Source organism: Sutterella sp. KLE1602 (genome assembly GCF_001578585.1).
GTDB classification, from domain to species: domain Bacteria; phylum Pseudomonadota; class Gammaproteobacteria; order Burkholderiales; family Burkholderiaceae_F; genus Sutterella; species Sutterella wadsworthensis_A.
This window is the reverse complement of record NZ_KQ968563.1, coordinates 1-50,065: the sequence shown is the minus strand read 5'-3', so window position 1 is coordinate 50,065 and position 50,065 is coordinate 1. Positions and strand designations below refer to the sequence as shown.

The following is a 50,065-nucleotide window of genomic DNA, read 5'->3' as shown; positions in this document are numbered from 1 at the left end:
TCGTACCACGCGGTTGCGAGCAGTCATCGGAGTGGCCTCCGTCCTCTCTGCTCTTCTGTTTGCATCCCCCGTTCCCTTTACCTACCTCAGTAGACCGCTCTGTTCTGCAAAGTTCTCATTCAGAGGCGCTCCCGTGTAGATTGGGCCCATGTCTGGCACACCAGAAAAGGCGCCGTCCCACTGGAGACGGCGCCTTTTTCGTCATAGATCATCCCTGCTGCTGTTGCGACGGCTTTTTCGCACGCCGCCAGCGGTCCCGGCCGCTGCGCGAGCGAGAGGAACGGTGCGAACGCCCCCTTTTCTCCTCATCGCCCTGCTTTCTCACTCCCTGCGGAGCGCCGCCCTGCTCGGACTTCTGGGCCTTCCTGCCCTTTTCTTCGAGCGCGGGAGTCTTTCCCCCTTCCTCCTGAGCCGCCTTGAGCTTGGCGAGCACCTTTTCGGACACGGGCAGAATCGCGGGCGTGCACTCACGTCCTTCGGGTACGAGCGAGATGTGCCCGTCCTCGTCTCGGACGATGATCGGGTTCTTGTCCGACATGTAGCGCCACTCGTCGGTCGCTTGCAGCGCGGCTTCCTCTCTCGGATCGAGCTTCGCCTCAACGACGACCTCGCCCTTGAGGTTCACGATGCCGTTGTAGCCGACTGCACGGGTGAGAATCAAGCCCTGCATGCCGTAGGCGCGGTCCTCGTGCTGGTGCCCGTGGAAAAGCCACTTCACGCCCATCGTCTTGGCAAGCCTGTCGAGTGCGCAAAAGCCCTTCTTGTGACACGAGGGGGCCTCGTGCGTCACGAGAATGTCGGCCTTCTGCCTCTGAAGGTTGCCGTAGACGGACGGGAAGATCGTCGAGCGGTGCCTGCGCGGCACGCCGCCCCGCCAGATGTTGCCCTGGCCCACGCGACGCATGAAGGTCGCGGGACTGTAGTAGTTCGGATTGCCGTCAGGCATCCAGATCTGACCACGAAAGACGCCGCCCAGACCGCCGATGCGCATGCCCGCCACGCAGGCGACGCGCCCGTGCAGGTTGTGGCCCGCAAGCTCGCTTCGCCACAGCCTGTCGTAGAACTCGTCCGAATCCGTGTCGTGATTACCCGGAATCCACCAGATGTCCGTATAGGCGAGCGCCTCCTCCAGCACCACGTGCAGCGGCGCCGGCGGCTGAAGGTCGCCGAGAATGACCATGGCATCGGGCGAATAAAGGCGGGCGGCCTCGTTGATCTGATCAAACGTGCCGTGCGGATCGCCGCAGAAAAAGATCTCGGGCAAGTCCCGGACACTCGGGCGGCGATGGCGCCTGCCGCGATGTCTCCTCGCCCTGACCTGCTCTTCCGTCATGATTGAAGTTCCTGTCTACCGTCAATCCGGAAGCGAGCCGCCCTCAAGGCGGCGTCAGCCTCAGTATTGACTCAATGTCTTCAGGAGACATTCACGGACTTCGCGGCGCAGTTCTTCAGGAGCCTCGACGACGACGTGCTCTCGCCAGCGGAAGATGTCGCCGATGAGTTCCGTCGGGTTCGTGTAGGGAACCGTCAGGACCACCTCGTCTCCATGCTCCTCGAGTGTCTGCCTCGGATGCCACGTCTCGCGCTTGAGATAGGGCGACGCCTCGGCGTCGAACCTGAGCACGGCAAGCTTGGGATCGCCGCTCATGAAGAGACCGTAGCTCTGATCGAGGTTGTACTCGATCGTATGAAGCGGCACGCGCTTGGCCGTCGTCCCCAGGACGATGACGCGGCGGATGTTGTCGATGGCGAACGTCCTCAGGGCGTTCGTGGCGTGGCAGAAGGCGTCGACGTACCAGTAGTTTCGGTAATGAACCAGACGCTGGGCCGAGATCTCACGAAAGGACTCCGCCCTGCGGGTGCGGCTGTAATAGGAAATCTGCACGCGCTTGTGCTCGAACAGGGCGCTCCCGATCGTCAGGAAGGTCTCGGGCTCTCCATGAATCACCGACGGGTCGATGACCTTCACCCTGCCGAGAATCTCGCGCGGACTCTTGCCGCCGAGATTGAGCAGGCCCGCCACGCGCGAGCGCAGCGGTTCGAGATCCTGAAGAATGACCGAAGACTTGTCCTTCGAGAGTGCCTTGAGCATGTCGACCATCTTCACGACGACATAGAGCTCCTGAGCGGAAAACCAGAACCTCTGGAACTCGGGGCTCGCGCCGGACTTGCCCGCTGGAAGATCGTAAAGATAGCCGCCGCGGGTTCGTGAATAGACGATCGGCGCCTTCAGCTCCTTGCGCATGTAACGCAGGTCGCGCTTGATCGTGGGAATGCTGACCTTCAGGACATCCTGCAGTTCCTGAAGCGTGACGACGCTCTTGTCGGAAAGCAGTCGGTCAATCAGAACTCTGCGCATGCTGTCCTGCATATGCTGGCCACCCAAAACGGTCCGCCTGAGCAGACCTTGCTGATACTTCTTGAAAAAAACTGTGCCGGGTGAAGCCGTGATTCGCCTCCCCTGCTATGGGATTCATTGTATCAGCTCAACGGACGATCCTCGGTGAGGCTTTCCCGTACCGATAGAGAGGGAAAGCCTCTTTTTGCCCGCCCGTCCGACCGTGCTCAGAAGGCGGACTTGACGACGTCCGTGCCCTCGGGAATCTCGAGCCTGAAGGAGGCGGGATCCATGCGCTCGCGGACGATCTCCCCGAAGACGAGCGTGGTACGCTGGGCGAACGTGTCGACGAGCTCCATGCCCGCAAGCTCGCCCCTTGCGTCGAACTCGATGACGACCGACTCGAACGAGCCGTCGGGGTTCTTCGGACGCGCCTCGAGCACGGTGTCCGAAATCTCCGTCACATTCCAGTCCTCCTCGAAGTCGCGCTCGCCGAAGAGAATAGCGGCGGGCGTGGACGGGAGCGCCCCCTCAAGGGCCTTCTCCGTCACCTGAAAGAGTTCGGGATCATGAATCCAGAGCGTCTTGCCGTCGCTCATGATGCGCTGGACGTACGGCTTTTCATACGTCCATTCGAAGCGGCCCGGACGCATGAAGCGGAAGTACCCCGAGGAAGGCTTCGAGACCTCGCGGCCCGAACGGTCGATCACCGTCTGCCTGAAGGTGCCGCGGGCGCTCGTGGTCGACTTCAGAAAGGCCTTGAGCCTGACGAGCGAGCCGGTGGCCTCCGTCTTCCCTGCGGCAAGGGCCGCGGCGGACACAAGGCAGAGTCCGATGATGAAGGTTCGGCGCGTCAGTTCAGTCATTTAGTTCTCCGGTACAAGAATTTCACGTCGGCCCATGCTGTTGGCCTTGCTCACGATGCGGGCCTCCTCCATGGCTTCGAGAAGATTGGCGGCTCGGTTGTAGCCGACGCCGAGATGGCGCTGCACGAACGAGATCGTCGCGCGGCGCTCGCGAAGCACGAGATCGACCGCCTTGTCGTAAAGCGGATCGGACTCGCCCGACCTGCGGCCGCCGCCCGCACCCGCATCGCCGTCGCCGCCCTCGTCGTCAGGCTCCTCGGTGACGCTGTCGATGTAGTCGGGCTCGCCGAGCTTCTGCAGTTCGGTGACGACGCGAAGCACTTCATCGTCAGCCACGAAGCACCCCTGGATGCGGGTCGACTGCGGCACGCCGGGACGGCGCAGGAGCATGTCGCCCCAGCCGAGCAGGGACTCGGCGCCGGACTCGCCCAGAATCACGCGGCTGTCGATGCCCGAAGCCACCTGGAAGGAGATGCGCGTGGGCACGTTTGCCTTGATGAGGCTTGTCACCACATCGACCGACGGACGCTGGGTCGCGATGATCAGATGAATGCCTGCTGCACGGGCCTTCTGCGTGAGTCTGGTGATCTCGCCCTCGACCTCCTTGCGGTTCGTGAGCATGAGGTCCGCGAGTTCGTCGACGATGCAGACGATGAAGGGCCAGACCTCGAGCGGTTTCTGAACGGGATCCTCGGGAGACTGCAGCGGATCGGGAATCGTCTCGCCGTTTTCCGCGGCCCTGCGGATCTTCTCGTTGTAGTTGTTGAAGTGACGCACACCCATGCGGCTCATCACGGCATAGCGGCGGTCCATCTCGCGGGTGAGCCACTTGAGGGCCGAGGCCGCCTTGTTCATGTCGGTGACGACGGGGCAGAGAAGATGCGGAATGCCGTTGTAGAGCGAGAACTCGAGCATCTTCGGGTCGATCAGCACGAGCCTGAGGTCCGCGGGCGAATTGCGGTAAAGCATCGAGAGAATCATGGCATTGATGCCAACCGACTTGCCCGACCCCGTCGTACCCGCCACAAGCAGATGCGGCATCTTGGCGAGGTCGATCACGAAGGCCTTGCCGCCGATGTCCTTGCCGAGCGCGAGCGTGAGCGGCGCCGTGCTTTCTCGGAAGGCCTTGCTCTCGAGGATCTCCTTGAGGCGGACCGTCTCCCGCACGGGGTTCGGAACTTCAAGACCAATGAAGCTCGTGTTCGGAATGCTCGGCACGACGCGCACGGCCTGAACGCCGAGCGTGCGGCGCAAGTCGTCCCTCACGTTGTCGATCTGCGAACCCTTGACACCGGGACCGGGCTCGAGCCAGTACTGGGTGATCACGGGACCGGGCTGGATGCCTCCGATCGAGGCCTCGATGCCGTAGCTCTTGAGCTTGGAGACGATGAGCCTGCCCGTCATCTGCAGGTCGTCGGCGCTGTTGGCCTCGCGATGAGCGGGCGGCTCGTCGAGAAGCGACATGCTGAGGGGGCAGTCCGCATGCTTGGAAGCCCTCGGGGCGGCCTGCACTGCAGGACCTGCGGAGGCCGGAACGGATGCAGAGAACGCATCCGCCCTGGCGAGCGTCTCGACAAATGCGGCGGGCGGAGTGTCATCATCGACCACGCGCACGATCGGCACGATGCTCGCATCCGTGTCCACGGTCTCGGGCTCATCCTGGGGTGCGAGCACCTCCTCGCGGCGCTTGGTCTTGAGGAGACGGGCCACGGGATCGATGAACCAGCAGCAGATGAAGCGGCCGATGCGCTCCGCGACGTCTCCCCACTGGAAGTCCATCAGAAGCGAAAGGCCGACTGCAATGAGCGAGACGAAAAGCACCGTGGAGAGTCCGACGCCGATGTAGTGGCGGATGCCCCAGGCGAGGCTGTCGCCGAGGATGCCGCCCGGCTCGCCCGGAAGGATCATCTGGAAGCGGCGAAGACGCAGGGCCTCGAGGCAGGTCGAGCCCACGAGCACCGCCAGAAAGCCGACGGCGGCCGTGATCTTGGGAGGATTGATGCGAAGAGGATCCGTCTCGCCCTTCATGCGGCGCCAGGCCGTGCGGATCGCGAAGAAGCCGATCATCGCGCTGCCGAGCACAAACCACCAGGCGGAAAAGCCGAAGGCCGAGAGCATGAGATCGGCCGTCCAGGCGCCGAGCGCGCCGCAGAAGTTCTCGGGCGTGCGACCCGTCGAAACCGAGAAGGACGGATCGTTGAGCGAATAGCTCCCGAGCGTAAGCGCGATCACGATGGCAAAGAAGACCGACAGCAGCCAGCTCCATGCCCAGAGGGTCCTGATCGTGTTCATGAACCATGCGCACAGCAGTCCCTTGAGGTCGCGGCCAGGAACGACCGCCGCCTGAACGACAGGCTCGGTCGCCTGATCCCGGACGTCTTTCTTCGTCTTCTGCTTGCGAGTGCCTTTTTTCGTTTCTCTTGCCATTTTTACGCTTGACGTGTAGGGAGGCCTGTCTGCGCCTCCTCCTGATCCACCTAATTCTAAAAAGTTCGGCCGCCGTCGTCGGTCCCTTTGCCGCCGCGGCAGGCAGCCGGCCATGCATGGAAATCGTTACAGCGTATTGCCCTGCCCGCGAAGGCCGGGACGCCTTAAGACATCACTATTAATTTTAGGTCTAAAATCAAATTCATCTATCATTTTGCATGAGGGCGCCCCGAAGAGTGCGCCCCTCATGCCGCCTGCGCTCCAAAGGCGCAGGTCCACCGGAGATTTTTCCCATGGAAGCCAAACACAGCAAGCTCATCGTCCTCGGGTCCGGCCCCGCCGGCTTCACCGCCGCCATCTACGCCGCTCGCGCCAACCTCAAGCCCATGCTCATCACGGGCATGGACCACGGCGGTCAGCTCATGACGACCTCCGAAGTCGACAACTGGCCCTCCGCCGTCGACGGCATCCAGGGCCCCGAGCTCATGGAACGCCTTCAGAAGCAGGCCGAGCGCTTCGGCACCGAGGTCGCCTTCGACATGATCACCTCCGTCGATCTTTCCAAGCGTCCCTTCACGCTCAAGGGCGACATGGGCGGCGAATACACCTGCGACGCGCTCATCATCGCGACGGGCGCCTCCGCCATGTACCTCGGTCTTGAAAGCGAGGAGCAGTACAAGGGCAAGGGCGTCTCGGGCTGCGCCACGTGCGACGGCTTCTTCTACCGCGGCAAGCCCGTCGCGGTTGTGGGCGGCGGCAATGCAGCCGTCGAGGAGGCCCTCTACCTCTCCAACATCGCCAGCCACGTCACGCTCGTGCACCGCCGCGACACCTTCCGCGCCGAACCCATCATGGTCGACCACCTGATGGAGGCCGTCAGGGAAGGCCGCATCACGCTCGAGCTCGACCGCACAGTCAAGGAAGTGCTCGGCGACGGCAAGGGCGTCACGGGTCTTGAGCTCGCCTCCACGAAGGGCGAAGCCGACAAGACAGTCGACGTTGAAGGCGTCTTCATCGCCATCGGCCACCGTCCGAACACGTCCCTCTTCGAGGGCAAGCTCGAGCTCGACCGCGGCTACATCGTCACGGCCGGCACGCGCAGCCCCGCCGCTACCGCCACCAGCATTCCCGGCGTCTTCGCCGCAGGCGACGTGCAGGACCAGACCTACCGTCAAGCCGTCACCTCCGCCGCCACGGGCTGCATGGCGGCGCTCGACGCCCAACGCTTCCTGGAAAACCAACAGTAACTTCAATCAAGGTAAATCCCTTCGGATTCATCACAAATGCCAGTCATCAACAACTTCGCCGACCTCAAGCAGGTCAGCAAGGCCCTCAAGGAAGAGGCCAAGGCCCGCGAGGAGGCCGAAAAGAAGCGTCGTGCCGAGGAAGCCCGCAGGCATGCCGAAGCGAACCAGTTCGCCGCCGCCATGGCGGAGTTCGGCGTCCGCAAGATGTCCCAGAAGAAGCTTGCCGACACCAAGGCTCCGAAGCCCCGTCCCGTCGCCCTCAATCTCGGTACGGGCGAGGACAAGGAACCCGAGTCGCAGATGTCGGACCTTCTCGACGCCTCCGTCTTTCTTGAAACCGAAGACGGCCGCATGATGCACCGCAAGGGCGTCTCGCCCGACATTCCCCGCAAGCTCTATCGCGGCGAATGGCCGGTCGAGGCGGCGATCGACCTCCACGGCATGCGCGTCGACGAGGCTCGCGAAGCGGTCGCCCGCTTCATCCTCGAGAACCACATGAGCGGGCGCCGCTGCCTGCGCATCGTTCACGGCGTGGGCTACGGCAGCAAGGGCCAGGGCGTTCTGCGCGACATGGTCCGCCGCTGGCTCAAGCAGCGTCCCGAGGTGATGGCCTTCGTCCAGTGTCCGCCCAACGACGGCGACGAAGGCGCCGTGCGGGTGCTCGTCACGCAGCAGAAGCGCGACTGAGGAAGGACTCGGGATCTTCTGGCAATAAAAGCAGAGGGGACAGGCTCATGCCTGTCCCCTCTGCCTTTCAATTTCATCCTGCAGGCCTCGAAGGCGCGCACGCGGGATGCCTGTCAGACGGCGTCCTCGCCCATTTCGCCCGTACGGATGCGGATCGCCTGCTCGACCTCGTAGACGAAGATCTTGCCGTCGCCGATCTTGCCGGTGTAGGCGGCCTTGCGAATGGCCTCGATGGCCTGCTCGAGAATGTCGTCGGCGACGACGGCCTCGATCTTGAGCTTGGGCAGGAAGTCCACGACGTATTCGGCACCGCGGTAGAGCTCGGTGTGACCCTTCTGGCGGCCAAAGCCCTTCACTTCCGTGACGGTAAGGCCGTTCACGCCGACGTCGGCGAGTGCCTCACGAACTTCATCGAGCTTGAACGGCTTGATGATGGCAACAATCAGCTTCATGACACATGCACCGGCACAAGGGCCGGGAATAAAAAGACAGATGCTCGGAAGTCTATCAAATGCAGACCCGCTTGCGAGCGCCCGAACCTTTTTTTTGAAGACAAAAAAGCCGAACTGCCCGAAAACAGTCCGGCTTTCTTCAGCGGATGACCCGATATCAGGCTTCAGCCTTGGCCTGAGCCTCGGCAGCGACCTCGGCTTCAACCTTTTCCTCTTCAGCCTTCGGAGCAGCCGGTTGGCCGACGCGGTATTCGTACATGGACACATCCTTCACGCGGACGCCGAAATGCACGTCGTTGTTGGGGCTGTGCCAGACGTCCTTCTTGGCGCGCCAGGCGTTGATAAAGGCGACGACGTTCCTCGGAACTTCGGGGGAATCCGTCACTTCATTGAGGGTGAACTGCTGGCCGCCAACGAGGTAGACGCGCAGGGAATGCACGAACGGACCCTTGGCGGGCTGCTGAACGGGAGCATCGGCAGACTTGACTTCTTCGGCCATTTATCTCTTCCTTATCAATCTAAAAACTCTTGAACACCATCCTCGGGATGGAATCGTATCCTGCAGTTTAGCAAGTTTGACTCTGTCGTGTCACCGTGAATTTACCAATGTTTCGTCGTAGATCAAGCCTGATGCTCGACGGAAAGGCTCTCGGCCATGCGGGAAGTCAGTTCGGCGGCAAGATACGCATCGTCGGCCTCGACCATGATTCGCAGCAGGGGCTCCGTGCCCGACGGACGGATGAGCACGCGGCCGCGGCCCTCCACCTCGGTGCGGCAGGCCTCGACCGTGCGCGAGAAGTCACGGTCGTTCTGCCAGTCGTAGCCGGCAGGAATGCGCTTGTTGACGAGTACCTGAGGCAGAAGCTGCAGGTCGGCCGTCAGTTCGGCAAGGCTCCTGCCGCTGCGGCGCATGGCGGAGAGCACCTGAAGGGCGCTCACGATGCCGTCGCCCGTCGTCTGACGGTCGAGCGCAAGAATGTGGCCCGACGATTCGCCGCCGAAAAGCCAGCCGTTGCGCTTGAGCTCCTCGAGCACGTAGCGGTCGCCGACCTTGGCGCGCACGAAGGAGACGCCGAGTTCGCCGAAGCGGCGCTCGAGGGCGTAGTTGGTCATCAGCGTGCCGACAACGCCCGCGACTGGGCCCTGCAACATGCGGTCGCGCACGATCACGTAGAGGAGTTCGTCACCGTTGTAGACGTGGCCTTCGGCGTCCGCCATGATCAGGCGGTCCGCGTCGCCGTCGAGGCTCACCGCGACGTCGCAGCCGTGCTCGGCGGCAAGGCGCGAGAGGTTCTCGGTGTGGGTCGCGCCCACACCGTCGTTGATGTTGAGGCCGTCTGGAGTGTTGCCCACGGCGACCACTTCGGCGCCGAGTTCGTGGAAGACGTCGGGCGCAATGTGATAGGCGGCGCCGTTGGCGCAGTCGACGAGAATGCGCAGGCCCTTGAGGTCCGTGCTGAAATCGATCGTCGACTTGCAGAACTCGATGTAGCGGCCGGCCGCATCGTCAAGGCGGCGGGCCTTGCCGAGTTCGGCCGAAGGCACGCAGGTGCAGCCCGCGTCGAGCTCGTCCTCGATGCCGAGCTCGACGGCGTCGGGCAGCTTCGTACCTTCGCCTGAGAAGAACTTGATGCCGTTGTCGTCGTACGAATTGTGGCTCGCGGAGATCACCACGCCCGCGTCGAGGCGAAGGGCGCGGGTGAGATAGGCGACGGCGGGCGTCGGAATCGGACCGCAGAGCACGATGTCCACGCCGGCGCTCGAGAAGCCTGCCTGAAGCGCAGCCTCGAGCATGTAGCCCGAAACGCGCGTGTCCTTGCCGATGAGCACGGTCGCGTGTCCCGTCAGGCTCTGGCGGCGAAGAACGCGGCCTGCGGCCTGACCGAGGCGTAGCACGAAGTCGGGCGTGATCGGCGCCTTGCCGACACGGCCTCGAACACCGTCCGTACCAAAATAACGACGAGTCATGATTGTTCTCCTTAGGTTGTTTCTTACCTGCGTCCGCAGGCCTCCTCGGACGCGCGCCAGACGGCGACGGCGTCGACGGTCTGGCGGCAGTCATGCACGCGGACGACCTGGGCGCCCTGCTCGACGGCGATAAGCGCGCCGGCGATGCTGCCCGCAATGCGGTCCATGGGCGCCTTGTGGCCCGTGGCCGCCCCGATGGACGACTTGCGAGAGAGCCCCATCAGATAGGACTGACCGGATGCAACGAATCTTTCCGTGGAGCCGAGCAGCGCGAAGTTCTGCTCGACGGTCTTGCCGAAGCCGAAGCCCGGATCCCAGCAGATGCGGTCCGCCGAAACGCCGAGCCCCTCGAGGAGGCGCTGCCTTTCCTGAAGGTAGGCCTCGACCTCCGCCACGACATCCTTGTAGTCCGTGGTGGCCGAGCGGTGCATGACGACGAGGCCGCAGTCCGTCGCCGCGGCGGCTTCAAGCGCGCCGGGCATCTCGAAGCCGCGGATGTCGTTGAGGATGTGCGCGCCGAGCGAAGCCACCTCGGTCATGATCTCCGGCTTGGAGGTGTCGACGCTCACGATGAATCCTTCCTTCACGAGTCGCTCGACCACGGGAATGACGCGGCGGCGCTCCTCTTCAAGCGTGACGCCGGTTTCGTTGAAGCCCGGACGCGTGGACTCGCCGCCCACGTCGATGATGTGCGCGCCTTCGTCGCGCATGCGGTGCGCCCAGGCAACGGCGTCCTCAAGGCCGTTGTGGGTGCCGCCGTCGGAAAAGGAGTCCGGCGTCACGTTCAGAATGCCCATGATGAGCGGGTGGAGGCGGTCGATCTCGAAGACCTTGGCGCCACAGCGCCAGACGCTGGCGCGCTCGTGAAGTTCTGTCATCTTGCTTTTATCGCTTTTGTTTTTATCAATTGAAAAAGGCTGCAGGGCCTCTCTTCAGCCCTGCAGCCTATCTTAGCCTGTTCCGAGGTTATTCGGAGCGGCGGTCATCATCGCCCTTCGGGGCACCGGCATTGTCGGAGGAGGAAGCCTCCTTCGCGCCGGCGGCTTCGGGAGCCGCGGGAGCCTCGGCATCTTCGGCCTTGGGCTCTTCTGCGGCGCCTGCCTCGCCCTCGGGCGCGGCGGCCTGCGCCGCTTCAGGCTTCACGGCCTCCTTGGAGGTCTTGGGCGGACGCGGCGCGCGGCCTTCCATGATGTCGTCGATCTGGTCGGCGTCGATCGTCTCCCAGTCGAGAAGCGCCTTGGCCATGACTTCCATCTTGTCGCGGTTTTCCTCGATGAGCCTGCGCGCGATGGCGTACTGCTCGTCGATGATGCGGCGGACTTCGGCGTCGACTTCCTGCATCGTCTTCTCGGAGATGTTGGTCGTCTTCGTCACGGAGCGGCCGAGGAACACCTCGCCCTCGTTTTCAGAGTAGACCATGGGCCCGAGCCTGTCGCTCATGCCGTAGCGCATCACCATGTCGCGGGCCATCTGCGTGGCGCGCTCGAAGTCGTTCGAAGCGCCGGTCGTCATCTGGTTCATGAAGACCTCCTCGGCGATGCGGCCGCCGAAGAGAATCGCGATGCGCGTGAGCAGGTACTGGCGATCGTAGGCGTAGCGGTCTTCCTTCGGAAGCTGCATCGTCAGACCGAGCGCACGACCGCGCGGAACGATCGTGACCTTGTGGACTGGATCGGACTTGGGCATCAGGCGTGCCACGACGGCATGGCCGGACTCGTGGTAGGCCGTGTTGCGGCGCTCGTCCTCGCTCATGACCATGGCGCGGCGTTCGGCGCCCATCATGATCTTGTCCTTGGCGTTTTCAAAGTCGCACATCTTCACGACGCGGCCGTTGCGGCGGGCGGCGAAGAGCGCGGCCTCGTTGACGAGGTTCGCAAGATCGGCGCCCGAGAAGCCCGGCGTACCGCGCGCGATCACCATGCTGTCGACGTCCTTGCCGACGGGGATCTTGCGCATGTGCACGTTGAGGATCTGGTCGCGGCCGCGGATGTCGGGCAGCGGCACCACCACCTGGCGGTCGAAGCGGCCCGGACGCAGCAGAGCGGGGTCGAGAACGTCGGGACGGTTCGTCGCGGCGATCACGATCACGTTGGCGCCGGAGTCGAAGCCGTCCATCTCGACGAGCATCTGGTTGAGGGTCTGCTCGCGTTCGTCATTGCCGCCGCCGAGGCCTGCACCGCGTTGGCGGCCGACCGCATCGATTTCGTCAATGAAGATGATGCAGGGCTCGTTCTTCTTGGCGGTCTCGAACATGTCGCGCACGCGGGCTGCGCCCACGCCGACGAACATTTCAACGAAGTCAGAACCGGAGATCGTGAAGAACGGCACGCCCGCCTCGCCGGCGATCGCCTTGGCGAGGAGCGTCTTGCCGGTGCCCGGAGGTCCGACGAGCAGCAGGCCGCGCGGAATGCGGCCGCCGAGACGCTGGAAGCGCTTGGGTTCGCGAAGGAAGTCCACGATTTCCTGAACGTCTTCCTTGGCCTCGTTGCAGCCCGCGACGTCGCGGAAGCGCACCTTGTTGCTTTCCTCGTCAAGCTTGCGGGCCTTCGACTTGCCGAAGCTGAACGCTCCGCCACCGCCGCCCGCACCGCCCTGCATGCGGCGCATGAAGAAGATCCACACGCCGATGAGAAGGATCATCGGGAACCAGGAGATGAAGATGGTCGTCAGAAGAGACGGCTCCTCCTCGGCCTTGCCGTAGATCTGAACGTTGCTCTTCCTGAGCTCGTCCACCATCCAGATGTCGCCCGGATTGGTGAGCTTGAATTCCTCGCCGGTCTGGGGCGTGACGATGAGCGTACGGCCCTGGATGTCGACGCGACGGACCTTGCCCGCCTTGGCGTCCTCCATGAACTGCGTGTAGCTGATCGTGTCGCGCGGCGGGGCGTAGGCGTCTTCATACTGGCGGAACACCGTGAAGAGCACCAGACCGACCAGCGCCCAGACGGCGATGCGGCTGAAGATTTTGTTGTCCAATGTATGTCTCCTGACGGCGGAGCCGCAGTCGGGCCCTGCGCCGTCATCTTCCTTAGTCTTGTAAGAAGGCCTTCGCCTCGAAAGCCTTTCGGCATCGGCAAAGGCGTAATGGGCATATTTTAGCCGCTCGTTCTGCGCGAATGTCGCCCCCTTACGCGCATTTGCTCGCACCTATTTGTGCGGGGAGCCGAAAAATCGTGACCGATTATTTCGGCCGCAGGGACTACTTGCCGGGCTTGAGCTCGCGGGCGACGAGGTAGACTTCGGCCGACGTGTCGCGAGAGGCGGCGGGCTTGCGCGTGTAAACCTTCTTGAAGGTCTTCTTGAGCGCCTCGACGAACTGCGAGAAGCCCGAACCCTGGAACGACTTTGTCACGAAGACGCCGTTGGGCTTGAGATGCTCGAGACAGAACTCGTGCGCGAGCTCGTTGAGAAGCAGCGAACGGGCGGCGTCCGCAGCGGCGATGCCCGAAAGATTCGGGGCCATGTCACTTAAAACGACGTCGACCTTGTCGCCGTCAAGAATTTCTGCTAATTTGTCCGCGATTTCCTGCTCACGGAAATCTCCCTGCAGGAATGTCACGCCGTCGATCGGATCCATCGGCAGGATATCCATGGCTATGATGCGGCCCTGGACACGGCCGTCCTTGTCCGACAAACGCTCGCGGACGATCTGCGTCCAGCTTCCCGGCGCCGCGCCGAGTTCAACCACGGTCATGCCGCGGCGAAGCAGATGTTCACGATCGTCGAGCTCGGTCAGTTTGTAGACCGAGCGGGCTCGGTATCCTTCGGCCTTGGAACGCTTCACGAACGGATCATTGATGTGACGTTCGATCCAGGCGCGGTTGGAGCGCAGTTTTTTGGTTGCTACAGGCATATTTTCCCCAGCCAACTTTGTTTATCAGCCCCCCGCTTCGAGCGCTTCCCTTTGAAGCGCCGCGGGGACACATCCGTTTATTATGAAAGAAATCATTCTCGCGCGCGATGCGCGTCTGGCCCTTCGTTCCCAGGCCCACCATCTTGACCCGGTCGTCCTTCTCGGCGCCAACGGCCTCACCAACGCCGTTCTTCACGAAATCGACCGCGCCCTCAACGACCACGAGCTCATCAAGGTCCGCGTTCCGTCCGACGACCGCGAGGAACTTGAGTCCATCTACGCCGAAGTCGCCGAAAAGCTCGGCGCCGCCCGCGTCCAGATGATCGGCAAGCTTCTCATCTTCTGGCGTCCCGCCGACGAGAGCGAGCGTCAGGATCCCGATGAAGCCGCCCGCCTCGCCATCCTCTCCATGAAGACGGCCTCCGTTGCCGGCAAGAAGGAGGCTCCGTCGGCCCCTGCCAAGCGCACGCCGCTCAAGGCCGTCGCGAAGCCCGCCAAGAAGGTCGCCTCCAAGAAGCCGGGCGAAAAGAAGAAGGCCACCTCCCCGATTCCCGTCCGCTCCCGTTCCAAGAAGAACCGCGTGACGAAGAAGGGTGCGGGCTCCCGCTCCTGATCTCCCTGACTTAAGGGCACCGAACAAAAGAGCGCAGTCTTGACGGCTGCGCTCTTTTTTTGATTCAGGGCTTCGTGAATCCGGATCAGATGTACTCGACGGATTCGATTTCGTAGGAGACGAGTCCCTTCGGGGCCATGAATTGGACGCTGTCGCCCTCGTACTTGCCGATCAGGGCGCGGGCGATCGGAGAGGAGACTGAAATGCGGTTTTCCTTGATGTCCGCCTCGTCGTCGCCGACGATCTGGTAGGTGACGCTCACGTCGTCATCCTCGTCGTAGAGGCCGACCGTGGCGCCGAAGACGATGCGCTCGCCGGCGTCGACGCTCTTCGGATCGATGATCTGCAGGGCGGGAATCTTGCCTTCGAGCTCGGCGATGCGGCCTTCAATGTGACCCTGCTCTTCACGGGCGGCATCGTACTCCGCGTTTTCGGAAAGGTCGCCCTTTTCACGGGCTTCGGCGATGGCGGCCACCACGTTCGGGCGGGCGACCTTCTTGAGGTAGTCGAGTTCGGCCTTCAGCTTTTCGGCGCCTCGGGTCGTGATGGGAATGCGGGTCGAGACCATGTTGCTAATTCTCGAAAAAGGAAACTCTGAATGAATGGAAACGTCCGACGAGACGAAGCTCGCCGGACGTCATCGAAAATCCGGACGACCGGACCGCGCTGCGGCCCAGTCTGTGCTACGTTAGTTTAGCAAATCCGTCAGGGCAGCGTGCCCGCATGCAGGCCCTGAAGGTCGTAGACCTGCACGGAGCGCATGTGGCGGATGCCCTCGGAGGCGGCAAGACCGCCCGCCATCGTCGTGTAGTACGTGATCTGCTTGGCCAGCGCAAGCTTGCGGATGGCGCGCGCATCGTTGAGCTCGCCCTCGTGCTCAGCCACCGACATGATGACGAGCGTGATGTCGCCCGCCTCCATCATGCCGATCACGTCGCCCGCAGCGTCGCCGATGCGGCCCACGGTGCGGCACGGGATGCCGGCCTGCTGGATGACGTGAGCAGTACCCGCGGTCGCCACGAGCGGGAAGCCCGCCTGGTGGAGCTGGTGGGCGCAGACGACGGCCTTGGGCTTGTCGCACTCGCGCACCGAGATGAACACGGAGCCGCGTTCGGGGAGCCTGGAGCCTGCGGCGAGCTGGCTCTTGAAGAGCGCCTCGCCGAAGTCACGGCCCACGCCCATCACTTCGCCCGTCGAGCGCATTTCCGGCCCGAGGACCGGGTCGACGCCGAGGAACTTGGAGAACGGGAAGACGGCCTCCTTGACGCTCACGTAGCGCGGCGTCACCTCGAGGTTCACGCCCTGTTCGGCGAGCGTCTGGCCCGCCATTACGCGTGCGGCGATGGCGGCGACGGGGTTGCCCGTGGCCTTGGAGACGAACGGCACCGTGCGGGAGGCGCGCGGATTCACTTCAAGGACGTAGATGACGGGGTTTTCGGAGTGCGCGTGTTGGACGGCGAACTGCACGTTCATGAGGCCCACCACGTTGAGCGCCTCGGCCATGAGTTTCGTCTGGCGCTTGATCTCCTCGACCACGACGGCGGGAAGGCTGTAGGGCGGCAGCGAGCAGGCGGAGTCGCCCGAGTGCACGCCGGCCTGTTCGATGTGTTCCATCACGCCGGCGACCTGGACCTCATGACCGTCGGCCACGGCGTCGACGTCCATTTCAACAGCGTCGTCAAGGAAGCGGTCGAGAAGTACGGGGCTTTCGTTGGAGACCGACACGGCCTCCTTCATGTAGCGCTGCAGGGCTTCGGGCGTGTGCACGATGTCCATGGCGCGGCCGCCGAGCACGTAGGACGGACGCACGACGAGCGGATAGCCGATTTCAGCGGCGAGCCTGATGGCGTCCTCCTCGGTCCGGGCCGTGCGGTTGGGCGGCTGGCGAAGGTTGAGCTTCTGAAGCAGGTGCTGGAAGCGCTCGCGATCCTCGGCGCAGTCGATGGCGTCGGGCGTCGTGCCGATGATGGGCACGCCTGCGGCCTCGAGGGCGCGGCAAAGCTTGAGCGGCGTCTGGCCGCCATACTGGACGATGACGCCTGCGGGCTTCTCGACTTCGCAGATGGCGAGCACGTCTTCGAGCGTCACGGGCTCGAAGTAGAGGCGGTCGGACGTATCAAAGTCGGTCGACACCGTTTCCGGATTGCAGTTGACCATGATCGTCTCCCAGCCGTCGGCACGCAGGGCCTTCGAGGCGTGGACGCAGCAGTAGTCGAACTCGATGCCCTGGCCAATGCGGTTCGGACCGCCGCCGAGCACCATGACCTTCCTGCGGTCGGTGGGTTCGGCCTCGCACTCCTCCTCGTAGGTGGAGTAGAGGTAGGCGGTGTTGGTCGCGAATTCGGCGGCGCAGGTGTCGACGCGCTTGTAGACGGGACGGATGCCCATCGCCAGGCGGGCGGCGCGGACCTCGGCCTCCTTCGCGCCTGTCAGCTGGGCAAGGCGGCCGTCGGAGAAGCCCTTGCGCTTGAGGAAGAGCATGTCGGACTTCGTGAACGCGGAGAGCGGATTGCCGCGGAGCTTGTCCTCGGTCTCGACGATCTCGCGGACCTGATTGAGGAACCACGGATCGATGGCGGAGAGTTCGTGGAGCTCTTCGTCCGTCATGCCGGCGCGGATGCCATCGGCAAGGAAGAAGATGCGTTCGGGGCCGGGCACGGCGATTTCGTGGCGAAGCTGCTCGATGCCGACGCCCGTTTCGTTGAGGCCGTTGTGGCCGGTCTCCAGACCGCGCAGGGCCTTCTGCAGGGATTCCTGGAAGGTGCGGCCGATGGCCATCACCTCGCCCACGGACTTCATCTGCGTCGTGAGGCGGTCGTTGGCGGCAGGGAACTTCTCGAACGCGAAGCGCGGCACCTTCGTGACGACGTAGTCGATCGTCGGCTCGAAGGAGGCGGGCGTGAGGCCGCCGGTGATTTCGTTGCGCAGCTCGTCGAGCGTGTAACCCACGGCGAGCTTGGCGGCGATGCGGGCGATCGGGAAGCCCGTGGCCTTGGAGGCGAGTGCGGAGGAGCGGGAGACGCGCGGATTCATCTCGATGACGATCATGCGGCCCGTCTCGGGATTGACGGCGAACTGGACGTTGGAGCCGCCCGTGTCGACGCCGATCTCGCGCAGAATGGCGATCGAGGCGTCGCGCATGCGCTGGTACTCGCGGTCGGTGAGCGTCTGGGCGGGCGCAACCGTGATGGAGTCGCCCGTATGCACGCCCATCGGGTCGAAGTTCTCGATGGAGCAGACGATGATGCAGTTGTCCGCAGTGTCGCGGACGACTTCCATTTCGTACTCCTTCCAACCGAGGAGCGACTCCTCGATGAGGAGCTCGTGCGTGGGAGAGAGCTCGAGGCCGCGTTCGCAGATCTCGATGAAGCTCTCCATGTCGTGGGCGATGCCGCCGCCGGAGCCGCCGAGCGTGAAAGACGGACGGATCACGGTCGGGAAGCCGAACTTCGCCTGAAGCTCCTTGGCCTCGCGAAGGGAATAGGCGACGCCTGAGCGTGCGGACTCAAGTCCGATGCGGTCCATGGCTTCCTTGAAGCGCTCGCGGTCCTCGGCCTTGTCGATGGCATCGGGCTTGGCGCCGATGAGCTCGATGTCGTACTTGTCGAGCACGCCGTGACGCGCGAGGTCCATCGCGCAGTTGAGGGCTGTCTGGCCGCCCATCGTCGGCAGGATCGCATCGGGACGTTCCTTGGCGATGATTCGTTCGACGACCTCCCAGGTGATCGGCTCGATGTAGGTGACGTCCGCGGTCTGCGGGTCGGTCATGATCGTGGCCGGATTGGAGTTCACAAGGATGACTCGGTAGCCTTCCTCGCGAAGGGCCTTGCAGGCCTGTGCGCCGGAGTAGTCGAATTCGCAGGCCTGACCGATGATGATCGGGCCCGCACCGATGATGAGAACGGACTTGATGTCTGTACGCTTGGGCATGTTTTACTCGTAGTTTTGCTTGTCGAGCCGCCTTTCAATGAGCTCGATGAGAATATGGATGCACTTGATGTGGAGCTCCTGCACGCGGTCGGCCCAGCGGCCCGCCGGGGTCACGATGGACACGTCGGCAAGCTCGGTGATGGGCGTCTCGTCGCGCCCCGTGAGCGCAACGACCTTGACGCCCTTCCTGCGGGCGACCTCGGCCGCCTTGACGATGTTGCGGCTCGTGCCGGACGTCGTGATGGCAAGAAGCACGTCGCCCTTGCGGCCGTGCGCCTCGACATAACGAGAGAAGACCTCCTCGTAGCCGTAGTCGTTGCCGACGCAGGCCATGTGCGAGGCGTCGGAAATCGCAAGCGCTGCGTAGGGACGACGGTTGCTGCGGTAGCGGCCCGTCATCTCCTCCGCAAAATGCATGGCGTCGCAGAGACTGCCGCCGTTGCCGCAGCTCATCACCTTGCCGTCGCCCTCGACGGCGTCCGCCATGAGGCCTGCCGCCGCCACGACGGCTTCAATCGTCTTCTCGTTGGAGATCAGGGCGTCGAGCGCATCGCGTGCGTCGTTGAGTGCGGCCAGAACGTTTGCTTTTTCCATGTTGGTCCTCTTTGAGTCTGTGCGGAGCTCAGGGGACGGTCAGGCTGCTCTGTGCCTCTCGATCAGTTCGCGGAAGTGGTCGAAAAGCGGGGCGATGTCATGCGGACCGGGACTGGCTTCAGGGTGACCCTGGAAGCAGAAGGCCGGCGCGTCGGTGAGCTCAAAGCCCTGCAGCGAACCGTCGAAGAGCGATTCGTGTGTCGGCACGGCGTTGGCGGGAAGCGTTTTTGCATCCACGGCAAAACCATGGTTCTGGCTCGTAATGTACACGTGTCGCGAGCGCAAATCCACCACGGGATGGTTCGCGCCGTGATGGCCGAACTTCATCTTGAGCGTCTTGGCGCCGACGGCGAGCCCCATGATCTGGTGGCCGAGGCAGATGCCGAAAAGCGGAATCTTCCTCGCGATGATCTCGCGGGCGGCCTCGATGGCATACGTGCAGGGGGCGGGGTCGCCGGGGCCGTTGGAGAGGAAGACGCCGTCGGGGTTCATGGCAAGCACGTCCTCCACGGGCGTCTGCGCGGGCACCACGGTCACGCGCATGCCGCGTTCGACGAGCATGCGAAGAATGTTGGTCTTCACGCCGAAGTCGTAGGCGACGACGTGAACGGGGAGCTCTGCGGGCGTCACAAAGCCGGGCCTGCCGTCCGCGGCCTTCATGCTGAAGGCGCCTTCGGTCCACTCATAGGGAGCCTTGCAGGTGACGACCTTGGCAAGGTCCTGGCCCGCCATGCCCTTCCAGGCGGCAACGGCCTTGCGGCCTGCGTCGATCTCGTCCTCGGTGAGCGCACCGTTGCGGGCGACGACGATCACGCCGGCCTGGGCGCCCTTCGTGCGGAGGATGCGCGTCAGGCGGCGCGTGTCCACGCCTGCAATCGCGGGAACGCCCTGCTCGACGAGGTAGTCGGGCAGGGACTTTTCAGAGCGGAAGTTGGAGTGGACGGCGGGAACGTCCCTGACGACGAGGCCTGCGGCATGAACGGCTGCGCCGCCCTCGCGGTCCTGGGCGTTGACGCCGACGTTGCCGACGTGGGCGCCCGTGAGCGTGACGATCTGGCCCGTATAGGACGGATCCGTGAGGACCTCCTGATAGCCGGTCATCGCCGTATTGAAGACGACTTCGGCAACATTGGAGACGCTCGCACCGAAGCTGCGTCCGAGGAGTACCGTGCCGTCCGAAAGAATGAGTGCGGCTTCGGGGCGCGGGTCTTTGAAGAGAGAGTGCATCTGGATGTCTCGAGGCTCTTATTTTTTTTGCCCTATTGTCTAGCTGAGCCGTTAGCGACAAACGGGCTTGGGAACCCTGTCATTCTATGTAGGCGGGAGAGCCCTTTTCCGCTCCTTGTCTGAGCAGAAAACCCTAGTCGCATTGTCCGAAATCGGACGAAGGAAAAGTAATTCCTTTTCATCCGAAAACGGTTCAACAATGGTCGTTTTTGGCGACAAATGCACTCGGTTTTGCCGCCGTCGGGCGGAGGCCCGAGGGGCCTCGCACGACCTCTCAGGCATCCCTTCTGGCGTAGACCGCGTTGGCGATCGTGCTCAGGTCCGTGTACTCGATTTCGATGCCTGCGGGCAGGCCTCTTGCAAGGCGGGTGACGCGCAGCTGCGGCCACCGCTTCTTGAGGGCGTCGATCAGATAGTAGGCGGTTGCGTCGCCCTCGGGCGTGTAGCTCATGGCGACGACGACCTCGCGCAGCACGCCTTCCTCGACGCCCGCCCCCACGCGTTTGAGCAGGAGCGGCATGCCGATGTCGGCGGGTCCGATGCCGTTGACGGGGCTCAGGCGCCCCGAAAGGACGAAGTAGTAGCCGGGCCAGGCGAGCGACGCATCAAGGGCCATCTGGTCCGCCGTGCTCTCCACGACGCAGAGAAGTCCAGGGTCCCTCTCCTCGTCAAGGCACACGGGGCAGATATCCCCTTCGGTGAAGGTGTTGCAGAGGCGGCAGCGGCCGACGCCTCGGCGCACGCGCTCGACGGCGGCGGCGAGTTCGTCGAGGGACTCATCCCTGTTCTGAAGCAGATGGAAGGCGGCGCGCTGGGCCGACCGGGGGCCGTAGCCCGGAAGTTTTCCGAGGGCCTTGACCAGACTCTCGACGGCTGGGGAAAGACGGATGCTCATGGCTTGGGATTCGCGGGCGAGAAGCTCATCTTGATGTCAGCGGGCCTGCCGAAATAGGGCCAGCTCGTGACCAGCACGTCGCAGCGGGTGTCCGCGTAGTCACCCACGTTGTCGCCATTGATGCCGCCTGCGGCGTTGACAACGACGTGCGGGTGCTTCGCCTTCACCTCGCGCACGAAGGCCGCGAGGACCTCGGGCGTGAAGCGTTCGCACTGGATGATGTGCACGCCCTTGTCGGCCCAGAACATGCCGTCCTCGGGCGTGTCGACCTCGACGCAGACCTTGCGCTCGGGCTCCATCGCCATGAGGCGGCGGACCGCATGGACGGGATTGCGCGTGAGGGTTCTGTGCTGGTCGAAGACTAGGATGGAGTCGGAGATACCCGCGCGGTGGATGATGCCGCCGCCCGCCCTGAGCGCGGCGATCGAGAGGATCTTGCCGCCGGGGAAGTGCTTGCGGGTACCCGCCACTTGGATGCGGCCCCAGCGGTCGCGCGCGATGCTCACCATTTCGTGGGTGCGGCGGGCGATGCCCGTGGAGTACTCCATCACGCACTGGGCGACCTTGTAGGTGGCGTGAAGCTGCTCGGGCGTGCCCCAGGCGCGGAGGATCGGAGAGTGCATGAAGGCGTGGTCCCCGTCTCCGTAGAGCATCTCGGTCCTGAGGCCGACGGTCTTGAAGACGCGCTCGGCGATCTCGATGCCGGCGACGATGCCGGTCTCCTTGGGCCAGGCGGTGACGACGTACTCGCCCTTGAGGCCCATGCCTTCGGTCGTGACGTCATGAAGGGCCCAGTCGCCCTCAAGCAGCTCGTCAATGTAGGACTGTGGAATTCGCAGCATCTTGCAGCTCCTGAAGAAAAAAGCCGCCGATCCTTTCGGCATCGACGGCTGTTGGCTTGTCAGCGTTCGGATCGTGTCAGGCTGATCAGAACGGCAGCTTCATACCCGGAGGAAGCGGAACTTCCTTGCGCATGCGCTCCTCGGAGATTTCGGAGAGACGGGTCTGCGCGCTGTTGAAGGCGAGTTGGATCAGGTCCTGAAGCATTTCGACGTCCTCGGGATCCACGACCGAGGGATCGATCACGACGCTCTTGCACTCGTGCTTGCCGGTGATGACGACCTTGACGGCACCGCCGCCGGACTCACCCGCGACTTCCATCGCAGCGATTTCCTCCTGCACCTTGGCAATCTTGGCCTGCATCTTCTGAGCCTGAGCCATGAGACCGCCCATACCGCCGCCGAATCCACGCATATTGTGTTCCTTTATTCAAAAAATCATTCAAGCCGTCAGTCGGTGTTCGCCTTGACGGTAGTGTCGTCAATCGTACCATGAAACAGCGCCTGCACCTGCTTCACGAAGGGGTCGTTGCGGAACCCTTCGATGAGGGCCCTGCGGGCCTCCTCGCGCTCGCGCTCCTCCTGATCGGCCACGGTGCCGCCCGCCACGTCGCCCACCTCGAACTCCACCATGCAGTGGCTTCCGAAATAGGACGAAAGCGCGCGGGAGAGAAGCTCGCGGCCCGTTTCGGTCGCGAATGCCGCGACGCGAAGACGAAGCCTGACGTGGCTTCGGGTGAGCTCAAGCACCTGCGCCGAAGCGGCGAGGTTGCGCAGCGGTCCCGTCAGTCCTGCTCCTGCAATGATCGACCGCCAGTCGAGAGAAGACTCCGAGCGGTCCGGATCGGGACCGCTCTGGGGAATCTCCGGAGCGTACTCAACTGGCGGAGGGTTCTCCCCAGGGAGGCGTGTCGTCGTCGAGCTGCCCGGCGGCGGGGCCCGCGAGTCCGGGAGGCGGCGCCGAGGGACGCGGCAGGGGAGGCATGCCCGAGCTTCGGCCCACGGTCTGTACTCCAGCCGAGGGCGCAGCGGGAGCAGGAACTGCCGCAGGGGCCTGCGGAGCGGACGCCGGGGCCTGCACGGAGGCGGGCGCCTGAACGGGCGCCCTGCCCGCATCACGGGCGGGCACGCGCGTCACGGCTCTCGCGCCTGCGGGCTTGAAGGCGAGCATGCGCAGCAGAGCCATCGTGAAGCCCGCGTATTCGTCGGGGGCGAGGTTGAGGTCGTTGCGGCCGTGAAGGGCGATCTGGTAGTAGAGCTGGATCTCCTCGGGGGAGAAGGCCTGCGCGAACTCTCGGATCGAGGCGCAGTCGGGATCGTCCTCGCTCACGGCTGCGGGCACACGCTGCACGAGCGCGACGCGGTGCAGCAGGCCCGCGAGGTCGCGGAGCGCCTGCGCAAAGGAAAGGCCCTGCGTCTGCATGGCGTCGGCGACGGCCAGCATGCCCGCGCCGTCACCTGCGGCGAGCGCCCTGAGAATGCCCGTGAGCGTTTCGCCGCCGCTCATGCCGAGCATGCGGCGCACACCTTCCTGCGTCACGCCGTCGCCGCAGTAGGCGATGGCCTGGTCAAGAAGCGAAAGGCCGTCTCGCATGGAGCCGCGGGCGCCCTGGACGAGCACGCGCAGCGCGCCTTCCTCGAACGGAATGCCCTCTTCGGTGAGGATGCGGCTCATGTGGCCCACGACGTCCTGGGGCGTCATGTTGCGCAGATTGAACTGCAAACAGCGCGAGAGCACGGTGATGGGCACCTTCTGCGGGTCCGTCGTCGCGAGGATGAACTTCACGTATTCGGGCGGCTCCTCAAGCGTCTTGAGCATGGCGTTGAAGGCCGTCGAGCTCAGCATGTGGACTTCGTCGATCATGTAAACCTTGAAGCGGCCCTGCGTGGGCGCGTACATCGCGCGCTCAAGGAGCGCGGTCATGTCCTCGACCGAACGGTTGCTCGCCGCGTCCATCTCGATGTAGTCGGGGAAGCGTCCCTCGTCGATCGCGCGGCAGGCGGGGCAGACTCCGCAGGGATGAGCCGTCATGTCGCCGTGGCCGTCCGCCCCCTGGCAGTTGAGGGCCTTGGCGAAGATGCGGGAGATCGTCGTCTTGCCGACGCCGCGGGTTCCCGTGAAGAGATAGGCGTGATGAAGGCGCTTTTCCGTGAGAGCGCGCGTGAGCGCGGTCACGACGTGCTCCTGGCCGACGATCGTGTCGAAGTCATGAGGCCGCCACTTTCTGGCGAGCACCTGATAGCTGCTCATCCTGTGTCCTTAGTGCTGAGTGAATGTGCAAGAACCTTTATTTTAGCGGCTCAACGTCCGGCCGCCCTGAGAAGCGCCTCGCCCGAAAGCCTGCAGATGCGCCAGTCTGGCAGCACCTCGGCGCCGAGTCCCTCGTAGAAGTCGATGGCGGGCTGGTTCCAGTCGAGCACGCTCCAGTCGAAGCGGCCGCAACCCTCGTCGAGCGCCTTCTGCGCAAGGTGCCGGATGATCGCCTTGCCGTAGCCGCGGCGGCGCGCGTCCTCGACGACGAAGAGATCCTCAAGGTAGAGGCCTCGCCTCGTGAGGAAGGTGGAGAAGTTGTAGAAGTAGAGCGCGAAGCCCACGGGGCGCTCGGCGCCCGTCGCCTCGTTCACCTCCCAGGCAAGCACGCAGCCGATGACGGCGCGCGGGCCGAAGAGCTCCTCGCGAAGCTGCTCGGACGTGGCCTTGCAGTGGGATTCGAGTCGCTCGTAGCGGGCGAGCGCATGAATGAGGCCGCATACGACCTCGACGTCCTCTTCTCGGACGGGGCGGATTTCCAAACTCATGAGGGAAAGCAATTCCTGCGATAGAAAAATGCGTCCGCGCCCGCTCGAAGGGGCTTGGGACATGCAGGAACATTCTAGAGGAAGGCGGAGGCGGGGTGACAAAAAAGGCGCGATTCGCCTTGAACCACGCCCGAACGCGTCCGCCACAACGGAGGCGGAGAAAAAATGAAAATGGCGAGCCTTGTCCTCGGCACTGCTACTGACCAGTATGGCTGCTTCGTTCCCGACCTGACCAGGTTCCTGGGGACAGCATGCGAGGGGACCCGCCAAGCCCGATAGTCTACAGAAAGAAGCAGATTTTTGCAAAATATCCTTTTTCCGCCGTCCGAAGCCCCCTGCACGAGCGGCCTCTTGGTGCTACTATAGGTACACTTTCCGGCGCGGATTCCAATCCGCCGCCCTCATCCCTGGCACGGATTCGTTCTGCAGTCCTTCAAGTGCCGCTTTCCCGAACACAACATCTTGCACTCAGTCCTGCGGCATTTATGCCTGCTCCCCCGTGCGGCCCAAGGTCGACGGTCACATGACAGGCCCGCAGTCCGTCAGGACAGTTTCTCACACCGGAGTCATCATGAGCGAAATCATTCACGTCACCGACGAAAACTTCGAAGAAGTCGTCTCCCAGCCCAACGTCACGGTCCTCGTCGACTTCTGGGCTCCGTGGTGCGGTCCCTGCCGCATGCTCGCCCCGCGCCTCGAACAGGCTGCCGAAACCTTTGACGGCCGCGTCGTGATCGCCAAGTACAACTGCGACGAAGCCAGCCGCTTCGCCGGCGAGTACAACGTGCGCGGCATCCCGACCGTGATCGCCTTCAAGAACGGCCAGCACGTCGGTGAACGCACGGGCCTGTGCGATCAGGAAACGCTCAACGCCTTCATCGAAGCTCACCTCTAAGCCGCTTTGCGGCAGGCGGAGCCGCACGCCTCATGCGGCTCCATGCATTTCTCCCAACACGCCCCTCCGACGGGCCGTCTTCTCGGGCCGTCAAAATCCGCTATGCATCTTTCCGACCTCAAGTCCCTTCACATCTCGCAGCTGCTCGACATCGCCTACGCGCTCGAAATCGACAACGCCCAGCGCATGCGCAAGCAGGAGCTCATGTTCGCCATTCTCAAGAAGAAGGCCAAGAGCGGCGAGCAGATCTTCGGTGACGGCACGCTCGAAGTGCTTCCCGACGGCTTCGGCTTCCTTCGCAGCCCTGACACCTCCTATCTTGCGAGCACGGACGACATCTACATCTCGCCCTCCCAGATCCGCCGCTTCAATCTTCACACCGGCGACTCGATCGAAGGCGAGGTCCGCACGCCCAAGGACGGCGAACGCTACTTCGCACTCGTGCGCGTCGACTCCGTCAACGGCCTGCCGCCCGAGAGCATCAAGCACCGCATGCTGTTCGAGAACCTGACGCCGCTCTTCCCGAACGAGCATCTCGTGCTCGAGCGTGACATGCGCGGCGACGAGAACCTCACGGGCCGCATCATCGACATGATCGCCCCGATCGGCAAGGGCCAGCGCGCCCTGATCGTCGCTCCTCCGAAGTCCGGCAAAACGGTCCTGATGCAGCACATCGCCCACGCGATCATCGCCAACCACCCCGACGTCACTCTCTTCGTCCTCCTCATCGACGAACGTCCCGAGGAAGTGACCGAAATGCAGCGCTCCGTCAAGGCCGAGGTCGTCGCCTCCACCTTCGACGAACCCGCCGCCCGTCACGTCCAGGTGGCCGAAATGGTCATCGAGAAGGCCAAGCGCCTTGCCGAAAGCAAGCGCGACGTCGTCATCCTCCTCGACTCCATCACGCGTCTCGCCCGCGCCTACAACACCGTGATTCCGTCTTCGGGCAAGGTGCTCACGGGCGGCGTGGACGCCAACGCCCTGCAGCGCCCGAAGCGCATCTTCGGCGCCGCCCGCAACCTTGAGGAAGGCGGCTCGCTCACGATCATCGGCACCGCCCTCGTCGACACGGGCTCCCGCATGGACGACGTGATCTACGAAGAATTCAAGGGCACGGGCAACAACGAAATCCACCTCGAGCGCCGCATGGCCGAAAAGCGCGTCTACCCGGCCATCAACCTCACCCGCTCGGGCACCCGCCGCGAGGAACTCCTCCTCAAGCCGGACGTCCTGCAGAAGGTCTGGATCCTGCGCAAGTTCCTCTACGACATGGACGAACTCGAGGCAATGGAATTCCTGCTCGACAAGATGAAGGCCACGAAGAACAACGTCGAGTTCTTCGAGCTCATGAAGAAGTAAGTCCCGGAGGGACCGAAAACAAGAAAGGCACCGTCAAGATGGCGGTGCCTTTTCCTTTTCCGACTCAAGCCCGTCGGCCCGCGCCGAAGTTTACGTCAAAATTTAAGTCGACTTATGCAAAACCTTCCGTCAGGGCAGGTTTGCGCGGATGTGGGAGGCGACGACCTCGTCGTCCGTGCAGGTGACCTCGATGTGGTGGAAGCCCGCCTCCTGAAGTCGGCGGACGATGCGCGGATGGAGCGTGACGGCGACGCCGTTCGTCACCCAGTCGCGAACCTCCGAAACGGGGCGGATCGCATGGAAGAGCGCGTCGACGGCGTCCGTGCTCGTGATGTAGATGATCGGAGACGGACCGTGGGCGGCCATGAGGATGTCGCTGCGCTGTTCGGGCGTGAGCTCGAGCGGCACGCGGACGTAGATGCACATCGTGATGACGTCTGAGCCGATGCTCCTTAACTGCTCGGGCAGCCATTCGCGGCCGGTCTGGCCGCGCAGGAAGAGCACGCGCGAAGGAGCCCCCCTGTGCTTGAGGATCTCCCAGAGCGCCTCGCTGCCGGAATCCTCGGCGTCGCCCTCGGGGTAGATGAGCTTCACGTCGTCGCCCCAGGCGGCGCGGATCACCTTTGCGGTGCCCTCGCCCACCGTGGCGAGCGTGATGTGCTCGGGCCATGCCTTCACCCAATGGGCTGCGGCGGCAACCGATGCGGGGCTCGGAAGAATGACCATCTCGACGTCGTCAAGGTTGTCCAGGCGCTCCTGAACAAGATCGCAGTCCTCCTTGCCGGGCAGCTCGATCCTGAACGCCGGCCAGCGCCAGCACTCAATCCCCTCCTTGAGGAGCACGCCGGCGAGGCGGTTGTTCGCTTCGCCGGGTCGCATCAGAATGACGGGCCTTTGTAAAGCCATAAATCCCTCTTGACCTGAATTAACCGAGAACAGCCTTCAGTATAGCGTCTGCGCCCTGACGGCGGAGGTCCTCAACCACGCGCGCCGCAAGCGCTTCAGGCTCCGTCCAGGGACCGCGGGCCTCGCTGCGGATGGCTTCGCCGGTCTTGTGGTTGCCCACGAGGGCGCGCAGGTAAAGCTCCCCGCCCTCGATGATGCCGTAGGCGGCGAGCGGAACCTGGCAGGAGCCGCCGAGCGCGCGGGAGACGGCGCGTTCGGCCGTGCAGCAGGCGCGGGTGTGCGGGTCATTGAGGAAGGCGAGAGCCTCGTGCATGACGGCGTTGTCGGAGCGGATCTCAACGCCGAGGGCGCCCTGGCCCGGAGACGGCAGGCTCACTTCGGCCGGAATGATCGAGCGGATGCGGTCGTGGAGCTCAAGACGCTTGAGGCCGGCGGAGGCCATCACGAGGGCGTCGTATTCGCCGGCGTCGAGCTTGCGCAGGCGCGTGCCGACGTTGCCGCGAACGGGAAGCACTTCAAGGTGCGGATAGTTCATGCGGAGCATGAGCTCGCGGCGAAGGCTGGCAGTGCCCACGCGGGCGCCGGCGGGCATGTCGTCAAGGCTCGCGTACTTCGGGGAGACGAAGGCGTCGCGCGGATCCTCGCGTTCGCTCACGGCGACGAGGTCGAAGCCCTCGGGAAGCTCCATCGGAACGTCCTTGAGGGAGTGCACGGCGAGATCGGCCTCGCCCGCCTCCATGGCGACTTCAAGCTCCTTCACGAAGAGTCCCTTGCCGCCCACCTTGGAGAGCGTGCGGTCGAGGATCTGGTCGCCTCGCGTCGTCATGCCGAGGAGCTCCACGCTCGCGGACGGATAGCGGGCGCGCAGCACGGACTGGATGTGAAGGGCCTGCCACATGGCAAGGGGGCTTTCGCGGGTGGCGATGACGCAGCGTTCGAAATTGGACATGATGATGAATCTGAATGTCTGTGAATGTCCGTCGTCCAGACGTTGGCGGACGGCTCTAATAAAGGGAAAACCGAAAAGCGGCGGGCGCCTTCCGGTCATTTTCCTGATTGTAACAGTCGAACTTTGCTCGACGCTTAACAAGATCCGCCGTTCGTCCCGCACGGGACTCGAAAACCTCTCCCGCACGCTTGCACGCGACGGCGGGACGTGACATAATTTCGTCCTTTCCCAGTTGGCACGTGGACAGGCATGCCTGTCGTAAGACCCGACGAATTCGGGCGGACTCGCAAGGCCGTCAGGGCGACCGACAACCAAAACTAGGAATTACCTTAAAAATGAAGAAAGGCATTCATCCCGAATACCGCGAAGTCGCTTTCGTCGACCTCTCCATCAACCAGACGTTCATCATCCGTTCCGCCGCTCAGACGCGTGAAACGATCGAAATCGACGGCGTGACCTACCCGATGTACAAGCTTGATACGTCCTCCGCCAGCCACCCGTTCTACACGGGCGCTCAGACGCGCATCGTCGAAGCCGGCCGCGTTGAAAAGTTCCGCGCCAAGTTCGCCGCCAAGCAGCAGGCCATGAACGCCGCCGCCGAAGCCGCCAAGGCCGCCAAGTAATATTGCCGGTTCAGGCCCGTGCGGCCCGTCCGCACGTCGCTTCCAGAAAGGGCAGTCTCCGATTCGTCGGACTGCCCTTTTCATTTGCCCCGAAAAAACGGACAATGTCCGCAATGTCTGAAACGTCAACTTAGGAGCCCTCCGTGCTCAGCCAGCGATCCACTCCCGTCAAAATGTCCCAGGAAGCCGCCCGCAAGCTCCCTCGCTGGAGCCTTCTCGCGCTTCTGACCATCTTCGCCTTCAGCGGTTTCTGGGCGACAGGGCTCTGGACGCTTCGCGACGCACTGAGCTTCGGCACGGCCTCCGCCATGCTTGACGGCGGCGCATCCGCCTGGCTCATGCCCATGATGGCCGACTCTCCGATCACGGAGGCGGGTCCGCTCGCGGGCTGGCTCACCGCCGTCATCATCGCCTTCGGCCGCCTCACGGGACTCATGGGCGACATCGCCGCGGTGCGCTTCGCCGCGTGCCTTCTCTTCGCGCTCACCACGGCCGCCCTTTGGTACGGCACCTGGCACCTCGCCCGACGCCCTGAGGCGCAGCCCATCGCCTTCGCCTTCGGCGGCGAAGCGAGTCCTCGCGACTACAGCCGCGTCGTCGCCGACGTCGCCGTACTGCTCTTCGTCGCAACCTTCGGCATCCTCACCCGCCAACACGAGGCGCTTCCCGACACGACGCTCCTCACGATGGCCGCGCTGAGCTTCTACGGCCTCACGCTCGGCATCAGGCGCCCCGTTCCCGGCGCCTTCACCGCAGGTCTCGCAGCAGGTCTGGCCGTCGTCTCCTCGACGCTCTTCGCGAGCTGCTGGCTCCTCGTACTCGCCCTCATCACGATCCAGTGCCTCAAGGCCTTCTCGCACCATCGCCCGAAGCGCCTTCTCATCACGATCGCCGGCGCGCTCGCGGGCTTCCTGCCCTGGCCCCTGCTCGCCTTCGCCGTCGACCCCGCGCAGGCCGCGGTCTGGTTCGGCGAATGGCTGCCCGCCCAGCTCGCGCACTTCTCGCTGGCGGGCTCCGACACCTATCTCTGGTTCGCCCGCAACGCCCTCTGGTACCTCTGCCCCATCTGGCCCTTCGCCATCTGGGGACTCTACGTCTGGCGCCATCAGATCCGCCAGACGCACATCCTGCTGCCTGCGGCCGCGCTCATGGCAGGCATCCCCGCCGTGGTCTTCTCCTCCTTTCAGGCCTACGACACGGTCTTCCTCGCCTTCCTGCCAATGCTCTCCGTCACTGCGGCCTTCGGTCTCGTAACCGTCCGCCGCGGCTACGAGAACGTGCTCGACTGGTTCTCGCTCACGATCTTCACGCTCGGCCTGCTCGTGCTCTGGGCCTACTGGTTCGCCTGGCTCACGAGCTTCGCACCGAAGATGGCCGAGTCCCTGCAGATGCTCGCCCCCGGCAGCGCCCCCGTCTTCGACTCGGGCCTGGTGCTCGCCTGCCTCGTCTCCCTCGTCTGGTTCGTCTTCGTCGGCTGGCGCCTCACGCACCGCCCCGTCGTTGCATGGCGCGGTCCGTGGCTCGCCGCCGCAGGCATCACCGCCTTCTCCGCCTCGCTCGTGGGCCTCTACCACACGGCGCTCGACGTCAACCGCTCCTACGAGCCCGTCGTCAAGGCGGTCGCCCGCAACCTTGAGGCCAAGGGCATGCAGCCCGGCGACGTCGTATGCGGCACGGGCATGAACCACGGCCTGCAGGCGGTCTTCAAACACTACGCAGACCTCGACGTCCTCGTGCGCGCCCGCCCCGACGAGTGCCGCTTCACGATTGACAGGTCCAGAAGCGGCGCCCTCCTGCCCGACAGCTTCCGTCGTCCTCACACCGATGAAGCCTTCACCGTCATCCAAAACCGCTGAACTTAGCCCCTCATGACGACACTGACGCCTCCCAAGACATCGTTCGCAGCGCTCATGCGCCTTGCGGGCCCCATTTTCGTCGCCAACATCGCCATCGTCGGCAGCGGCACGATCGACACGATCATGGCCGGCCAGCTCGGCAAGAACCACCTTGCCGCCATCGCCGTCTCCATCGCCGCCACAATCTCCGTGGTGATGGGCCTTGCAGGCATCCTCCAGAGCCTCTCCCCGATTGCGGGCCACCACTACGGCGCCCGCAACTACAGGGCCGTGGGCGAGGAACTCGAGCAGAACTTCTGGCTCGGCGGCTTCCTCTGCCTCTTCGGCGTTCCGCTCCTCATGTACACGGACCTCTGGATCTCGCTCGGCAAGGTCGAGGGCGAGGTCGCGCGTATGGCCGCCGAATTCCTCTTCTTCACCGCGCTCGCGCTGCCCGCCTGCCTCTTCGCCCGAACCTTCATCTCGGTCAACGCGGCCCTCTCGCGCCCGCGCATCACGATGTGGGTCTCGCTTGCCATGCTCGCCCTCAAGGTGCCTCTCAACGGCATCTTCATGTACGGCTGGCTCGGCTTCCCCGCCATGGGCGGCTCGGGCGCAGGCGTCTCGTTCTGCATCCTCAACTACCTCGCCTTCCTCTGCTACCTCGCCATCTGGAAGCGCGACGCCTTCTACCGCACGATGCACGCCGAACGCATCTTCGGCCCGAGGTGGGCGCTGATGAAAGAGCAGCTCCACGTCGGCATTCCGATCGGCCTAAGCACCTTCTTCGAGGTCTCGAGCTTCACGCTGATGGCAATCTTCGTCGCACGCTTCGGCTCCGAGGCCGTTTCCGCCCACCAAATCGTGGCCAACATCACGAGCCTCTGCTACATGCTGCCCCTCTCGATCGGCATCGCCTCGTCCGTACTCATCTCCCAGTGCCTCGGTGCACGTTGGCCGGCCGTGGCCTACACGGTGCTCACGCGCACGCTCAAAGTCTCGGTGGCGAGCGCGACCTGCATCGTCACCATCCTCTTCTTCGCGCGCCACTGGCTCGTGACGCTCTACTCGTCCGACACGGGCGTGTGCGCGATGGCGGCCTCGCTCCTCATCTTCGGCTGCCTCTACCACGTCTTCGACGCCATGCAGTCCGTGAGCTCGTTCGCCCTTCGAGGCTACCGCGTCACGCGCCTGCCGATGATCATCTACGGCGTCATGCTCTGGGGTGTGGGCCTCGGCGGCGGCTACATGCTCGCCTTCGGCAACCCGATCACGGGCGAGCCGATGGGCGCCTACGGCTTCTGGAGCGCCACGGCCGCAGGCCTCTGGCTCACGGGCATCTCGCTCGCCTGCATGGCCATCTGGGTGGGCCGGCAGTTCGCCCGCGACGACAACCACACGCCCGAGGAGATCGAGGAGGCCGTCAAGGTCTCCAGAGCCTGACGACGGACTTCGGGTACACGGCACTGACAAAGGCGCGGGAGGCGGCTCCCGCGCCTTTTTTCCTGCCCGCAGGCCTTGCGCTATGATTGACGATCAGGTCCCCCCGTCAGGAGTTCGGCATGTCAACCATCCTCTTTCCCAGCCCGATTTTCGGTCCCGTGCACAGCCGCCGTCTAGGCGTTTCGCTCGGCGTCAACCTGCTGCCCGCCGACGGCAAGCTCTGCAGCTTCGACTGCATCTACTGCGAATGCGGCCTCAACGGCCAGCACCGTCCCGAGTTGAGGATGCCCACGCGTGAAGCCGTGCGCGAAGCCCTTCGCGCCAAGCTCGAGAGCATGAAGGCCGAAGGCGTCCTGCCCGACACGATCACCTTCTCGGGCAACGGCGAGCCCACCTCGCACCCCGACTTTGAGGGCATCATCGACGACACGCTCGCGCTTCGCGACGAGTACGCGCCTAAAAGCCAGGTGAGCGTCCTCACCAACGCCACCCACATCGTCAGGAACGGCGTCTTCCGCGCGCTCCTCAGGGTCGACAACGCGCTCCTCAAGCTCGACACCGTCGACGAGGACTACATTCACCTCGTCGACCGCCCCACGAGCCGCTACGACCTGCCGAAGCTCATCGAGCGCATGAAAGCCTTCGAAGGCCGCTGCATCATCCAGACGATGTTCATGAAGGGCGAATGGGAGGGCCGAAGCGTCGACAACACGGGGGACGAGTACGTCGGCCCCTGGCTCGACGCCCTCAGGGAGATCGGCCCCAGACTCGTGACGATCTACACGCTCGACAGGGAGACGCCTGGCAAGAACCTCCTCAAGGCGCCCCGCGAGCGTCTCGACGAGATCGCCGCACGCGTGAACGCGCTCGGCATCCCGACCACCGTGAGCGGCTGAGTCCACAAAGCGCGAACAAAAAAACTCCGCCAGACCAGAAGTCGGCAGAGTTTTTTTTCATTGCTCGAGGAGCCGTCGCGGAGGACGGCCCTCAGAAGCTGCATCAGTAGCGGCGGCTTTCAAGCGCAGCGATGCGGTCCTCAATGGACGGATGGGTCGCGAAGAGCGAGCCGATGCCGCCCGAGATGCCGAAGCCCTTGACGGCGCCCGGAAGCTCGTTCTGGGCCTCCATGCCGCCAAGGCGGCGCAGGGCGTTGATCATGGGCTGGTTGGACTGCATGATCTCGGCGGCGCCGGCGTCGGCGTGGTATTCACGCCAGCGGGAGAAGTAGGCGACGACCATGCCGGCAAGGAAGCCGAGGCAGATGTCGAGAACAAGGCTCGTCACGTAGTAGCCGACACCCGGAGCATCGTCTTCGTTGCGGAGGATCTGACGGTCGACCACCCAGCCGATGATGCGGGAGAAGAACACGACGAAGGTGTTCATCACACCCTGAAGCAGGGTCTGCGTGACCATGTCGCCGTTCTTGACGTGGGAGATCTCGTGGGCGAGCACGGCCTCGACTTCGTCGCGGTTCATGATGTTGAGAAGCCCCGTGGAGACGGCCACCATGGCGCTCGAGGCGGAGGCGCCGGTCGCGAAGGCGTTGGGCTCGCCTTCGTAGATGCCGACTTCAGGCATCGGGATGCCGGCCCTTTCGGCTTCGTGGCGCACGACGCCGACGAGGTAGGCTTCAAGACCGGGCTGGGGATTGTTCGTGTCGATCATCTGCACGCCCATGCTCATCTTGGCCATCTGCTTGCTCATGAGCAGCGAGATGATCGAGCCGCTGAAGCCGACGACCATCGAGAAGATGAAGAGGGCGGAAAGGTTGAGGGACGAGCCCGCCATGGTGCCGAAGTTGACGCCGAACACCATCTGCACGACCGTGAGGATCACGCTGAGCATGATGAAGACGGCGAGGTTGGCGAGCACCAACAGACCAATGCGCTTAAACATACTGTTCCAATTTCCTTTTTTTTCTGCGTGGACAGAATGAGCGATGCATGTTCAGGGAACGGCGGACGTTCCATCGCTCATGCAGCCGCCGTTCATTCATTGCTTAATTGTATGAAGACGCGACGTTCAATATGTTTGGCGTCATCACGACAATTGTAACAAAGGTCTCAAAATCACTTGGAGAAAGGCCTTGATGACCGATTCCCGTGCAGGATGCATGCCTCGCGCACGCACGAGGACTACTTGACGTCCTCGATGCGGCGCGGCGGGAAGCTGTCCCAGGCGCCGCAGCCGAGGCAGTGCCAGGAGAAGGACGAGGCAAGGAAGCCGCAGTTCGAGCACTGGTACTTCGTGAAGCGGCGGCCGTGGCGCTGCAGGAGCGTGGCGAGGAGCTTCGTCTCCTCGTCGTCGGGGCGCTCCTTCTGACGAAGCGTCATCATGGTCGAAAAGGCGGAGAGGCTAGGACGCCTGGCGAGCATCTCGACGACGCTCTCGCCCGCCTTTTCAAGGCCCTCCCAGGCGGCGAGGCGCTTGACGGCCTCCTCCATCACGTCGGCGCCGCCGTTGTCGGCGAGCGCCTTGTGCAGAAGCACGACGGCCTCATCCCTGCGGCCGAGCGCGTCGAGCGCATCGGCGACGCGGCCGACGACGAGCGGCAGGTAGGCGGGCGTGCGCTTCATGACGCCGTTCCAGCAGCGCAGGGCACGTTCGGCGTTGCCGAGCGAGAGCGCGACGGCGCCAGCGGCAATGCCCGCACGCGGAGACTCGGGGCACTTTTCAAGCGCATGACGAACGTGGTCGTCGGCAAGCTCGAAGTCCTTGCGGCGGACGGCCTCCTCGGCGAGCTCGCAGTAGTAGTGGGCGATCTCGGAAGCGAGATTTTCACCCGCCTGCACCTCGAGCTGGCGCGAGACGTCGATGGCGGAGGTCCACTCGTGCTCGATGCAGTAGATCTCAAGGAGCGCGCGCAGCGCGTCCAGATGTTCGGTGGGGTTGCGCAGGAGCCTGCGGTAGGTCTCCTCGGCGCGGTCGAAGAGGCCAGCGGTCATGTAGTCCTCGCCAAGAGCCTGGAGCGCCTTGACGCGGTCCTCCTCGGGGATATCCTCGCGGTTGACAAGGTGGTTGTGGAGCTTGATCGCGCGCTCGAACTCGCCGCGGCGGCGGAAGAGCGTGCCGAGCACGTGGTGGAGCTCGATGAGCTCGGGGTCGAGCCTGACGACTTCGATGAAGGGATCGATGGCCTTGTCGGGACGGTCGCTCATGAGCATGGCCACCCCGCGCGAATACGCCTCGGGGAGCCGCCTGGAATTCCGCTCGCGCTCGCCTGCGTCGAGCCCACGGGCCCACCAGCCTGCGGCGAAGAGCACGGGAATGAGGACCAGATACCAAAGTTCGGATTCCATAAAAGGCCTTTTCTTGTCGTTAGTCAGGATTCGGTGACATTGTGGCACGCGATGCGGGCTCGGGACAAATCCCGCGCTGTCATGACGAAAAAAGGCTGCCGGCATTTTCATGCCGCAGCCTTTTTTGTGTTCCTCTGGGGACCGTCGGACCGGAGCCCTTCGATCCCCGCGGATCAGCTTCGTTCAGAATTACCTCTGTTCGAGCTTGGCCTTGAGGAGAGCGCCGAGGTTGGTCGTGCCGGAGGCAGCCGTGGCATCGGCGTTGAGACGATCGAGAGCGTCACGGGCTTCAGCAGCGTCCTTCGCACGGATGGAGAGCTGGATGGAGCGGTTCTTGCGGTCGATGTTCGTGATGAGAGCTTCGACTTCGTCGCCGGCGGCGAGACGCGTCGTGGCGTCTTCAACGCGGTCGGCGGAGATTTCAGCAGCGCGGAGGTAGCCTTCGACGTCGTTGCCGAGGTCGATGACGGCGCCCTTGGCGTCAACGGACTTCACCGTACCCTTGACGAGCGTGTTCTTGTCGTGGGTGGAAGCGAAGTTGGAGAACGGATCGCCGCCCATCTGCTTGATGCCGAGGGAGATGCGTTCACGTTCCGTGTCGATCGCGAGAACGACGGCTTCGAGTTCGTCGCCCTTCTTGTACTTGCGAACGGCTTCTTCACCGGACTCATTCCAGGAAAGGTCGGAGAGGTGGACGAGACCGTCAATGCCGCCCGGGAGACCGATGAACACACCGAAGTCGGTGATGGACTTGATCTGGCCGGAGACCTTGTCGCCCTTCTTGTGGGACTGGGCAAAGTCTTCCCACGGATTCGGCTTGCACTGCTTCATGCCGAGGGAGATGCGGCGGCGTTCTTCGTCGATGTCGAGAACCATGACTTCGACTTCATCGCCGAGCGTGACGACCTTACGCGGATCAACGTTCTTGTTCGTCCAATCCATTTCGGAGACGTGGACGAGACCTTCGATGCCGGCTTCGACTTCAACGAAGGCACCGTAGTCGGTGATGTTCGTGACCTTGCCGAAGAGGCGGGTGCCCTGCGGGTAGCGGCGGGCGATGCCGACCCACGGGTCTTCGCCGAGCTGCTTGAGGCCGAGGGAGACGCGGTTCTTGTCCTGGTCGAACTTGAGAACCTTGGCTTCGAGTTCCTGACCAACCTGAACGACTTCGCTCGGGTGGCGGACGCGACGCCAGGCGAGGTCCGTGATGTGGAGGAGACCGTCGATGCCACCGAGGTCGACGAAGGCGCCGTAGTCGGTGATGTTCTTGACGATGCCCTTGACGATGGCGCCTTCCTTGAGCGTTTCGAGGAGCTTGGCGCGTTCTTCGCCCATGTTGGCTTCAACGACGGCACGGCGGGAAACCACGACGTTGTTGCGCTTGCGGTCGAGCTTGATAACCTTGAATTCGAAGGTCTTGCCTTCGTACGGCGTCGTGTCCTTGACCGGACGGGTGTCCACGAGGGAGCCCGGGAGGAAGGCGCGGATGCCGTTGGTCATGACGGTGAGACCGCCCTTGACCTTGCCCGTGACCGTACCGGTGACGAGTTCACCGGATTCGAGAGCCTGTTCGAGGTTCATCCAGGCGGCGAGGCGCTTGGCCTTGTCGCGGCTGAGGATCGTGTCGCCGTAGCCGTTTTCGACGGATTCGATGGCGACGGAGATGAAGTCGCCCGGCTGGACGGTCACTTCACCACGGTCATCCTTGAACTCTTCGATGGGCACATAGGCTTCGCTCTTGAGGCCGGCGTTGACGACGACGAAGTTGTAGTCGACGCGGACGACTTCAGCGGTGATGACTTCACCCTGACGCATTTCCTGGTGAGCGAGGCTTTCGGCAAAAAGCTCAGCGAAGGATTCGGGCTTGTTGGTTTCGTTGGTCATTGTTTGAAATAAAGATACACACCCGCAGCAGAAGGCCTTGGGCGGAGTTGATGAAAATGCAAGACGCCCCTTCGGGCGACCTGCGGAAAAAATGAACGCTTATTCTACGACAACTTTTTGGTCTCGTCCCACCACTCGAGGACTTTTTTTACGACTTCCTCGATGCCCATGTAGGACGTGTCGAGAAGGCGTGCGTCCTCGGCGGGCTTCAGAGGCGCCGTGGCCCTCTGGCTGTCGCGACGGTCGCGCTCCTCAAGATCGGCAGTAAGCGCCTCGAGGTCGGCCGTTTCGCCACGTTCGAGCAGCTGGCAGTACCTGCGCTCGGCGCGGACCCTGGCCGTTGCGGTCATGAAGACCTTGAGCGGAGCCTCGGGGAAGACCACCGTGCCCATGTCCCTGCCGTCGGCGACGAGACCGGGCAGGCGGGCGGCGTTCTTCTGCAGCGCAAAGAGCGCGGCTCGAACGCCGGGCACCACGGCCACGCGGCTCGTGGCGGAGCTCACTTCCTCGGCACGGATGGCCGTCGTCACGTCGCGACCGTCGAGAAGGATGCGGCCGCCCTCGAACACGGGGGAGAGCCCTTGGGCCGCCGCCGTGAGCGCCTGCGCGTCGTCAAGGTCGATCCCCTTCGAAAGGGCGTCGAGGGTCGCGATGCGGTAGAGCGCGCCGCTGTCGAGGTAGTGGAAGCCAAGCGCGTCGGCGACTCGGGACGCGATCGTGCCCTTGCCGCTCGCGGCGGGGCCGTCAAGCGTAATAACCGGAATGCAGTCTGTCATGAAATCTCTCGTCTGTTGGCTCGCCCAGCGGATCTCTTCGCGCTGGCGAGGCCATCAGTCTACAACAGGGTAAGATCCGAGAAGGCGCCAGTGCTCGGTCCTCGCCTCCATGGCCGCAAGCGCTTCGCGAACGCCGGGGGTCTCGACCGAGCCCTCGACGTCGATGAAGAAGTTGTAGTCCCAGAAGCCGTTGCGGGCGGGACGGCTCTCGATGCGGACCATCTGCACGCCGTTCTCGGCCATCGGCGTCATCATGTCGTAGAGCGAGCCCGGCACGTTGGGCACCGAGAAGACGATGCTCGTCTTGAAGGCCTTCGGAGTTTCGAGGATCATCTCGGGCTCGCGCGCCATCACGAGGAAGCGCGTGCGGTTGCCCTCGCCGTCCTGAATGCTCTTGGCTGCGGCGCGCAGGCCGTAGATGTCGGCCGCCACGATCGCGGCAATCCCCGCCGCGCCCCGCTCGATCGAGGCCCTGCGGGCCCCTTCGGCATTGGACGAGACGGCGATGCGCTCGGCGTCGGGCATGTGACGCGAGAGCCACCCCCTGCACTGCGCGAGCGCCTGCGCATGCGCGTAGACACGCCTGACGTCCTCGAGACGCTTCTCGAGCGTGAGCAGATTGTGGACGACGGGCACGGACACCTCGCCCACGATGCAGAGGCGGCGCTCGAGCAACAAGTCGAGCGCGTGCGTGACCGTGCCGTTCGTGTTGTTTTCAATCGCAATGACGCCGAAACGCGCCTCACCGCTCTCGACCGCATCGAGAATGGCGTCGAAGTCGGGTTCGGCGATCGCCTTCGCCTCACGTCCGAAGACGGCCCTGACGGCCTGCTCGGAGAAGGTCCCCGCAGGCCCGAGAAAGGCGACGACGCCGTCAGTGACGCTCGACATGGCGCCCCGCGAAGTCGCGCATGAAGGCGGTGAGCCTCTCGACGCCCTCCATGGGCATCACGTTGTAGAGCGACGCGCGCAGGCCGCCCACGGAGCGGTGGCCGGCGAGATTCGTCAGGCCCTGCGCCTCGGCCTCCTTCACGAAGACGGGCAGGAGCGTCTCGTCGGCGAGCGTGAAGACGACGTTCATGCGGCTGCGGGCTTCGGGCGCGATGCGGCTCACGTAGAAGTCGCCCATGCTGTCGATGGTGTCGTAGAGAAGGGCCGAGCGCTCCTTCGCGCGACGGTCCATCTCGGCGACGCCGCCCTGCTCGTCGACCCAGCGGGCCATCAGCATGGCGGTGTAGAACTGAAGCACGGGCGGCGTGTTCTGCAGACTGTTGTTCCTGGCGTAGACGCTCCAGTCGAGCATCTGCGGCACGGTTTCGGCGGCGCAGCCGAGCTGGTCGCGGCGCACGATCACGCAAGCGAGGCCCGCGGTGCCGAAGTTCTTCTGAACGCCGGCCCAGACGGCCGCATAGCGGGTCCAGTCGACGGGACGGCTCATGAAGTTACTCGACATGTCGGAGACGAAGAGAGCGTCGTTGTCGTCAACGGCGGGCAGGCCCTTGAATTCGGTGCCGTCGACCGTTTCGTTGTCGCAGAAGTAGACGTACTCGACGTCGCGCGGAACATGGATCACGTTCGCCGGCAGCTCGCGGTTGTTGCCAGCCCAGAGCGTCGTCTCGCGGGAGACGCGGCGGCACTCCTCGCTCGCCATGCGCGACCAGGTGCCCGTGACGACGTAGCCGCCGCGGCACCCCTGGGTGACGAGGTTGAGCGGCACCATGGCGAACTGCGTCTTGCCGCCGCCCGGGCAGAAGAGGATCTCGAAGTCGTCGGGCACGGCCAGAAGCGACTTCACGCGGCTCTTGAGCTCGAGAAGGATCGCCTCGAAGGGCGGCTTGCGGTGCATCATCTCGAGAATGGAGTAGCCGTGCCCCTCGTAGTCGATGACGGCGTCGGAAACGCTTTTGAGAACGGACTCAGGCAGCATGCTCGGACCGGCGGCGAAGTTGAAGGGACGACCCATGACTATCTCCAGACAAAAAAACGGCGGAACCATGAAAAAACGGATGCGCTGCAAAAAAGCGGCGCATCCGTTTATCTTAGGCGATCTCGTCAGCAATTGCCGACTGCAGAATCCTGCATCAGTTTTGATCCTGATCATCTCCGTCGACATCGACGGCGTTGTCGGAATCGGTCTCGGGAGTCTCGGACTCGTCGTCGGCGGGATCCTCATCAACGAGCAGGTCCTCGTCGGAGACCTCGATGTTGAGCTTCTCGAGTTCGTCGTCGGCGCTCTTGACTGCGACTCGGCGCACCGAGGCGAGCGTGTCGTCGCCGGGGTTGATGAGACGCACGCCCATGGCTGCGCGGTTCACGATGCTGACTTCACTGGCGCTCGTGCGCACGACTTTGCCGCCCGTGGTGAGCATCATGATCTCGTCGTCGGGATCCGTGAGGACGGCGGAGACCATGCGGCCGTTGCGCTCCTTCGTGGAGATGGTGATCACACCTCGGATGCCGCGGCCCTTGCGCTGATACTCGCTAACGAGGGTGCGCTTGCCGTAGCCGTGCTCGGTGGCGGCGAGCACGTACTTCTGCTCGTCGTTCGTGACAATGAGGGAGATGACGGACTGGCCTTCGTCGAGACGCATGCCGATCACCCCGTGGGCCGCACGCCCCATCGGACGGAGGACGCTCTCGGAGAAGCGGGCGCACTTGCCCGCATCGCTGAAGAGCATGATGTCGTCGCCGCCGTCGGAGACGGCCACGCCGACGAGCGTTTCGCCCTCGTCGAGCGTCGTGGCGATGATGCCCTTGAGGCGGGCGTTCCTGAAGGCGGAGAGCGGCGTCTTCTTGATCGTGCCGCGGTTCGTGGCCATCACGATGTAGTGCTCGTTGTCAAAGCCCTGAATCGGCAGCATGAAGGAGATCTGCTCGCCCTCTTCGAGCGGAAGCAGGTTGACGATCGGACGTCCGCGGGTGTTGGACTTGCCCTCGGGCAGCTCGAAGACGTCGATAGGATAGACCCTGCCCGCCGTGGAAAAGCACATGATCACGTCGTGCGAGTTGGCGATGAAGAGCTCGGCGACCTCGTCATCCTTCGTCATCTCCTGAACCTTGCGGCCCTTGCCGCCGCGCGTCTGGGCGTCGTAGTCGGCGAGGTCCTGGCTCTTGATGTAGCCGCCGCGCGAGAGCGTGACGACCATGTCGCGGCGCGGGATCAGGTCGCGCTTGTTGAAGTTCGGATCGCCCATGAGGTCGATCGTCGAGCGGCGCTCGTCGCCGTACTCCTCGCGGATGTTCTCGAGCTCCTCGCCGATGATCGCGTTGACGCGTTCGGGACGGGCGAGAATGTCGAGGCAGTCGGCGATGTTGGCCATCATGGCGGCGTAGTCGGCGCGGACCTTGTCCTGCTCGAGGCCGGTCAGGCGACGCAGGCTCATCGCAAGGATGTTGTCGATCTGAACCCTGGTGAGGTAGTAGAGACCGTCCTGCTGGATGCCGCGGACGGGGTCCATGTCCTCGGGATAGTAGCGGTGCATGTCCTCAACGCTGCGGCTGGCAAGCTCTTGGGCCATGGCCGTGGGCCAGCCGCGGCCGTAGAGCTCGTCGGCGGCGTCGGCCGGCGTTTTGGCGTTGCGGATGATGCGGATGAACTCGTCAAGGTTCGAGAGCGCAACCGTCTGGCCTTCTAGCAGATGGCCCTGGGCGCGGTACTTGCCGAGGCGGAAGACCGTGCGGCGCGTCACAACTTCGCGGCGGTGCGACAGGAAGTGCACGATCATCTGCTGCAGGTTGAGCAGCGTCGGCTGGCCGTCCACGAGGGCGACCATGTTCATGCCGAAGCTCTCCTGCATCTGCGTCATCTTGAAGAGGTTGTTGAGCACGACCTCGGGCATGGCGCCCTGCTTGAGGTCGATGCAGATGCGGATCTCCTTCGAGGACTCGTCGCGCATTTCGGCGATGCCCTCGATCTTCTTCTCGCGCATGAGCTCGTGCATCTTCTCGTACATGACGCGCTTGTTGACCATGTACGGAATCTCGTCGACGATGATGCGGACGCGGTCGCGGCCGAATTCCTCAAGATGCGTGCGGGCGCGCATGACCACGCGGCCGCGGCCCGTGCGGTAGCCCTGATGGACGTCGGAGATGCCGAAGATGATGCCACCTGTCGGGAAATCGGGAGCGGGCATCAGGCGAATGAGGTCCTCGATCGAGCACTCGGGATTGCGGAGCTGGTGCAGGCAGGCGTCGATCGTCTCGCCGAGATTGTGCGGCGGGATGTTCGTGGCCATGCCCACGGCGATGCCGGAGGAGCCGTTGATGAGAAGCTGAGGCAGACGGGTCGGCAGGACGACGGGCTCCCTTTCGGAGTTGTCGAAGTTCGGAACGAAGTCGACCGTGTCCTCGTTGATGTCGGCGAGCATTTCACCGGCGATCTTCTCAAGGCGCACTTCCGTGTAACGCATGGCGGCGGGGCTGTCGCCGTCGATCGAGCCGAAGTTGCCCTGACCGAAGATGAGCGGATAGCGCAGCGAGAAGGGCTGGGCCATGCGCACGATCGTCATGTAGGCGGCGGAGTCGCCGTGCGGGTGGTACTTGCCGAGCACTTCACCCACAACGCGCGCGGCCTTCTTGGTCGGGTTGTTGTGGGTGTTTTTGATCTCGTTCATGGCATGAAGAACGCGGCGGTGCACCGGCTTCAAGCCGTCGCGCACATCGGGAAGCGCGCGGCCCACGATCACGCTCATGGCGTAGTCGAGATAAGAGCGCTTCATTTCCGATTCAAGCGAAATCGGAAGGAGCTCGTGCGCGACGCTCAGGGCGGATCCCTGAAGCGGGGCGTCGTCTTCCGCATCCTCGGCGGCTTCCGGGCCCTGCACCTGCGGCTCTTCCTTATTGTCTTTTTCGTCCATGCCGTTTATTCCTCTGGGTAAGGCCGGCGCCCCGTCCCTGATCCCGGACGAAGCCTTCCGGCTCTTCTTTCCTTAAGTCTGTCTGACTGATGCGCGCAGGGTCCGGAGACCCGCCGCGACGACCGCTTCGCTGCCCGCCCTCTCGTGCGTGACCGCGTCGGTCCAAACAATCTATTTTACCAGTTATTCGCCGATTCAAACCCGAATACAATTGGCTGAAGTCCCGCACGGCGACAGGTTCCCGACACCGTCCGAAACCCTGTCGGCCCGCGCCGTTTTCGAGTCAAAAATCATGAGGTTGCGCATGACCGCCGACACGCTCGTCGAGGCCCGCTGGGTCATTCCCGTCATTCCCCGAAACACCGTTCTGGAGAATCACACCGTCGTCTTCTCGGGCGGCCGCATCGCAGACATTCTTCCGACCGAGGCCGCCAGAGTCCGCTACGCGGGTCTCGAGGCGAAGACGATGCGCCTGCCCGCAGGCGTCGTCATGCCCGGCCTCATCAACCTTCACACGCACGCGGCCATGAACCTGCTTCGCGGCAGGGGCGCCGACCTTCCCCTCATGGACTGGCTCACCAAGGAGATCTGGCCCGCCGAGGGACGCCTCATGAGTGCGGAATTCGTGCACGACGGCAGCCTGATCGCGGGCGTCGAAATGATCCGCTCGGGCGTCACCTGCTGTTCGGACCTCTACTTCTTCCCCGAAGCCGCCGCTGAAGGCCTTCGCGAGGCGGGGCTGCGCTGCGCGACCGCAGGCATCGTCATCGGCTTCCCGTCCGCCTGGGCCGCGAACGACGACGAGTACATCAGCAAGTGCGAGGCGCTCATCGAGCGTTACAGCGGCGACCCGTTCGTGCGCGTGACCGTCGGGCCGCACGCGCCCTATACGGTGAGCGACGCCTCCCTTGCGCGATGCGCCGCCCTGAGCGAGCGCCACGACCTGCCCGTGCACATCCACGTCAATGAAACCGCAGGCGAGGTGGAGACCTCCCTCAAGGACCACGGCGAGCGCCCCGTCGCCCGCCTTGCCCGCCTCGGACTTCTCAACGAGCGCCTCATCTCCGTGCACAGCGTGCACACGAGCAACGAGGACATCCGCATGCTCGCCGAGGCACGCGCATCCGTCTGCCACTGTCCGTCCTCCAACCTCAAACTCGCCTCGGGCTTCGCGCCCGTCGCGAAGATGATGAAGGCGGGCATCAACCTCGGCATCGGCACCGACGGAGCGGCAAGCAACGACAAGCTCGACATGCTCGGCGAGACCCGCCTCGCGGCCATGCTCGCCAAGGCCGTCGCGGGCGGCACCACCTGCGCGAAGGTCTTCGACATGCTCGAGGCCGCGACGCTCGGCGGCGCGCGCGCCCTTCACTGGGACGATGAAATCGGTTCTCTGGAAATCGGAAAATGCGCCGACATGATCGCGGTCGACCTCTCGGGCATCGAATGCGGTCCCGTCACCGACCCAGCCGCCCAACTTCTTTATTCGGCGGGCCGTGAACACGTGACCCACGTCTGGGTTGCAGGCAGGCTTGCCGCAGGCGAAGGCACGGAGCCGAGAGACGACACTGCTCGCACGCTGCTCGAAAAGTGGGCGCCCCTCATTTGAGTCCCCGCGCGGTCACAGCGGCGACCAGGCGTTTTTTTCCCTCCCCGATAAATCGGCTTTAGGTGTAATACGGGATGTCCAGCGGTGGAAATCGTTGCGGAAATCTGACAGAATGAACCTAGATATTTAGCCATTTGACCCCGCAGGACAGCACTGACCTTCGCACGCTTGACGTGTTCGGTGTATCCTGTCCGAGTTAACGGGCAAGACATCTGGGTGATCTGTTTGTAGCCGGCAGTCCTGTTGGTGACAAATCGTCCATCCCGTTTAAGCTTCCTGAACTTTTTGAGGATAACAACAATGAAGACTTCTCTGAAGATTGGCGGCCTTGTGGCCGCTATGATGCTGGCGGTGTCGGGCGCTTCCTTCGCTGCCGACCAGGTCAGCCCTTATGTCCACTCCGCTGACGGTCAGATCGTCAAGAGCGGCTTTGGTCTCTGCTGGCGCACCAACTTCTGGACGCCCGCTCTCGCCGAAGCCTCCGGTGAAGGTTGCCAGTGCGACGCCGATGTTCTCCCTGCCGAAGCCTGCCAGCCGAAGCAGGCCGCCGCTCCGGTTGCTCCCGCTGCCGAAAAGGTGACCTTCTCCGCCGACATGCTCTTCAACTTCGACAAGTCCACCCTCAAGGATGAAGGCAAGGCCGTTCTCGACGACCTCGTCTCCCGTCTCGCCGGCGTGAACGTTGAAGTCATCCTCTCCACCGGCTATGCCGACCGTCTCGGCAAGGACGCCTACAACGAAAAGCTCTCCGCTGCTCGTGCTGAATCCGTCAAGACCTACCTCGTCTCCAAGGGCGTGGACGCCAACCTGATCCAGACCGAAGGCCGCGGTGAGGCCGATCCGGTTGTTGACTGCCCGAACCCCTCCGCCAAGGGCCAGGTCAAGAACTTCCGCGAACTCGTTCAGTGCCTCGCTCCGAACCGCCGCGCCGTGGTTGAAGTCGTCGGTACGCGTCAGTAATTCCTGACTGAAGTTCCGTGAGGGCGCGCTCAAGCGCCCTCGGCAAGCCCTCGAATGCCAGACGTTCGAGGGCTTTCTTTATTCCTCCTCTCAGGACAGCACGACCATGACCATCAGGCTTTTTCTCTTCGACCTTGACGGCACCCTCGTCGACACCGCACCCGACCTTGCGCTCGCCGTCAACATGGTGAGGACCGCCAGGGGCATCGCCCCGCTTCCCGAAGAGGAGCTCCGTCCCTACGCGAGCAGGGGCGCCCCCGGCCTTCTCGGCAAGGCCATGGGCATCGGCAGGGACGATCCCGCCTTCCTCGCCCTCAGGACCGAATTCCTCGACAACTACGCCGCCCACATGACGGACCGCTCCCGTCCCTTCGAGGGCGTCCCCGTCATGCTCGAGGCTCTCCGGGCCGCAGGCATCCGGACGGGCGTCGTCACCAATAAGGTCGAGCACCTTGCACTCAGGCTCACGGACAACCTCGGACTCGACGGACAGCTTGACGTCGTGCTCGGCAGCGACTCCGAAGGCTGCGCGATGAAGCCTGCGCCCGACTCCCTGCTGACGGCCGCCCGACTCACGGGCGTTCACGTCACGGACATCCTCTACGCAGGCGACGACCCGAGAGACGTGGCAGCGGCGCATGCGGCGGGCATGCCCTGCGCGGCCTGCACCTGGGGCTATGCAGTCACGCCGCCCGAAAGCTGGGGTGCGGATCTTGTTGCACATTCGCCCGCCGAACTCGCGACATGGGCCGTGCAGCTCAACGCTCATGCGTTATAATGGTCATCCTTCATACAGGGGGCGCCTTGGCTTCGACGGGGACGCGGACGCTGTATGGGGCATGTCGAGGTGCAGTCACCTCGTAAATCCGCTGCAAACAATTAAACGCCAACAACAAGCGTTTCGCTCTCGCTGCTTAATGCGAGATGCTGCACCGGTTTGTCTCTGGGCCGGGTCGAGCAATCGACAGCAGTATCATTTGACAGAGTCTAGGATGTGCGGGCGTCACCGACGCGCTTCCGAAATCAAGGTGACTGGCTGGATGCCGGCCCGCCGCTCGGCAGGGCATCCGGTGAGATTCAAATCATGCGGCTAAGCATGTAGACCCAACAGAAAAAGGTTTCCGGACGCGGGTTCAACTCCCGCCGCCTCCACCATATTCAGGGCCTGAGATTGTTCTGCACGATCTCAGGCCCTTCTGCTTTCAGGCACCCCGCTCCGCCGTCCCTTCCTGCGCATCACACCCCGCCCTTTCGCTTCCCTACGTCGTGCACGGCGCCCCGCGGAAACAAAATGTCGAAATATCGCAAAACCCGCTGAACTTCCTCGGGCAGAAGCGTTGGCGGTGTTTTCACCCCCATCGTGCCAATCGGAGCCTCTGAACTGGCACCTATAATGTACAGAACAGGGGAACCTAGTCAGGGAGGGCAGGACATGGCCAGCATTTTCAAGATCACGGCAGGCGCGGCCGTCGTCGCCACGGCGCTTTACGCAGCCGCCGGCTATCTCGCGGTGCCCACGCTCGTCAAGTCGACGCTCGCCGACACGCTCGGCAAGCAGCTCGGACGCAGCGTGACCGTCACAAATGTCGCCTTCAATCCGTGGACCTGGGAGTTCACGCTCGAGGGGCTCACGGTTGCAGGCAAGAACAACAACCCTCCGCTTCTCTCGCTCGACCGCTTCTACGTGAATGCGTCGGCCCAGACGCTCGTCGAGCTTGCGCCCGTCATTGACGAAGTGACCGTCGACGGGCTCAACGCCGTCGTCGCACTCGATGACGAGGACATGCGCAGGCTCATGAACGGCCACGGTTCGGCCGAAGGCGGATCGTCGGAAAAGGCCTCCTCGGAAAGCAGCAGCCTTCCCTCCTTCGCGGTCTACAACATCAGCGTCAAAAACTCCTCCCTTCAGGTCCTCGACCGCGCACGCGCCATCGACCAGTCGGTCACCGACTTCAACCTCGAGCTTCCGTTCGTGAGCACGCTCGCCAACTCCAAGAGCAGCCTCGTCACGCCCAAGCTCTCCATGAAGCTCAACGGCACGCCGATCTTCGCCACGGGCTCCACGCAGCCCTTCGGCACCACGCTCTCGGCGCGCCTCAACATGAAGATCTCGAATCTGGACCTCGCCCCCGTCTTCAAGCTCGTGCCCGCGCTCAATACGCCGAGCCTCATGCTTGAAAACGGCCGTCTCTCGACCGAGGTCAACGTCGTCTTCCGCAATGCTACGAGCGGCAAGCCCGGCAAGATGCTCGTCTCGGGCACCGTGAACGTCAACGACCTCACCGCCGTCCAGCAGATCAGCAACCGCGTCCAGCCGCTCGCCTCCTTCAAGAAGGCGAGCCTGCAGCTCACCGAGTTGGACCTTCTCGAACATCAGGCCTCCGTCGGCAGCATCGTCATTCAGGATCCGAAGGTCCACTTCGTCAACACGCCCTCCGGCCTCAACGTCTCCCAGACCGCCCAAGGCTTCTCGTCGGGCGCCGCTGCGGACTCGGGCAAGGATTCCGGCAGCAACTCCGGCTGGCACTGGCGCGTGGACTCCGTGCAGATCCGCAACGGCAACGCCACCTGGAACGACTCGACCGTCAGGCCCGCCGCCAAAATCAACGTCACGGCCCTCAACGCCACGGTCACGGGCCTGACGAACGCAGCGAACGCCAAGCCCGCGAAGGCCGAAGCGGGCGCAAAGGTTTTCGGCGGCATGCTCTCGCTTGCGGCGGACGTCACGCCTGCACCGCTCGTGGTCAACGCCACCCTCAAGGCCAGCGGCCTGCAGGCCGCACAGCTCGCCTCCTACATCAGGAACGCAACGGGCTTCGATGCCTCGGGCGCCGTTAGCCTCAACGTCAAGGCAGCCGTCAAGGGCTCCGCCGTCACGGGCAGCGGCACCGCCTCTCTTACCAACCTTCAGGTGAAACAGGGCAAGTCGACGCTCGTCTCCGCCAGAACCGCCTCCGTCAAGCTCGGCAGCCTTGACACGGCGAAGCAGTCCGTCAACGTCGACAGCATCCTGCTCGACACGGCCGTCGTCAACGCCGTCATGACCTCCGCCGGCCTCAATCTCATGCCCTCCAAGGCAGGCGCAGCCAAGAAGGCGGCCCAGAAGGACGCCGATGCGAAGACCACCGAAAAGGCGGGCAAGCCCTGGCAGTGGAAGGTCGCTTCGGCCGACGTGAAGAACTCCAGATTCAACTTCCGCGACACGAGCGTCAAGCCCAACGCCGCCATCACGGTCTCCGACATCAACGCCTCGGTGAAGAACCTCTCCTCGGCCGAAGGCGCTGCCGCCACCGTGAAGATGTCCGCAGGCACTGCGGGCGGCACCCTTGCGGCAGACGGCACCGTGACGCTCTCGCCCATGACCGCCGACGTCTCGACGACGCTGTCGGGCATCAACATGAAGTCGCTCTCCTCCGTCATGACGGCCTACGCCGGCATCGGCGCGCAGAGCGGCACGCTCGAGAGCAAGGGCAGGTTCGGCCTTGCGTCCGAAAAGGACAAGCAGGTTGCGAGCTGGGCGGGCGACATCAGCATGGCGAAGTTCAACATGCTCAACGCCAAGGGCCGCAGCCTCATGACATGGAACAACGCCGCCCTCACGGGCCTTGCAGTCAAGACGACCGACCCGGTCACGCTTTGCGTCAAGAAGGCCGAAATCGACCAGCCCGGCACCAGGGAGACGAAGGCCATACGCGAGCTTTCTGGCCTCGCCAGCCTGTTGACGGGCAAGGACAAGTACGCCAAGAAGACCGAGAAGTACCTCGGCGGCAGCATCGTCCTCAACGGCGTGCGCTATGAAAACGGCAGGTTCTCCGCCGAAGGCATTGACGGAAACGCCGTCGCCACGGCGCTCCTCACCAAGCTTTCAGGCGCCATGAGCACGAAGCTCCAGTGATCGCCGCCCAATCGGATAGGGGTGAGGACTTTTGATCCTCA

The 50,065-nt window shown here is 63.8% G+C and carries 42 protein-coding genes and 2 other RNA genes; 14 read left to right on the top strand and 30 right to left on the bottom strand.

Annotation, left to right across the window (positions count from 1 at the left end; genetic code table 11):
* Positions 1–208 precede the first annotated feature (208 nt).
* The 4 genes from HMPREF3036_RS09210 to HMPREF3036_RS09195 form a co-directional block, all read right to left on the bottom strand.
* Complete coding sequence (locus HMPREF3036_RS09210; RefSeq protein WP_231289398.1) at positions 209–1,264, bottom strand: metallophosphoesterase family protein; 1,056 nt, start codon at positions 1,262–1,264, stop codon at positions 209–211.
* Positions 1,265–1,393: 129 nt separating this feature from the next.
* Positions 1,394–2,359 carry a helix-turn-helix transcriptional regulator gene (locus tag HMPREF3036_RS09205; protein WP_005437349.1) on the bottom strand — a complete coding sequence of 322 codons (966 nt, stop codon included), beginning with the start codon at positions 2,357–2,359 and terminating at the stop codon, positions 1,394–1,396.
* Between the two features lie 206 nt (positions 2,360–2,565).
* Positions 2,566–3,204 (bottom strand): outer membrane lipoprotein periplasmic chaperone LolA, encoded by a 639-nt coding sequence (gene lolA, locus HMPREF3036_RS09200; RefSeq protein WP_062333803.1) that lies wholly within the window; start codon positions 3,202–3,204, stop codon positions 2,566–2,568.
* Complete coding sequence (locus HMPREF3036_RS09195) at positions 3,205–5,631, bottom strand: DNA translocase FtsK (RefSeq protein WP_062333800.1); 2,427 nt, start codon at positions 5,629–5,631, stop codon at positions 3,205–3,207. It abuts the gene before it with no gap.
* Positions 5,632–5,924: 293 nt separating this feature from the next.
* Between HMPREF3036_RS09195 and trxB the strand changes: the two genes are divergently transcribed.
* Together trxB and HMPREF3036_RS09185 are read left to right on the top strand one after the other, a co-directional pair.
* On the top strand, positions 5,925–6,878 hold the full coding sequence (trxB, locus tag HMPREF3036_RS09190) for a thioredoxin-disulfide reductase (RefSeq protein ID WP_062333797.1): 954 nt from the start codon (positions 5,925–5,927) through the stop codon (positions 6,876–6,878).
* Between the two features lie 36 nt (positions 6,879–6,914).
* Positions 6,915–7,565 (top strand): Smr/MutS family protein, encoded by a 651-nt coding sequence (locus tag HMPREF3036_RS09185; RefSeq protein ID WP_005437338.1) that lies wholly within the window; start codon positions 6,915–6,917, stop codon positions 7,563–7,565.
* Between the two features lie 113 nt (positions 7,566–7,678).
* Here HMPREF3036_RS09185 and HMPREF3036_RS09180 read toward each other — a convergent pair whose 3' ends face one another.
* The 6 genes from HMPREF3036_RS09180 to HMPREF3036_RS09155 form a co-directional block, all read right to left on the bottom strand.
* The gene (locus HMPREF3036_RS09180; protein WP_005437337.1) at positions 7,679–8,017 is read right to left on the bottom strand and encodes a P-II family nitrogen regulator; all 339 of its coding nucleotides are present in this window, start codon (positions 8,015–8,017) and stop codon (positions 7,679–7,681) included.
* Positions 8,018–8,174: 157 nt separating this feature from the next.
* Positions 8,175–8,516: a hypothetical protein gene (locus HMPREF3036_RS09175; protein ID WP_005437335.1), complete on the bottom strand. Its 342-nt coding sequence runs from the start codon at positions 8,514–8,516 to the stop codon at positions 8,175–8,177.
* A gap of 122 nt (positions 8,517–8,638) precedes the next feature.
* Complete coding sequence (glmM, locus tag HMPREF3036_RS09170) at positions 8,639–9,985, bottom strand: phosphoglucosamine mutase (protein ID WP_062333794.1); 1,347 nt, start codon at positions 9,983–9,985, stop codon at positions 8,639–8,641.
* A gap of 23 nt (positions 9,986–10,008) precedes the next feature.
* Positions 10,009–10,863 (bottom strand): dihydropteroate synthase, encoded by an 855-nt coding sequence (folP, locus tag HMPREF3036_RS09165; RefSeq protein ID WP_062333791.1) that lies wholly within the window; start codon positions 10,861–10,863, stop codon positions 10,009–10,011.
* 88 nt (positions 10,864–10,951) lie between these two features.
* Positions 10,952–12,961 (bottom strand): ATP-dependent zinc metalloprotease FtsH, encoded by a 2,010-nt coding sequence (ftsH, locus tag HMPREF3036_RS09160; protein ID WP_005437331.1) that lies wholly within the window; start codon positions 12,959–12,961, stop codon positions 10,952–10,954.
* Between the two features lie 223 nt (positions 12,962–13,184).
* Positions 13,185–13,838: an RlmE family RNA methyltransferase gene (locus HMPREF3036_RS09155; RefSeq protein ID WP_005437329.1), complete on the bottom strand. Its 654-nt coding sequence runs from the start codon at positions 13,836–13,838 to the stop codon at positions 13,185–13,187.
* A gap of 82 nt (positions 13,839–13,920) precedes the next feature.
* Here HMPREF3036_RS09155 and yhbY point away from each other — a divergent pair, with 82 nt between their 5' ends.
* Positions 13,921–14,451 carry a ribosome assembly RNA-binding protein YhbY gene (yhbY, locus tag HMPREF3036_RS09150; protein WP_062333788.1) on the top strand — a complete coding sequence of 177 codons (531 nt, stop codon included), beginning with the start codon at positions 13,921–13,923 and terminating at the stop codon, positions 14,449–14,451.
* Between the two features lie 85 nt (positions 14,452–14,536).
* On the opposite strand, the gene greA is transcribed toward yhbY, so the two are convergent.
* From greA to ffs, 11 genes are all read right to left on the bottom strand, one after another.
* Positions 14,537–15,019, bottom strand: a complete 483-nt coding sequence (gene greA / locus HMPREF3036_RS09145) for a transcription elongation factor GreA (RefSeq protein ID WP_005437325.1) — start codon at positions 15,017–15,019, stop codon at positions 14,537–14,539.
* 137 nt (positions 15,020–15,156) lie between these two features.
* Positions 15,157–18,381 (bottom strand): carbamoyl-phosphate synthase large subunit, encoded by a 3,225-nt coding sequence (gene carB / locus HMPREF3036_RS09140; RefSeq protein WP_062333785.1) that lies wholly within the window; start codon positions 18,379–18,381, stop codon positions 15,157–15,159.
* 3 nt (positions 18,382–18,384) lie between these two features.
* Positions 18,385–18,975, bottom strand: a complete 591-nt coding sequence (gene gmhA, locus HMPREF3036_RS09135; protein ID WP_062333784.1) for a D-sedoheptulose 7-phosphate isomerase — start codon at positions 18,973–18,975, stop codon at positions 18,385–18,387.
* A gap of 39 nt (positions 18,976–19,014) precedes the next feature.
* Positions 19,015–20,202, bottom strand: a complete 1,188-nt coding sequence (gene carA, locus HMPREF3036_RS09130) for a glutamine-hydrolyzing carbamoyl-phosphate synthase small subunit (RefSeq protein WP_005437321.1) — start codon at positions 20,200–20,202, stop codon at positions 19,015–19,017.
* A 274-nt stretch (positions 20,203–20,476) separates the two neighbouring features.
* Entirely contained in the window at positions 20,477–21,097 is a 621-nt protein-coding gene (gene recR / locus HMPREF3036_RS09125; protein ID WP_005437320.1) for a recombination mediator RecR, read from the bottom strand.
* A complete protein-coding gene (gene modD / locus HMPREF3036_RS09120; protein ID WP_005437319.1) occupies positions 21,094–21,939 on the bottom strand; it encodes a ModD protein in 846 nt (281 codons plus the stop codon). Before modD ends, recR begins: the two co-directional genes overlap by 4 nt.
* Before the next feature lie 85 nt (positions 21,940–22,024).
* Positions 22,025–22,351 carry a YbaB/EbfC family nucleoid-associated protein gene (locus tag HMPREF3036_RS09115; protein ID WP_005437318.1) on the bottom strand — a complete coding sequence of 109 codons (327 nt, stop codon included), beginning with the start codon at positions 22,349–22,351 and terminating at the stop codon, positions 22,025–22,027.
* 35 nt (positions 22,352–22,386) lie between these two features.
* Positions 22,387–22,686, bottom strand: coding sequence for a hypothetical protein (locus tag HMPREF3036_RS11955; RefSeq protein ID WP_005437317.1), 300 nt, complete (start codon positions 22,684–22,686; stop codon positions 22,387–22,389).
* 127 nt (positions 22,687–22,813) lie between these two features.
* Positions 22,814–24,187, bottom strand: a complete 1,374-nt coding sequence (gene dnaX / locus HMPREF3036_RS09105; protein ID WP_062333781.1) for a DNA polymerase III subunit gamma/tau — start codon at positions 24,185–24,187, stop codon at positions 22,814–22,816.
* 50 nt (positions 24,188–24,237) lie between these two features.
* Positions 24,238–24,735, bottom strand: coding sequence for a GNAT family N-acetyltransferase (locus HMPREF3036_RS09100; RefSeq protein WP_005437314.1), 498 nt, complete (start codon positions 24,733–24,735; stop codon positions 24,238–24,240).
* A 170-nt stretch (positions 24,736–24,905) separates the two neighbouring features.
* An RNA gene (gene ffs, locus HMPREF3036_RS09095) (signal recognition particle sRNA small type) lies at positions 24,906–25,003 on the bottom strand.
* Between the two features lie 303 nt (positions 25,004–25,306).
* Here ffs and trxA point away from each other — a divergent pair.
* A complete protein-coding gene (trxA, locus tag HMPREF3036_RS09090) occupies positions 25,307–25,630 on the top strand; it encodes a thioredoxin (protein WP_005437312.1) in 324 nt (107 codons plus the stop codon).
* Between the two features lie 102 nt (positions 25,631–25,732).
* Positions 25,733–26,989, top strand: coding sequence for a transcription termination factor Rho (rho, locus tag HMPREF3036_RS09085; RefSeq protein ID WP_062333778.1), 1,257 nt, complete (start codon positions 25,733–25,735; stop codon positions 26,987–26,989).
* A gap of 129 nt (positions 26,990–27,118) precedes the next feature.
* On the opposite strand, the gene HMPREF3036_RS09080 is transcribed toward rho, so the two are convergent.
* The gene (locus HMPREF3036_RS09080) at positions 27,119–27,895 is read right to left on the bottom strand and encodes a uroporphyrinogen-III synthase (protein WP_062333775.1); all 777 of its coding nucleotides are present in this window, start codon (positions 27,893–27,895) and stop codon (positions 27,119–27,121) included.
* Positions 27,896–27,914: 19 nt separating this feature from the next.
* Positions 27,915–28,844, bottom strand: a complete 930-nt coding sequence (hemC, locus tag HMPREF3036_RS09075; RefSeq protein ID WP_005437308.1) for a hydroxymethylbilane synthase — start codon at positions 28,842–28,844, stop codon at positions 27,915–27,917.
* A 335-nt stretch (positions 28,845–29,179) separates the two neighbouring features.
* Here hemC and HMPREF3036_RS09070 point away from each other — a divergent pair, with 335 nt between their 5' ends.
* The 4 genes from HMPREF3036_RS09070 (at position 29,180) to HMPREF3036_RS09055 (ending at position 33,641) form a co-directional block, all read left to right on the top strand.
* Positions 29,180–29,467 (top strand): type B 50S ribosomal protein L31, encoded by a 288-nt coding sequence (locus HMPREF3036_RS09070; protein WP_005437306.1) that lies wholly within the window; start codon positions 29,180–29,182, stop codon positions 29,465–29,467.
* A gap of 143 nt (positions 29,468–29,610) precedes the next feature.
* Positions 29,611–31,323 (top strand): ArnT family glycosyltransferase, encoded by a 1,713-nt coding sequence (locus HMPREF3036_RS09065; RefSeq protein ID WP_062333772.1) that lies wholly within the window; start codon positions 29,611–29,613, stop codon positions 31,321–31,323.
* Between the two features lie 12 nt (positions 31,324–31,335).
* Positions 31,336–32,745, top strand: coding sequence for an MATE family efflux transporter (locus HMPREF3036_RS09060; RefSeq protein ID WP_005437300.1), 1,410 nt, complete (start codon positions 31,336–31,338; stop codon positions 32,743–32,745).
* A 119-nt stretch (positions 32,746–32,864) separates the two neighbouring features.
* Positions 32,865–33,641, top strand: a complete 777-nt coding sequence (locus tag HMPREF3036_RS09055) for a radical SAM protein (RefSeq protein WP_062333769.1) — start codon at positions 32,865–32,867, stop codon at positions 33,639–33,641.
* A gap of 103 nt (positions 33,642–33,744) precedes the next feature.
* Here HMPREF3036_RS09055 and htpX read toward each other — a convergent pair whose 3' ends face one another.
* From htpX to gyrA, 7 genes are all read right to left on the bottom strand, one after another.
* Positions 33,745–34,641 (bottom strand): protease HtpX, encoded by an 897-nt coding sequence (gene htpX, locus HMPREF3036_RS09050; protein ID WP_005437298.1) that lies wholly within the window; start codon positions 34,639–34,641, stop codon positions 33,745–33,747.
* A gap of 239 nt (positions 34,642–34,880) precedes the next feature.
* The gene (locus tag HMPREF3036_RS09045) at positions 34,881–36,044 is read right to left on the bottom strand and encodes a lipopolysaccharide assembly protein LapB (RefSeq protein ID WP_062333766.1); all 1,164 of its coding nucleotides are present in this window, start codon (positions 36,042–36,044) and stop codon (positions 34,881–34,883) included.
* A 189-nt stretch (positions 36,045–36,233) separates the two neighbouring features.
* Positions 36,234–37,928 (bottom strand): 30S ribosomal protein S1, encoded by a 1,695-nt coding sequence (gene rpsA, locus HMPREF3036_RS09040; protein ID WP_005437296.1) that lies wholly within the window; start codon positions 37,926–37,928, stop codon positions 36,234–36,236.
* A 104-nt stretch (positions 37,929–38,032) separates the two neighbouring features.
* The gene (gene cmk / locus HMPREF3036_RS09035) at positions 38,033–38,704 is read right to left on the bottom strand and encodes a (d)CMP kinase (RefSeq protein WP_005437295.1); all 672 of its coding nucleotides are present in this window, start codon (positions 38,702–38,704) and stop codon (positions 38,033–38,035) included.
* A 54-nt stretch (positions 38,705–38,758) separates the two neighbouring features.
* On the bottom strand, positions 38,759–39,595 hold the full coding sequence (gene pheA, locus HMPREF3036_RS09030) for a prephenate dehydratase (protein WP_062333763.1): 837 nt from the start codon (positions 39,593–39,595) through the stop codon (positions 38,759–38,761).
* A complete protein-coding gene (gene serC / locus HMPREF3036_RS09025) occupies positions 39,579–40,667 on the bottom strand; it encodes a 3-phosphoserine/phosphohydroxythreonine transaminase (RefSeq protein WP_005437293.1) in 1,089 nt (362 codons plus the stop codon). Before serC ends, pheA begins: the two co-directional genes overlap by 17 nt.
* Before the next feature lie 118 nt (positions 40,668–40,785).
* Positions 40,786–43,560: a DNA gyrase subunit A gene (gyrA, locus tag HMPREF3036_RS09020; RefSeq protein ID WP_005437291.1), complete on the bottom strand. Its 2,775-nt coding sequence runs from the start codon at positions 43,558–43,560 to the stop codon at positions 40,786–40,788.
* Between the two features lie 304 nt (positions 43,561–43,864).
* Between gyrA and HMPREF3036_RS09015 the strand changes: the two genes are divergently transcribed.
* The 5 genes from HMPREF3036_RS09015 (at position 43,865) to HMPREF3036_RS08995 (ending at position 50,024) form a co-directional block, all read left to right on the top strand.
* Positions 43,865–45,169: a TRZ/ATZ family hydrolase gene (locus HMPREF3036_RS09015; protein ID WP_062333760.1), complete on the top strand. Its 1,305-nt coding sequence runs from the start codon at positions 43,865–43,867 to the stop codon at positions 45,167–45,169.
* A 300-nt stretch (positions 45,170–45,469) separates the two neighbouring features.
* The gene (locus tag HMPREF3036_RS09010; RefSeq protein ID WP_005437287.1) at positions 45,470–46,129 is read left to right on the top strand and encodes an OmpA family protein; all 660 of its coding nucleotides are present in this window, start codon (positions 45,470–45,472) and stop codon (positions 46,127–46,129) included.
* Positions 46,130–46,235: 106 nt separating this feature from the next.
* Positions 46,236–46,907, top strand: coding sequence for an HAD family hydrolase (locus HMPREF3036_RS09005; RefSeq protein ID WP_005437286.1), 672 nt, complete (start codon positions 46,236–46,238; stop codon positions 46,905–46,907).
* Between the two features lie 17 nt (positions 46,908–46,924).
* Positions 46,925–47,284, top strand: a transfer-messenger RNA (tmRNA) gene (gene ssrA / locus HMPREF3036_RS09000).
* Between the two features lie 277 nt (positions 47,285–47,561).
* Positions 47,562–50,024 carry a DUF748 domain-containing protein gene (locus tag HMPREF3036_RS08995; protein ID WP_062333757.1) on the top strand — a complete coding sequence of 821 codons (2,463 nt, stop codon included), beginning with the start codon at positions 47,562–47,564 and terminating at the stop codon, positions 50,022–50,024.
* Positions 50,025–50,065: the final 41 nt, after the last annotated feature.

What these genes read in the sequence shown, in the direction of transcription:
- glmM (WP_062333794.1), bottom strand. Translation starts at nt 9,985, where the DNA reads ATGACTCGTCGTTATTTTGGTACGGACGGTGTTCGAGGCCGTGTCGGC.
- HMPREF3036_RS09070 (WP_005437306.1), top strand. Translation starts at nt 29,180, where the DNA reads ATGAAGAAAGGCATTCATCCCGAATACCGCGAAGTCGCTTTCGTCGAC.
- trxA (WP_005437312.1), top strand. Translation starts at nt 25,307, where the DNA reads ATGAGCGAAATCATTCACGTCACCGACGAAAACTTCGAAGAAGTCGTC.
- HMPREF3036_RS09080 (WP_062333775.1), bottom strand. Translation starts at nt 27,895, where the DNA reads ATGGCTTTACAAAGGCCCGTCATTCTGATGCGACCCGGCGAAGCGAAC.
- carB (WP_062333785.1), bottom strand. Translation starts at nt 18,381, where the DNA reads ATGCCCAAGCGTACAGACATCAAGTCCGTTCTCATCATCGGTGCGGGC.
- HMPREF3036_RS09180 (WP_005437337.1), bottom strand. Translation starts at nt 8,017, where the DNA reads ATGAAGCTGATTGTTGCCATCATCAAGCCGTTCAAGCTCGATGAAGTT.
- rho (WP_062333778.1), top strand. Translation starts at nt 25,733, where the DNA reads ATGCATCTTTCCGACCTCAAGTCCCTTCACATCTCGCAGCTGCTCGAC.
- HMPREF3036_RS09060 (WP_005437300.1), top strand. Translation starts at nt 31,336, where the DNA reads ATGACGACACTGACGCCTCCCAAGACATCGTTCGCAGCGCTCATGCGC.
- yhbY (WP_062333788.1), top strand. Translation starts at nt 13,921, where the DNA reads ATGAAAGAAATCATTCTCGCGCGCGATGCGCGTCTGGCCCTTCGTTCC.
- HMPREF3036_RS09115 (WP_005437318.1), bottom strand. Translation starts at nt 22,351, where the DNA reads ATGCGTGGATTCGGCGGCGGTATGGGCGGTCTCATGGCTCAGGCTCAG.
- serC (WP_005437293.1), bottom strand. Translation starts at nt 40,667, where the DNA reads ATGGGTCGTCCCTTCAACTTCGCCGCCGGTCCGAGCATGCTGCCTGAG.
- lolA (WP_062333803.1), bottom strand. Translation starts at nt 3,204, where the DNA reads ATGACTGAACTGACGCGCCGAACCTTCATCATCGGACTCTGCCTTGTG.
- modD (WP_005437319.1), bottom strand. Translation starts at nt 21,939, where the DNA reads ATGCTGCGAATTCCACAGTCCTACATTGACGAGCTGCTTGAGGGCGAC.
- HMPREF3036_RS09155 (WP_005437329.1), bottom strand. Translation starts at nt 13,838, where the DNA reads ATGCCTGTAGCAACCAAAAAACTGCGCTCCAACCGCGCCTGGATCGAA.
- HMPREF3036_RS09045 (WP_062333766.1), bottom strand. Translation starts at nt 36,044, where the DNA reads ATGGAATCCGAACTTTGGTATCTGGTCCTCATTCCCGTGCTCTTCGCC.
- HMPREF3036_RS09195 (WP_062333800.1), bottom strand. Translation starts at nt 5,631, where the DNA reads ATGGCAAGAGAAACGAAAAAAGGCACTCGCAAGCAGAAGACGAAGAAA.
- HMPREF3036_RS09005 (WP_005437286.1), top strand. Translation starts at nt 46,236, where the DNA reads ATGACCATCAGGCTTTTTCTCTTCGACCTTGACGGCACCCTCGTCGAC.
- cmk (WP_005437295.1), bottom strand. Translation starts at nt 38,704, where the DNA reads ATGACAGACTGCATTCCGGTTATTACGCTTGACGGCCCCGCCGCGAGC.
- HMPREF3036_RS09015 (WP_062333760.1), top strand. Translation starts at nt 43,865, where the DNA reads ATGACCGCCGACACGCTCGTCGAGGCCCGCTGGGTCATTCCCGTCATT.
- gmhA (WP_062333784.1), bottom strand. Translation starts at nt 18,975, where the DNA reads ATGGAAAAAGCAAACGTTCTGGCCGCACTCAACGACGCACGCGATGCG.
- pheA (WP_062333763.1), bottom strand. Translation starts at nt 39,595, where the DNA reads ATGTCGAGCGTCACTGACGGCGTCGTCGCCTTTCTCGGGCCTGCGGGG.
- folP (WP_062333791.1), bottom strand. Translation starts at nt 10,863, where the DNA reads ATGACAGAACTTCACGAGCGCGCCAGCGTCTGGCGCTGTGGCGCCAAG.
- gyrA (WP_005437291.1), bottom strand. Translation starts at nt 43,560, where the DNA reads ATGGACGAAAAAGACAATAAGGAAGAGCCGCAGGTGCAGGGCCCGGAA.
- HMPREF3036_RS08995 (WP_062333757.1), top strand. Translation starts at nt 47,562, where the DNA reads ATGGCCAGCATTTTCAAGATCACGGCAGGCGCGGCCGTCGTCGCCACG.
- greA (WP_005437325.1), bottom strand. Translation starts at nt 15,019, where the DNA reads ATGGTCTCGACCCGCATTCCCATCACGACCCGAGGCGCCGAAAAGCTG.
- trxB (WP_062333797.1), top strand. Translation starts at nt 5,925, where the DNA reads ATGGAAGCCAAACACAGCAAGCTCATCGTCCTCGGGTCCGGCCCCGCC.
- HMPREF3036_RS09010 (WP_005437287.1), top strand. Translation starts at nt 45,470, where the DNA reads ATGAAGACTTCTCTGAAGATTGGCGGCCTTGTGGCCGCTATGATGCTG.
- hemC (WP_005437308.1), bottom strand. Translation starts at nt 28,844, where the DNA reads ATGTCCAATTTCGAACGCTGCGTCATCGCCACCCGCGAAAGCCCCCTT.
- HMPREF3036_RS09205 (WP_005437349.1), bottom strand. Translation starts at nt 2,359, where the DNA reads ATGCGCAGAGTTCTGATTGACCGACTGCTTTCCGACAAGAGCGTCGTC.
- carA (WP_005437321.1), bottom strand. Translation starts at nt 20,202, where the DNA reads ATGCACTCTCTCTTCAAAGACCCGCGCCCCGAAGCCGCACTCATTCTT.
- dnaX (WP_062333781.1), bottom strand. Translation starts at nt 24,187, where the DNA reads ATGAGCAGCTATCAGGTGCTCGCCAGAAAGTGGCGGCCTCATGACTTC.
- HMPREF3036_RS09055 (WP_062333769.1), top strand. Translation starts at nt 32,865, where the DNA reads ATGTCAACCATCCTCTTTCCCAGCCCGATTTTCGGTCCCGTGCACAGC.
- HMPREF3036_RS09185 (WP_005437338.1), top strand. Translation starts at nt 6,915, where the DNA reads ATGCCAGTCATCAACAACTTCGCCGACCTCAAGCAGGTCAGCAAGGCC.
- HMPREF3036_RS09100 (WP_005437314.1), bottom strand. Translation starts at nt 24,735, where the DNA reads ATGAGTTTGGAAATCCGCCCCGTCCGAGAAGAGGACGTCGAGGTCGTA.
- rpsA (WP_005437296.1), bottom strand. Translation starts at nt 37,928, where the DNA reads ATGACCAACGAAACCAACAAGCCCGAATCCTTCGCTGAGCTTTTTGCC.
- recR (WP_005437320.1), bottom strand. Translation starts at nt 21,097, where the DNA reads ATGAGCATCCGTCTTTCCCCAGCCGTCGAGAGTCTGGTCAAGGCCCTC.
- htpX (WP_005437298.1), bottom strand. Translation starts at nt 34,641, where the DNA reads ATGTTTAAGCGCATTGGTCTGTTGGTGCTCGCCAACCTCGCCGTCTTC.
- HMPREF3036_RS09175 (WP_005437335.1), bottom strand. Translation starts at nt 8,516, where the DNA reads ATGGCCGAAGAAGTCAAGTCTGCCGATGCTCCCGTTCAGCAGCCCGCC.